Below are 57,671 nucleotides of genomic sequence, written 5' to 3'. Positions count from 1 at the left end.
CCGTTTGACGTTGTAACGTGTAGAGCTGTAGCACCTATGACAAAACTAGCAGGGTGGACTATCCCTCTATTAAATACGCATGGTCAACTGATTGCGTTAAAGGGAAAATCTGCCCAGGCTGAAATTGAGAAAGCCGCAAAAATGATCAAAAAAGCGAAGGGTGTGAATCCTAGGGTTGTTGATGCTCCTGTTGCAAATGGTCTTCAATCTACGACTGTTGTATTAGTTGACAAAGCATAATTCATATTATTAATTACACATAAAATAATTCGTTTCACGTGAAACTTTAATCTTCCAGTGTTTTACGTGAAACAAATATTTTTATGTAAAAATATTTGTATAAAATACGTATAATATAGTTTATTTTGTTTTCTATTTTTCGTCATTTTCCTTTATATTTAGCACGTGTTTCACGTGAAACTTGTGCTCTTTTTGCTGTGTTTTATGTCCATAGAAGAAACGAAACTTGAAAATACTAAGGTTTAAATTGGTTAAATTATGGTAATTTTCCCATAGGTGGTCGGGGGTGGATGAAGTTATGGTGGAGTCAGCTGAAGATACGATTAAGCGTATTTTTGGAGATTCTGGATCTTCCTTAGGTAGTGAATTGGCTAATATATCAAGCCGATTTCATGCCATTGATGGGGTAGTTTTTCCTAAGCCTAAAGAAACGCGATTTATTGCTGTTGCGAATCAAAAGGGTGGTGTTGGCAAAACCAGTTCGGCTGTAAATTTATCTGCAGCTATGGCTATTGGTGGTTCAAAAGTTTTGTTGATTGACATGGACCCTCAGGGTAATGCTTCCACAGCTATGAATATACCTCATTCTTCAGCAGATCCCTCTGTTTATGATGTTATCGAGGGAAGAAAAACTATTGCTGAAGTAAAGAAAACTTGCCCAGATATTGAAGGACTTGATGTTGTTCCTGCTTCTATTGATTTAAGTGGAGCAGAACTAGAAGTTGCGCAGATGAAAGATCGAAATAATCTTCTTAAAAATGCTGTTAATGAGTTTCTTGGCAATAATAATGAGCACTACGATTATGTGTTTATTGATTGTCCACCATCTCTAGGTCTTTTGGTAATTAACGCAATGTGTGCTGCTCATGAAATGCTAATACCAATTCAAGCTGAATATTACGCACTAGAAGGATTAGGACAACTCATCAGGACAATTGGATTAGTGCAACAACATTACAATCCTACGCTGGTTGTTTCAACAATGTTAGTAACGATGTTTGATAAGCGAACTCTTCTTGGTAGAGAAGTGTTTCAAGAAGTTAAAAACCATTATCCAAATATTGTTCTAAATACTACCATTCCAAGAACTGTCAAAATACCAGAAGCACCAAGTTTTAATCAAAGTGTTATAACTTATGATCCACACGGAACTGGAGCAGTGTCGTATAGGGAAGCTGCGTTAGAGATAGCAAATAAGTCTGATGCTATTTTAGCTGTAATTGACGCTAAAAGAGAGGGTAATGCATAATGAGTACAACTAAATCTCGTTTAGGCAAAGGGTTAGGGGCGCTATTTCCTGCACTACCTGGGGAAAATGCTCTTGTTAATGCTGAGGCAAAAAATAATGAAAATGTTTCACATGAAACATTAATACAAAAAGATGTTTTTAACGATGTTTCACGTGAAACTAAAGTTCCTAGTATTGATAAAGCAATTTCTCCACATGAAGGTCAAAATAATGTTCAAAAAACCACCGTTTCACGTGAAACAGTGCCGCCGATTGCTAATAAAAATAAGCATTCGTCAAAGCGATCTTCTATGCCATCAATTGACGATGTAACTAGACCAATTGACTTTTTCTTTGGTGATTCTGCGTCTAAAACGTTTGTGTCTTCAAAACAAAAAACTGAAGAAAAGAAAATTTTTAATAAAACAATTGATGAAAAACACAACGCGGAAAATAAAGAATTAAAACCTGTTGAAGGCGGCTATTTAGCATATTTAGATCCAACTGATATTGTTCCAAATGCTCACCAGCCGCGTACGATTTTTGATGAAGAAGAGCTTCAAGAATTAGCTGCATCAATCAAAGAAGTTGGAGTTTTGCAGCCTATTGTTGTGCGAAAAATTAATAACATAGATCAAGAGGATACGCATAATGCTCATTATGAATTAATAATGGGTGAGCGCAGATGGAGAGCAACTCAATTAGCTGGTCTTAAAAAAGTTCCAGCAATTGTTAGAACAACTTCTGATGAGAATATGCTTAGAGATGCTCTTTTGGAGAATCTGCACAGAGTTGCTTTAAATCCTTTAGAAGAAGCTGCAGCGTATGCTCAGATGATTGATGATTTTGGATTAACACAGGTTCAACTCTCAAAATCTGTGTCTAAATCACGTCCGCAAATAGCAAACACTTTACGTCTGTTAAATCTTCCAGCTAGCGTGCAAAAGCATGTTGCATCTGGTGTTCTTTCTGCAGGTCATGCTCGCGCACTTCTTGCTTTGCCTACATCTGAAGAAATGGAATCATTGGCAAAACGAATAATTGCAGAAGGCTTATCTGTTAGAAGTACTGAAGAGATTGTGTCTATTAGAGTAGACAATAGTGATGAGTCTTCTAAGAGAAATAGGGTTCAAAGAAATAATAAGTGGGCGCATTCTCCTATTAGAAAACAACTTGAGAATATATTTTCTACAAAAGTTGCAATTAAGGGCACAGAAAACCATGGAAGAATCGAAATTGTATTTTCATCTCCAGAAGAAATGCAAAGGATTTTTGACATTTTAGTAAACAAAAAAGATTAGCAACATAAATTAACATAATACAAACTGAAAAGCTTCAATGAATTACTTTAAAAGTAATTCATTGAAGCTTTTTGTTTCACGTGGAACATAATTTATTATTCGCTTAAATCATTTAAATAAGCTTGAGCATCAAGAGCAGCGCGGCAGCCCATTCCTGCTGCAGATATTGCTTGCCTATAAACGCTATCTACCACATCTCCTGCAGCAAAAATACCAGGAATAGATGTTTTAGTAGATGCACCCTGTACTGAAATAGTTCCATCTTCGTTAAGAGCTATAGAGTTATTTAAGAATGAGGTTGATGGTAGATGACCAATAGCAACGAAAATACCAGATGCTTCAATATCTTGAGTTTCTCCAGTTACAACATTTTTTACAGTTACAGACTGAGCATCTTCATTGGAACCATTTATTGATTGAACAACAGAGTTTAAAACAAATTTAATCTTCTCATTTTTGCGAGCTCTATCAATCATGATTTTAGAAGCACGGAATGAATCGCGCCTATGAATCAATGTTACAGAAGAACCAAATCTAGTTAGGAACAATGCCTCTTCAAAAGCTGAATCGCCTCCGCCAACTACAACGATTGGTTTTCCTCTAAAGAAGAATCCATCACAAGTTGCACAATAAGAAACACCTCGTCCAGAGTATTCTTGCTCTCCAGGAACCCCCAATTTTCGCACTTGCGAGCCTGTAGAAATGATTACTGCATTTGCTGTATAAGTTTCTCCATCGTCTGTTGTAACTGTCTTCAAATCGTCCTTAAAATCTACAGACACGACATCGTTTAATATAATTTGTGCTCCAAATTTTTCTGCTTGCTTTTGCATAGCTTCCATTAAATCTGGTCCAAGTATTCCATCTACAAATCCTGGATAATTTTCAACCTCTGTAGTGTTCATGAGTTGTCCACCAGGAGTTAATGCTCCAGCAATGACCAAAGGAGTGTAGCCTGCGCGTGCTAAATACAATGCCGCAGTATAACCCGCAGGGCCAGAGCCAATAATTATTACTTTTTTGTTTAGTTTTTCCATAAAATATTCCTAATATTCTCAATAATCTTAATAAAATTTAGTAAATTTTTACGTAATTAATGTATAGGCTGTTTTGAGGCATAGAGTCCTCTGGAACCCACAAAATAAAGTCTTGTGCCGTAATAGGTTTTTTGAACTTTACATCTGTTACACCACTGGCATCAAAGGTAAAATCAGCAACTTTATCTCCAGCACTAGGATCATTTTTAGAATTCGCAATCAAATAACCATGTCCTCCAGAAGAACGAATTGAAACAACAAAACGATATGCTTCTTGAGGTTGAGCCAAATGCATGTAATAGCCATAACCTCTCTGGTTAGCCGTGTAATCCAAGAATTGTTGTACATCTATAGGATAAGGCGTAGTGTTAGTAGGCATTTTAGGTTTTGGAACCTGCTTTACCTTCTTACTCTTATTAAGTTTTTTATGCTTACTTTTATTTGATTTGTTTTCTTTATTTAATTTGTCTTTCTTTGCGTTTGCATCAGCCTTAGAAACAGCATTGGAATCAGATTTTGCTTTATTCTTAGACGAATCACTTTTATCTTCTGGAAGAACACCTTGACTTCCAAAAGGAACATTTTCTACGCTTTGAGAATCCCACGAGTTAGATTTTGTAAAACTAGAAGGAGCATCATGAGAATTAAAAAGACTATGCAAAGATAATGCGAATACCACTACAACCAATATTGCAACAACACTGATTGCAAGAACCTTTGTTGAAATACCGCCAAAAATTTTTGCGTCTGCTATATCCACGCCATTCTGCCCAGAATTCTTTTTGGACTCCAGAGATTCCTGACGCTCATGAGGCTGGAAACTAGGAGGCATTGAAGAATAAGATGACTTTAAAGAACCGCCATCATAATCTTCATAGTCACCATTTTCCAACTCTTCTTCACGCAAAGCGCGTGCAGATTCTTCTCCAGGAGCAATAAAACGCCCATTACTATCTACAACTGGAACCCTACCTGTTGATTCTGCTTCCAAAGGTAAACTTTGTGGTCTAGACATCAGCTCAGTGTGTTTAGTGTTATCTGTGAGAAGATCTTCAAAATCAAATCTTCTAGGCATTAATGGGGAAGCTAAATTATCTTTTTGTGAATAATCGTTTTTAGAATCTGATTCGTTTTCTATATTGTTATATTTTTCTGCTTCTTCATTATTTAACGCATCAGAAGACTTGCTTTCTGAATAACTAGGAAAACTTGTGTATGTGGAAGATAGGTTGTGGAATATAGAATCATCTGCATCAAGTTCCGTAGGTGCTAAAATATTAGCCATTTCTGCGGCAGCAATATCATGGAAGTCATAATCTGTTCCAGTAGAGTCAGTTTCTGTAGAAGAATCTGAATTATTATCTAAATCGTTCTTATTGTTTCTTTTAAGAAGAGCGCTTAATGCTCCTATAGTTCTTCCAGCATTTTTTAAACCAGCTCCTGCTGCAGACAATCCGCCTGTAAAACCAGCATTTTTATTGGATTTACCCTGTTTACTATCATCTAGTTTCTCAACAGAGTCAAGACTGTTATTGGACTCCTGTTCTGATAATTTATTTTCGAGCAAGTCCTCATTTTGGGCTAATCCTTCTGGAAAATCAAGAAGATTTTTATCGTCTTCTGGAAGCAATAACGCATTTTGAACGGAGGCTTTACTTGTAGTTTTATCAAAAATAATATCTTTATCAGAAAGTTTTCTAACAGGAGTATAAGATCCAAGTAATGCTAATAGCTCTCCTATTGATGCCATAGGTATAATATTGGAATCTTCTGTAGAAGAAAGTCCTCTTCTACAAATCATAGAAAATTCACTAGGCACTCCATCTGTAAGCCTAGAAAGATTAAATACAGAATTATTCTGAGTGTAATTTGTTCTAGTTAGTAGAGCATATAGCAATGCTGAAAGTTGATGCGTAGCAATATTTTCTATGCTCTTATTTTGAGCTTTAGGATGGTTAAAATCGTTGCCTGAACCTTCGTCGGTAGACTCTACAGCAGGCTCCCCATCTTCTGCTGACTTTTTTGGCTTTTCATCTTCAATAGTCACATCTTTTAAAAGAGGGCTTATCGGAGCGTCTGCAAGTTCTACTCCAGAATCAGTAAGCCTTACAGTATTCGTAGAAATAGCATAGTGTGTTATTCCGTCTGCTAACAGCTTACTAAGCGCATTAGCTGTTTCTGCAACTATGGAACGTATTGCTTCATAGCTAAGTGTTGAACTATGTAGCTTCATATAATCGCTTAAAGTTACTCCAGAATCCAGCTCGGTTATAATAATCGCGACATCATCTATATGATGAAGCTTCAAAACTGGCGTAAATTTGCGTATTCTAGACAGAGCAAGAGTAGAAGATATAGTGTTGACTTCTGGAAGAAAACGAGAATCACGTACTATAAAAAGCTGACAATCGCGAGCAAGTATACGATCGCTAGCATGCCATGCTTGAAGACCCGCTTCTTCGCGCAAAGGTGATACTAAAGCGTAGCGATCAAGTATAATATCTCCCAACTGAGGTTTCATCTACTCCCCGTCTTCCTACATGAGTAATGAATAATAATGCGTTACATAATAAATCCCACAAATTATTGTAACTGTAGAATCTAGTGAAACGCCCTGAGTTACTGCATTTAATTATCTTGATTTAATTATCGCTCACTGTGTTGATTTATTTTCGATCTAATAATCCTAGTATGTGCATTCTTATTATTTTCACTATGATTAGTCTGTTTATTATTTAACTTGCTTTTATTGATGTTTTCAAGATTCAACAAAAATGGCAGTTTTACACCGATTCTTCTAAGAATTGGATTAATAAGACCTGCCAGTTCACTCGTTCTTAAAAGTAACAAGATAGATATGTAAATAATCGCCAAAATAATGGTGATAATTGCACAAACAAAAATCGCAAGCAACCAACGACTAACACCATGGAGGTTTGATGAATCTAAAGAAATCCATTTGTAAATAAATTCTCTAAACAAAATTCCAACAAGAATAGATACTATAGAAGCTGCAAGCACCTTTAGATGCGTAATAACAAGCTGCTTATCGTCTAAATCGTTGTTAAAACGAGATCTAATCATTTTAACAAGCGAAGGAAAAGTGAGAATATAACTAAAAGATGCGGCTGCAGCTAAAGCGGTAACCCAATAGTTTGGCGGAAGGAATTGTATGCAAGAAAATACAATAATAAGCTCCACAAATAATTGTGCTGCACAAAACATAAACGGATGTTTGCCATCTTCAAAAGCGTAGAATGTGCGTTGAATAATCAAATATGCGCTAGATAAAGGCAATCCAAGCGAAAGCATCATAAGCGGATTTGCCATAAGATACGCTTCTTTTATGCTGATTGAAGGTAAAAGAGCCAAAGATATAGGCATTGGAATCACAATAAAAGCAACACTAAAGAAGCACATTAAAATGCTTACATTTCTAAGACAAGAGCTTAAATCTGCACGAACTGTTGATAAATCATGGTTTGTTATTGATCTAGAAATTTTAGGGAAAACAGCGGTAGCAACCGACACAGCGATAAGTGAATAAGGAAGAATAAACATTGTATATGCGTTTTGAAAAGTAGCATTTCCAGCAACATCAAATTGACTTAACCCCAACGTTTTTTCTGCTACAGAAGGAGCGCTTGTAGTTATGTGAGTAGTTGCCATTGTAGAAAGCTGACTAACAGCCACTATTGCAAAACTCCATGCTGCAACAGGGCCCATTGAACGCAAACCAATGCCGCTAATGCCGAAACTTGGTTTGTATTTTAATCCGATTTTTCTAAGAGGAATAAATAAAACAAGCGCCTGAGCTGCAACACCCAAAGTCCAAAATCCTGCAGTAAGAAGCATAGTAGTGTTGTTCCAGAAACCCACTGGCTGCCTGCTTGCTCTGCCAAAAATTGCAATAAAAACGCCGAAGCCCACGCAACTGACGATATTTGCTGCAACGGAACTCCACGCATACATTGCAAACTTGCCTTTTGCGGCTAAAACTTGACCGAGCACGGTGTAAAGTCCATAGAAAAATATTTGAGGCATACACCATAACGTAAAAGCGTTAGTAAGAGCAATCATGGATTGGTTTGATCCAACATAGAGCCATGTTAAAACAGGTGTGGCAATTGCCATTAAAGCGGTTACGCCTAAAAGCAGAATAATCGCAAAGGTTATAAGCTTATTTAACCTATCTTTTGCATCTTGTTTTTCCAGAGTTTTAACGATTTGTGGGACTAAAACAGCATTGAAAATGCCACCAGACACAAGAGTGTAAATAAGCTGAGGGATCATGGACCCAGCCTGATATGCATTAGCTGCTAGACCTGTAGTACCAAGGGCTGCAGCAAGTAATATAGTTCTAACCTGACCAGTTATTCTTGAAGCTGCCGTGCCGCTTGCCATTATGATTGAGTTGCGGCCTACTGAATTCATTCGTCTGGATCCTTTTTACGGTGGAACTGCCTCCAAAGCCCTAAAATTCCAAGCGCGAAGGCAAATATTATAATAATCGTACCGCTTTTATCGCTGATTTGCAGCGTGCTTGTAATCATTGTTTCTTTATGATTGTAGAAAGCGCGATGGCTTCTATCTTCTAGTCCGAAAATTGCTCTAGCTTTACTAGAAGTTGTAGATCTAAGTGGCAGAATAATTTGTGTTTCACTATTTGCAGCAATCTTAACTGGAGTTTTTCTAGGAGTTACTATCTCCATTGAATTAGTGTAAGAAGTAAGATATACGCTAACAGGGTATGGATTAGTATTGCTGATTGTAATCGGCATTGTTGCCGTTTCGCTTACAAGCGTTACATCTTTTGGAGGAATAATATGTATTCCAGAAATTAAAATTTTGGATAGATTATGAGTGCCTTTAGAATCAACATTATTTGGTCTACTATCATTTACTTCTCGTTGAGCCATAGCATCAAAAAGTTTAAGAAGATTCTTACTCCAAATATTGCTGTTCTGGTTAATTTTCAGTTTTGCGTTTTGTTTTGCAAGAGATTGAACATCTGACTCATTAACGTGATGATTATTTAATTCACCGTGGTCAAGAATATCACTTATGAACTGTTTAATGTTTTCTCTATCTGAAGATAGTTGATTTAGAATTGACTTTCTATTGATTATAGATTCGTTTGATATCGCACTATCTTTAGGAACTGGATTGTACCCAAGATATTCTTTAGAAAAAGATTTTGCGTTAGATAAAGATCTTAAATCTAGCAGGGAAATCCACGGAGATTTTTCCAAATTGCTTATAACAGAATCGATATAAGAAGATGGCGTATCTTGGTGGAATGTTATAAGCAAGTGTCTTGAAGAATACGGTTGTTCCATCTGATAAAACGCGCTTTGAGCAATAATCCTGTTTAGTTTGCCAGCATTAGTGTTTTCGCCAGTTGACTTACTACTTGTTGGTTTTTCGTTTGCCAAATCACTAAGAGTTTCTTGCGAGGAAAGCACTTTTACGTTTCCAAAAGAAGTCTGAACGTCATACACGCCATTCTTAACTGCAAAACGGTGCGCTAAAGCATCAAATCCGTTTGTTGCCACAACGGTCTTATAACCATTGCTTTTAGCCTGTTCTAGTGCCTTTAAGGTCCATTTTCCGCCTGTTTGAAAAGCGTATGACTCGAATTTTGGCGCTTTACCTGTATGATCTTTTGGAATTGACGATTCTTCACTCCAAGACTCAGCGTCAATCCCAGATGATTGGTAGTAAGAAGAATTACTTGTTTCAGCATATTTACTTATATCAAAACCGTTATTTTGCATAAATGCAGAAGGAGTGAAGCTAATTCCAGAAGATTTAAGAGTATTTAAATCTGCTATCGTTTGTAATCGAGGATGCTTTTGTGCAAGAGATATCAAAGAAGCAATATGCTTTATGCTCTTTTTACTTAACCTTATTTTTCTATTGTCTTTAAATTGGTTTAAATCTTTGTTTACTTGGGAAGAGTCGCCAGCAACCGTTTTTGTGTTAGTTTTGCCCGAATTTTCTTTTTTAGTATCTGCTTTAGGTTCCTCTTTAGAATCAATATTAGATTCGCTAGGTGGAATATTCATCGAAGGAGAAATATTCTGCTTGTTAATTTCATAACGCCAGTCAGATGCTTTAGCGACTATAGGAATAAGCAATGTGACATTAATCGGAGGTGTTTGTACGTTTCTAACGCCAATATTTGCTCGTGTTACAAACGATTTTACAGAAGAATAATGTTTAAAATCCGATGAAGAATACGTTACAGAAAGAGGCTTTGGCCCCCAATAAAGGATGTTAGAAAGATTAGGGCTGTTTGAGTCAACATCAATTTGCGCGTTATAAGATTTGCCACAAGCAAGCGCTGGAACGCTAACTTCGCCAATTAGCTGAGGAGTAGGGATTCTGGACTCGGCTTGACTCCATTTTTGCAAATCAGTCCTAGACATAAACGTATACCAAGGGTTAAATGCAACCTGAATTTTTCCATCTGGAAAATCTTGAGAACCAGTATTTTTAACCAAAATGGTTATATGGTATCCGCTTTTGTCTGTAAGAATTGAAGTTGATTTAACTATTTGTAAAGAAATACCCTTAGCCTTGGAATTATAAGATTCGTAATATTTTACAGAAGCTTGATTGACGTTAGATGAATGGCTTGTATTCTGCGATGATTCGTAAGCAAAAGCTGTATTTGAAACACAATAAAGCGGTGTAATAGCAAGCAAAAGTACTACCAGAATTAAAGTAATACTAAATTTAAAACAAAACTGAATAGTATTTTTAAAATAAAACATTTTACGGGCGATTTTATTAGTGACTTTTTGTAACTCCCGTAATTGGTTGTTTGCAAAATCAATCACATTAATCACGATTAGACCGCCTATTTGCCTTTTTAGCGTACATCCACGCTATCTTGCGCTCATTAGGATAGCTTAAAACATCGTTAAGCTCTTTGAAATCCACCCAAATTGCATCTTCTGCCTCATGGTCTGGATCTCCAAGAACAGATAGTTCTCCACTAACATATTTCAAAGCAAAATGATGAACTAGCTTATGCACACGTTGACTTGTTCCAGTAAACCAGTAGTCAATAGTAGCAATAGAATCCACCACTTCTCCAAGAATTCCAGTTTCCTCATGAATTTCCCTAACAGCTGTTTGCTGAGGAGTTTCGCCTTTTTCTATATGACCCTTCGGCAAGCACCATTCCATATGCCCACTTCTTGAATGACGAGCTATAATCGCGACACGCCCGAGGGTGTCAAAAACTAGTCCTCCAGCGGAATATTCTCTCACAATAGGTAAGTCTTGAGTATCTAAAGAGGCAAAAGTTTTAGGACCGTCGTTAACTCTCCTCTGAGGCATTAAAGCTGGAGAAGGTGCCTCTAATGATGTTATTTGTTGGCGAGATTCCGTTATATCAACATGAATATTTTCAACGTGATAATCGCTCGAAAAGCTTGAAATATCAACGAAAATTGACTCGTCTCCTTCTGCCTGTTGAGGCTGTATTTTGCTTTTCATCCTAGCGATATCAAGTGGTGTAACTCGAATATCTGGCGTATTTTGGGCATGATTATCCGAGGCTCTGGCGAGCATGCGTCTTAAGTCTGCTGGGGTAACCATACACTCCACCTTACTCAATCCGCTGTGCATTGGGGTAACGGTATGCTGGAATATAGTTTGATTTTTGTTGAAAGGGTGTTTCCAAGCGTGTCTGTGAACTTTGAAGTTTGTCCTGAAGCCATGGAGTTGGGTAGATTATTCGCTAAACATAATTATGAGCTGGCTCTTGTAGGCGGTCCTGTACGAGACATGTTGTTGCATAGAACGTCGCACGATCTTGATTTTTGCACTTCTGCCAAACCAGAAGAATTTGAGCATATTCTTAGGAGTTGGGGGCACGATGGCTTTTGGGATATGGGTCGAAAATTTGGCACGCTTGGAGCTGTGCGTCGCAGAAAAGACGGAACAGAAGTAAAAGTCGAGATAACAACATACCGATGTGATGACTATGAGCCAGATTCTAGGAAACCAGAAGTAAAATATGGCGATACTTTGGAAGGTGATCTTTCTAGGCGTGATTTTACTGTGAACGCAATGGCTTTGCGTGTTCCAGATTTGGAATTTGTAGATCCATTCGGTGGAGCGAATGATTTAGCAAAAGGTATTCTGCGTACTCCAGTAGATCCTCGTCAATCTTTTGACGATGATCCTTTAAGAATGATGCGTGCTGTTCGTTTTGTTGCTCAACTTGGTTTCACTATTGAAGCAAATACTGCAGAAGCTATTTTAGATATGGTTTCTAGGTTGGATATTGTTTCTGCAGAGCGCGTCCGCGATGAAATAACAAAAATGCTGCTTTCTGCTAATCCTCGTGCTGGTATTGAAGCTATGGTCGAGTCTGGTATTGCAGATAGGGTTTTGCCAGAAATTCCTGCATTGCGCTTAGAAATTGACGAACATCACAGGCATAAGGATGTTTTTGAGCATACAATGATGGTTCTTGAACGAGCAATAGCATTAGAAACAGATAACGAAGGCGCGGTTCCTAGACCCGATTTGACTTTGAGACTTGCTGCTCTTTTGCATGATATTGGCAAACCTCGTACTAGAAAATTTGAAGAAGGCGGAAAAGTAAGTTTCCACCATCATGATGTTGTTGGAGCTAAAATGACTCGCAAACGCATGAAAGCTCTTCATTTTGATCATCATATTATTGATGATGTAAGCGAGCTTGTGAATCTGCATTTGCGATTCCATGGATATGTTGACGAGCCTTGGACTGATTCTGCTGTACGCAGATATGTTAAGGATTCAGGACACTTGTATGAGAGATTAAATCGTCTAACCCGCGCGGATGCAACTACACAGAACAAGCGTAAATCGCTGATGTTTGAGCAAGCTATGGATGAGATGGAAGAGCGAGTTAAAGAGCTTAAAAAGCAGGAAGATTTTAACGCGATTCGTCCAGACCTAGATGGCAATGAGATTATGCAATTGCTTGATTTGAAACCTGGTCCTATTGTTGGTAAAGCATATAAGCATATGTTGGATTATCGCCTTGATAACGGTCCAGTAGATCACGATATTGCTGTTGAGGAATTAAAGAAATGGTATTCCAGCTTAAATAAGTAGCTTAAATAAGTAAAGTTTTATTATTCTAACTTTATTTTGCTTTATTTAACATCATGTTGTTGAATAAAACTTATTGAACTGGATTATGATTTGCGGATTTTGGAAGATTTTTCATAGAGTTAAAATCAGCGCATCCTTTTATTTCAACTATTGTTGCACCTGCTGCAGGAACATCAGTCTTAGGTTTAAGATTGTTGAATGTTACGCCTAAAACCACGTCAATTAGCTTATCTTGTCTATCGTCCATTCGCAAAATAGCGTCTTTAAAGTTAGCAGCTAAAGTATAAGCTTCATTAATTGATTTCTTACCAAAGTAGATTGTTGTGCGTTTTACACTTTTTTCGCTATTTCCAACTTCAATCAGGTTAAAACCGCGGTTTCGTAGTCCTTCTCCTACCGCTCTTGCGAATCCACGGAATTTTGTTCCGTTTAGTACTCGAATAGGAACAGCACGATTATCGATATAAGTAGCCTTATTCTCATCTTTATTTTTTGTAGGGCAAGGCGCTTGAACTCCATAATTTGGGTCGATTTCTGGAGTTTTAGGGGCAGCAATACCAAATACATGGCATTGCACTAGAACAGCAAGAAGAAACGCTGCTCCAACACAAATTCCAACAGTAGTAAGTACAAATCGTTTCTTTTGATACATGAACTCTCTGCGCGCCAGCCGCTCGTCGTAAAATTGCGTCATGCTAACTTCCGATCTGTACTATGTTTCTGTTGCGTATCTTATTGTACGAGACTTGCAATTATGCATAAATCATAATGTTTTATACACAAAACAATACTAGCAATTTTACTTACTATGTATGACTGTGTTTTTAAAAATAATTCATATCTGCGAAGCTTTATAAAGAGCCAAGAATTCTGCGCATGTAAGGGTCTCTCCACGCCTAGTTGGGTCTATTCCGGCAATATCGTACGATTCATTAGAAATAATGCCTTTAAGAGCAGAATGCAGTGTTTTTCTTCTCTGTTGGAACGCTGCATCAATAATTTTAAACACTTTTTCTCGCTCTTGCTCATCTTCTCTTATCTCGTTATTTCTTTCAAAATAAACGAGAGCAGAATCAACATTTGGAGCAGGCCAGAATACATTTCTACCAATTAAACCAGCTTTTTGAGATTCGCCATACCAAGCCAACTTTACACTTGGAGTTCCATATGTTTTTGTGCCTGGTTGAGCGCAGAGGCGATCTGCCACCTCTTTTTGAACCATTACAAGGAAACTTGTAAGATTATTAAACTTTTCAAGAAGTGTAAGAATAATAGGGGTTGCAACGTTATAAGGAAGATTAGCAACAAGAGTAAAGTGTTGTGCATTTGCTAAATTGGGAACGTCTTGAGCGTTTAATTCGAGCGCGTCTTTAAGAATCACATTAAATCGTTCTAAGGCGTTAGGCATAAATTCTTTAACGGTACTCGGCAAACGTTTAGCAAGCGGAGGATCTATTTCTACAGCCGTAAGATTTGCGCCAGCTTGAAGAATCGCAAGTGTAAGAGAGCCAAGACCAGGGCCTACTTCCATAACAAAATCGTTTGAATTAATTTTTGACGCAGTAACGATTTTCTTAACCGTACCAGGGTCAATAACGAAATTTTGACCGAATTTTTTAGTAGGAGTAATACCCTCTTCTGCTGCAATCCTACGAATGTCAGCGGCTCCAAGAAGAGAGCCTTCTTGCTCACTAATATTATTTTGTGTCAATTTAATACCATCCAAACTTTAATACCATCCAAACTTTTCTGAATGCTTCCATGCTTCGCTAGGATTCCCGTATTTGCTTTTAATGTAATTAATTCCCCACGTTATTTGTATTGATGCATCTTCGTGCCAATTTGCTCCTGCGCTCGCCATTTTGTTTGCTGGAAGAGATTGTGGTATTCCGTATGCGCCAGAGCTTTTATTTTCTGCGTTCCAACGCCAGTGAGATTCTCTTGTCCACAATTTAACAAGATCTTCCCACATTGCACCAGTCCAACCAATTTGAGCACATGCAGCTTGAGCATATAGCTTTGCTTGCTCAGGAGTGGCGTGAACCATGCCATTGGGATTGTTGGCTGGTGGAGCAGGTGCTGGTGGGGCTGCAGGAGCGGGAGCTGGCGTTTGTGATGCTGGCTGTGATGCTGCAGGTGCTTGTGTTTGAGAAGAGGAAGAAGGATTTTGCTGATTATTCGCATTAGATTGATGCTGATTTTGTGAATTACTATTGTTATGGTTTTGAGAATTTTGCACACTTTGTTGGGATTGACTATTTTGAGAAGGTTTTTTAGATTCTTGTGGTTTTATTTCTTGTTTAGTGTTAGTTTTATTCAAATTAGTATTGCTAGAAGGTTTTTGTGAAGTCTTTCCGTTAGTGTTGTTACTACTTTGCTTATTCTGCTTAGGGGCTTGATAATTAGGTTTGCTACCTACAGCAACAATCTGATCTGTTGTAGGAGTAATCACGTTTTGTTTTATTAATACAGAGCTTTCTGCTTTACCATCAACATAAGTCACATTGTATAAATCTGTTCGCTCGCCATTTATTCCAGATTGTCTAACAACTCTCACTCCAGATGGCAAATTTGGATCATTTATCGTTCTAGTGTTAAAAGGAACGATGACATTTCTAGATTCTTTTCCATGAGTTACGCGAAGAATGCGTAATACGGTTTGTGATCCATTTTCGCTTACGGTAACTCTATCTTCTTTTCCCAAAACGATTCCTAGAGAATCGAGAATAGAACTTGCTGGAAGTGTTCCATCTGGCGCTATCCTAGATTTGCCATCGCAAATAACCTCTACAGGTCCTTTTTTGTTAATAGACAATCCTCCAGTGAGTTTGTCGTAAATATTCTGCAAATTTACTGTGATTTTTGCAGCATGATCTGCATTTGCTTGGAAGAATCCAATTAATTGATCTACGCTGGTTGCAACAGTCCAAAATGGTATTGTTATGCCATCTACTGTTACAGAAGTTTGGTAAGCGCTCCTAACAGTTACAGTTGTGTGATCTGCAAGAATTTCTCCCGAAGTACTAATAACTTGATCATGCGTTTTAACGGGTATTTTTTGTTCCTGCAGAAGTCTTTGTGCAGTAGACGCATAGGTTGTGACAATTCTTGTTTTACCATTGACAATTAGAGCTACAGATTTGCGCGCAGAAAGAGTAAAAATCCCAGTGCTTGAGATAATAAGAGCCAAAACGCATACAAGGATGCGTATTCTTCTCATTACAACAAACCTCTGAGGCGTCCATCTGCGTGCCATTCAACCTCACTTCCAAAGTAAAACTGAACTTTAATTATATATAATGCTCGCAACTGAGCTAAAAGCTTCTAAATGTTGATGAAATCTATCATAAAAATGGGGGCGGGAGAGAAGGGGATTGTTCCCGCCCCCGTAGAGGAGGAGCTGGTTGGGGGACGCTCCACCCTCTTACTCGGAAATCCTGAGTTGGGGGAAGATTTCCGAGAACTTACTCAAGCAAAGTCTACAATGCAAATCTTTTGTAAGTTTTTATTTTATGTTTTATGATGAATAAGTCTTACTTTTTATAAATTATCATACGACAAATCTATAAACGTATTTGCTTTAATTCTAACCCTTTAATGCAAATTTTACTAAAATTGCCAAAAGCCTTCAACTTAACACTATTAACGATCGTATTTTAACAAGTAGAAGAATAAAACAGAGCCTCCTGCCGGGATCGAACCGGCGACCTGCCGCTTACAAGGCGGCCGCTCTGGCCATCTGAGCTAAGGAGGCACGTCTCTGCGTGCAATAACTAGCTTGCGCGCAAAACATTGATTAGTGTACCAGCACCCAATGCCAAAATGCAACTTGTTTGCGCTGAAACACTAATCAACAAGAACTAGTCAATAGGATTTGGCTGATCTTTGTCAGTTATTTTTGGCATAACACCTTCAACTCCAACCTTAGATTTGTCTAACCCAATAGACTTAAGAATTGCATCTGGTGTACTAAGCTTCTTCTTGCTAACTTCAACCATATCAAGAAGTTTCCCGTTGATAGTAGTTGTAGGAGTTGTCATAGCTCCCTTATTTTGTCCGCTAACATTCCACAAAGCTTTACGATTTGGAGTATCGGAATTAATAGCGCCTTGCCAAGCGAGATAATTCCTATCAAACGCTTTACTTGCTACCTCTTTGCTAACTCCAGCCTTAACTGCCTGTTCAATAAGCTTTTCATTGCTTACAGGTTTATAATCATCGCCTTCTTCTGGCTGGAAATCTTCAGCAAAAATGTTGTTAATAAATTGAAGCAAATGCAAAGGATTGTCGTCGTTAGACGAAATGTATGCGATTGCGCCAGTTACACGTGTTGAATAGTGGTCGCTAGAAATTCGATCTAAGAATGACATTGGGTGAATCTCAAGGTTAATCTGACCAGCCTTCATCATGGCAATAAGCATTTGATCGGAATCGCGATTAAAATTACCGCACCCAGGGCATAGTGGATCAGCATAAACTGCAATGGTTGGAGCATTCTCAACTGTTGTTCCATACCCGTTTTTGCTGATTAAAATTCCGCCCTCGTTGTTAGCGTACTTAGGCTTTTGGTTAGTCGTAAGTTTTTTAACAGCGCGTCTTGCTTGTTGAGCCTGCTCAATTTTCTTTTGATTTTCCATATTGTTTGCATTAAGAGCCGTAATGCCAATCGCAGCAATCATGCCAAGTAAAATAACCACAACAACGATTCCAACAATAGTTTGCTGGCGTAACTCTTTAGCCTTTTTGTCTTTAAGATCCTTACCATTGTGATTCTGCATGCTGTTTTGATTAATGTTTGGCATGTTGTTCCTTTCTGCACAGGTTTCTGTACAAGCAAATTTGGTGATGTTCTCGTGGAATAAAAATATCTGCAGAATAGTCTAGTTGACGGTATCAACTGTCTATATTTCTTGCTCGTTTGAGATTTTTCCCGCTCCGAGAATTGCTCCTGCCCCGATTCTGAAGATCTTAGTTTTCCCTAAAATAAAAGCAATAATCCATCCTGCTATAAAACCAATAAGATATCCAATTGATGTTTGAGAGAAAACCTCTGGAGAGTAAGTTGGAAAATGTATGGTAATAAACCATATTTTGAATTTAATTAATTGTGGAGTTGCATGAATCATAAGTGGGTAGATGTATGCGCCAATAACACCTGTAATTATCATTGTGACTAATCTAGGTATCGTGTAAATAGACGCTCGTACAAAATGCCAAGGTATACTCCCGATTCTTATTAGCCAATCTTTTCCACCGGTCGAATCATTTGCGGATTGTCTGCGTAATTGCGCGCAAACATTGTATCCTATTGTGGCTGTAACAAGCATAAGAATAATGTTTGCAGACAGTGCGTCAATAATAGAGAATACTGAAATAGATGAGGAAAGTATTGCAAATATTATTAAAAAAAATGTTCCGCGAAACATGTATTTGCTTATTTTAGGATGTATGTTACCCTGTTCAGAATTTTTTGCGTATTCTTGCTTATTCTCGTATTCCTGTTCATTTTGATAAACATTATTCTGCTCATCAACATCTTGTTGATTGAAATTTTGTCTATCAACAATTTTTGTAGAGTCATCAGAATCTGTATTAAAACGTGTTGTATTAACAGTTGTTGTAAAATCACTTCTTTTAGTATCTTCAGAAACCCACATTTTTCTAGGATTTTCTGACATAATCCGAGTTTGTGTTAGCTGATTAGGTACGGTTAACCCATCAGCCGTATAGTCAAAAGGGTAGTTAGATTCCTGTAAAGACAGGGGATTTAACGCATCTTGGTAAATAGCTTGCTCAAGTTGTTCGGGAGTACAGCGTTCGCTTCTTTTAGGACTCAATGCAGATCTAAATGCATGCATAGTATTTATAGGGAGTCCATTAAGATTAGCGTTTCCTGAAGCTGCCCTTTCCAAAACCGCCATTATTGGTTTTGTTCCAAAAACAGGCTTTCCTGTTGCAGCAAAAGCAAGAACTGCAGCAACACTCCACCAATCCGTAATCTCGTCAGAGTCTGATCCTTCAATGATTTCTGGAGCAATAAAACCAGGGGTGCCCATAACTAAACCAGTGCGTGTTACATGTGATTCGCCCTGACCCATAGATATACCAAAATCAACTAAAACTGGTCCTGTTGTAGAAATCATAACGTTTGTAGGCTTAATGTCTCTGTGTATTATTCCAGCGTTATGAACAGCTTTTACTGCATCGATTAGCTTATGAGCGAGTCGTTCTAAATCGTCTGCGACATATGGACCATTAATAGCGACATCTTCTTTAAGATTGTGCCCATCAATTAGCTCTGTAACTATAAAGGCTATGGAAGCATCAAGCTCCATATCTACTATTGAGCACACGCCTTCGTGATGAATTTTTTGTAAAGCTAGAGCTTCTCGTTTAAGTCTAAGTCTTGCTTGTTCTTGAGGATTAGTGTTTTCTAATGAATCTAAATCTTCACTTTGATCTTCTAACATAGATGCGCGCAGAATTTTCATTGCGTAAAGTTGGCCACCATCATCGTGAACGCGCCAGACAGACCCCATAGCGCCTCCGCCTAAGCGTTCAATTAGCGTGTATCCGCCAATGTTTTGACCAGAACGCAAATCAAATATGCTCACATCTTCCATAATGCATTATGGTAATGGGAGAGTATGCCAATTATGCGTTTTGGTGGAAAATTTATACAAAATTTTATAAACAAATGTTTATATATTTAATGCATATTAATGCGTGTTTGTTAAACATTGTTTATATGTGATTTATCTGTTCGACACGCCGAAATGCTAGAAAATACTGTAATTTTGCTGTTTTTACTAAATAAACATGATATATTAGAGCATGGCTCAACGAAGAGAACCTTCAATGAACCATGTAAGTAAATGTGGACGATTGACGCCGCCGACGTAGGACTTGGGGTCTTGAGTACACACCCTTCACAACGGATCGTTCGGCACGTACCTGCCGATGAAAGGAAAATATCATGGCAGAAGTTGTATTTGATCATGTCACCCGTATTTACCCTGGCAATGACAAGCCATCGGTTGATGATTTGAACATGACTATTAAGGATGGCGAGTTCCTTGTACTCGTTGGTCCATCTGGTTGCGGTAAGTCAACTACATTGAGAATGTTAGCTGGTTTGGAAGAGGTTAACAAAGGTCGCATTCTTATTGGTGGTCAAGATGTTACTACAATGCAGCCAAAGGATCGCGATATTGCAATGGTGTTCCAGAACTACGCATTGTATCCACATATGACTGTTGCAGACAATATGGGATTTGCTCTTAAGATTGCAGGCGTAAGTAAGGAAGAAATCCGCAAGCGTGTTGAAAAGGCTGCTGAGGTTTTGGATTTGACTGAGTACTTGGATCGTAAGCCTAAGGCACTTTCTGGTGGTCAGCGTCAGCGCGTGGCAATGGGTCGTGCAATTGTTCGTGAACCAAAAGTCTTCCTCATGGATGAGCCTCTTTCCAACCTTGATGCAAAGCTTCGTGTACAGACTCGTACACAGATTGCAGCATTGCAGCGTCAGCTTGGCGTCACTACCCTTTACGTGACCCACGATCAGACTGAAGCTTTGACAATGGGTGATCGTATTGCTGTAATCAAGCTTGGTGTTTTGCAGCAGGTTGGTGCTCCTACCGAGCTTTATGATCGTCCAGCGAACGTCTTCGTTGCAGGCTTCATTGGCTCCCCATCTATGAACATCAACCAGCATCCAGTTGTTGATGGCAAGGCTCAAATTGGCGAAGATTCCATCACTCTTCCAGCAGAAGCTGTTGATAAGCTTACTGAAGAAGATAAGGGTCAGATTATTGTCGGCTTCCGTCCAGAAGATGCAAGCTTGGCAACTTCTGATGATCCAAATGCCTTCTCCTTGAAGGTTGTGAACGTGGAAGATCTTGGCTCTGACGGTTATATTTACGGAAACATCATCACTGATGGTTCTCCAGAAGAAGCGTCTACAATGATGAGCGACCAGAACAAGCTCACAACGATTCGCGTGAACCCACGTGCGCTTCCAAAGGTCGGTGACACTGTAAAGATCAAGATTGATCCATCCAAGATGCACCTGTTTGCACCTTCTACAGAGCTGCGTTTGAACTAATTGCTGTTTTCTTGGGTGCTTTGTCTAAAGTGCCCAAGATTTCTGTATAAGGGTATGGCGGGGTTCGCTACGCGAGCCCCGTTTTCGCATCGTTTGAATTATTTACGATTAGTTATAATGCGATTAGTTATAATTTGATTGCGATTTATTATTCAATTATTGGCGTTCGAACTTAACGGGTAGATTAAAGTTTATGGAATGGAACGATACTCCTTTATTGGATCCACGTGCTATGCAAGCAACATCAGTATCTGCGCAGGATGAAACTGTATCTTCTGCAGAGCCTCAAGCTTTGAAGATTACTGCCGCAAGCTCTAATCCTCAAATGTTTATGCTTCCGTGGGAGCTTCCATTATCTCAATGGCCTACGAATCTTTTTGTAAACTTGCCGCGCGGTATCTCTAGGCACGTTGTGCGCTTTGTGCACGTAGGTGACGAAGTGTATGCAATGAAGGAAATTACTCGTCAAGTTGCTGAACGAGAATATGAGCTTTTAAGGCGTTTGCGCAAATTGGAGCTTCCAACCGTTACTCCTATAGCGGTTGTAGCTGGTAGAAAAGATAAGAACGGTGAACCGCTTGAGGCAATGCTGGTAACTCGTCATCTTAAATTCTCTCTTCCATATCGCGCTCTGTTTGCTCGTACCTTAAGACCTGATACTGCAGAGCGTTTGATTGATGCGCTTGCTGTGCTTATGGTTCGTCTGCATCTTTCGGGATTCTATTGGGGAGATGTTTCTCTTTCTAACGTTCTATTTTTAAGAGACGCGGACGCTTTTACAGCATTTCTAGTTGATGCTGAAACAGGTGATTTGCATGGAAGCCTTACAGAAGGTCAGCGTGAATACGATATTGATTTAGCTCGCACAAACATAATTGGCGAACTAATGGATTTAAGTTCTGGTCAACTTTTGCCTGGTGAGGTTGATGAGATTAGCATTGGAGATAGGCTAGTTGACCGTTATCATTCTCTTTGGAGCACGCTTACAGATGTGGACAAATTTAGCCCAGACGAAATGTGGCGTATTGAAAGACGAGTCAATAGGCTTAATGAGCTTGGTTTTTATGTTGACGAGTTGGAAATGAAGACTTCTGTGGATGGGCGAAGAGTGTTGGTTCGTCCACGAGTTGTGGATGCTGGTTATGCTTCACGTAAGCTACTTCGTTTGACTGGTCTTGATGTTCAGGAGAATCAGGCTCGTAGGCTTCTTAATGATTTAGATGCTTATCGTACGTCTACGTGGCGCCAGGGCGAAGAGTTGGAGATTGTTGCTACTGATTGGATGCGTGAGGTGTTTGAGCCTACGGTACGCATGATTCCTGTTGAGTTTAGATCGCAAATCCAACCTGCACAGTTCTTCCATGAAGTATTAGATCATCGTTGGTTTATGGCGGAACGCGTTGGGCATGATGTTTCTATGCAAGACGCTGTAACAAGCTATATTAAGAACGTTTTACCGCAATATAAGATGGACAAGCGTGTTTTGGCCGCGATTAATGCGGATGCTGATTCTGGTGTGGTAGATGATGAATACACGTATTCCACTTCGTCTCCTATGACTCGCGATATTGATGAAGATGACCAAGACGCTAGTGTTTGGGCTAGTTGAATTCACTCGTTAGTTCATATTTTTCTTTAATCAGCAAAGAATATTTTGCTATAATTATGGAATTTTTTATTAATATCGTGTGATATTATTCAACCTATTAGTTGCCAATGATTGTCAACTAACGGAAATAGTTATTGTGTAAATCAAAGGAGATTTCTATGTTAAAGGGCATTGATCCCATTATATCGCCAGAATTATTGAAAGTACTTTGCGAAATGGGACATGGAGACGTTTTGGTTTTGGCAGATGGAAATTTTCCAACCGAATCGGTAGGAAAAGATGCAATTGTTGTTCGTTGTGATGGTCATGGTACTTCAGAATTGCTAAAAGCGATATTGAAGCTTATGCCTCTTGACCAGTACACATCTAAGCCAGTTACTCTTATGGAAGTTGTTCCAGGGGATTCTTGTGAAACTCCAATTTGGAAAGACTATGAAGATATTATTTCTGGTTTTGATAAGCGCGGCGCTAATACCATAGGAACCTTGGATCGTTTTGCATTTTATGATGAAGCGAAGAATGCGTATTGTGTGGTTGCTACTGGTGAACGTGCTCAATATGCGAATATTATGCTTCGAAAAGGTGTGGTTTTCGCTGGAGAATAAATAACCCTTATACCAATAAACCCCACCAGAGATTCTGATTAGAGTATTTTTTAACACTGCATTGTTGTAAATAAGATTTTTGTAATTTCTTATTTTGCGCTGCAGTGTTTTTAGTTGTGTATTGATAAAACTTGTGGTTTTGAGTGTATGGTGTTTTTTGTTAACTTAGTATACAATTAATTCTAGTTATTATAATGAGTGTAAACAATACGTATATGCGATGCATATTGTTGCTCTTGATTATTTATAACTGTGGCTGGCAGCGATGGCAGCCCGTATGTAATTCAGTCATTTGTGCATTAACCGCACAAATGTGTGTGCGTTTTTATCGATTTTATCTTTGTTTGAGGTACACATATTTACATTTCGATGAAGAGATGTGGATGGCTGGCTTAATGAAGAAAGGAATCCCATGAAGTTTCGACGATTGTTGCAAGGCGGCGCAATATTTGCTTTGTCGATCAGTATGGCTAGTCCGATGATTGCACAAGCTTCAGTGCCACAGGAAGATTCAATTGATCCATTCCATCCCTCAATACTGTGGGCAAGTTCTGAAGAAAAAAATGGTGAGAAAAAGCCAAATGGTACCATTTCTGCGCTTACTGATAGCGATGGGAGCGTGGATAGTGCTAAAACGTTTTGGACAACAAAATGGCAAGGTGGATACGATAATTTCCCACACATTCTCGCTATAAAAAATAATACTAATAGAGAGGTTTGTGGAATTCAGTATACTGCGCGGCCATCGTATGAATCAGTGCAAGGTAATTCGAATGCGCCAGGTGTTTATAGTGTTTTTGCATTCGATAAAGATCCAGGAAATCCATCTGATAAGAAAGATATTAATTGGCGTTCTAAAGTTCATCAAACGAAATTTAATAATGGCGAATTGATTGCAACTGGTGGTTTAAAAGGTATCAATGAGCCGCAAATTATCTCGTTTAAATCTACCAATAAGCCAATATTGACGTTGGTTGGTTTTAAAGCAGTTGATAGTAGCAAAAAAGATATGTCGGCTTCAGACATCAAACTTGTTCCATGTTTACCAGTTGAACATATGAAGAAACAAGGACGGGGTGATGCAACAGCTGCGCCTATTGATTTCTTCATTGATCAATTGCCATTTGGTGCTCCTGGTAAGCCAGTTACTTTCAGTCCATCGCAATATACTTATGAATCTACTGCATACTATCATACAACCTCTGTGTCTGCCAGAGTTAAGTTGCCCACTGGGGCTACGGCTACTATCAATGGCCGCAAGGTGGATTCTGATGGAAGAGTATCGGGCATTCCGTTAACAAAAGGTGTTAATGCTATAGTTGCAAAAGTTGTTGTTGGTAATGCTGCAAGTACATATGTTGTAAATGTGACAAAGGTTGACACAGATTTCCGTGGCAATGAAAAAATTAATGCAACTGTGAAGATAAATGGTGCAAATGATAATGACAATCTAATTGTTACGGATGGTATGCGTGCCACTTCTTGGAATACTACGAGTTTGAAAGATAGCGCTGAATGGTCTAACAAATCAACTGGTTTTACAATTCATTTAAATAGCCCTCGTTATGTAGGACGTATACAAGCTTATGGTTGGCCGACCATGCCAGCTGGCTCCCCTGGGTGGCAAGGAGGGCATTCTGTTGCTATTGATGTCAAAGCTGGTGACAATTGGAATACGGTTGTCACCAATGCAAGCCTTACGCGTGATAGTGATGGCTTATGGTATTGGGATTTGAACGGTTATCATAAAACACAAGATATACGTGTGTGGCTTAACAAGCCCAAAATTCACGATCCACAGCAAAACGGAATAGGTGCCACTGGTATGAGATTGGAAGAAGTAGAAGTGTGGGGGTTGCCTGAGGGTCAGAATCCAAAAGAAATTAAAGTACCTGATGAAAAACCTAAATATACCAGTTTTAATGCAAATGAAAATAAATATGGTGTGAATCGTGCACAAGCATTGGCATTGCAATACGGTGTATTATTGCCAACTTGGGTACCTTCTGAAGGCTATGGGCGTGGAGTTTATAACGATGCAGAACGCCGTTTAACTGGCGGATCGTTCCCTATGTTCTATGATAAGCCTTTATTTAATGCTCCATTGATGCGGCAATTAGGGAAAGGTGTGCCTTGGTCACTTGCTAAAGCTCCAAAGGGTGGCAATAGTATGGGTGAAAATAGTGTACCTAAAGATTTTTTGACTGAAGAAATGAAGCCATATGCTAATAGTCTTGTTGATATTCAATATGGTGATGAGGGAGGTTATAGCGAAAGTGAAGTACAGAAATTTAATCGATGGTTCAGTTGGTCTAAGAATAGGTATCCTGGGGCAATAGTGCATTCTAATCAAGCTCTTGGTCTTGGTTGGGAAACGCATTCCAATATGAGTCATTTTGTCAAAACAGCAAAGCCTGATCTTGTTTCGTGGGATACATATTATTATGGTGCAGGTCAAGGTCCAAAGCCAAGTAAAATTGTGGCAAACATGTTGCAGAATAAGCTATGGACTTCTCAGAGACAAGCAGCCCTAGAGGGTTTGACAGGTGATTGCAGTCAGCCAGTTCTATTTGGACAATATTTAGATTACAACTGGGATGCTAATGTTTCTGCTTCTCAAAAGTCGATTGTTCCTATGATAGGATTAGCTACTGGCCAAAAATGGTTTGGGCTATTCCGTATGGAATATAATGCTTATGATCGCAGTTCGATTATTGACCAAGATGGAGCTCCAACGCGAAGCTTCTACGAATTTTCTAGCATTTTCAAAGATGTGCAGGGCCTTGGGAAATACTTGGTTGCAATGAATAATGAGTATGCAGGATTGAAATCTGGCGTATATGCAGATCGTGCATCTGCTCCGAATATTCAGGGATTCCGTATGGGAGCTTTTGACAGCACGGAGGGAAAGCTAGCGAATGCAGAATTTGGGTTGCAAAAGATTACCGTAAAGAATGTCGGAACTGTTAATAACGGAAAACCTGGAGATGTGCTTGTCGGTCATTTCTCAACACTAAAAGATCTTAATGAGGAAATTCGTAAAAAGATTTTTGGTGAAAGTAAATATGCACCAAAGGCATTGTTGGTAGTTAATGCTTTAACTGGTGATACTCGCTATCCATCATATTATTTATCAACACGTAATGATAATGGTTCTTATGCTGAAACGGCACAGGATATCACGCTTACTGTAAAAAGACCTTCTAGAAATGCAATACTCATGCAGGTTGATCCGCGTACATACATAGCTAAGACAGTTCCGCTTAAAGATGGTGATGATGAGCAGGATGTAAAACTAGAACGTGTTGGCGGAGGTCGTGCTCGATTGCTGTATTGGTTGGAAAATAACGCAGCTTATGAACGTAAAAAAATTGAGGATATAGAACCAAAGAACATTGCGAAAGATAAGAATGTTATAGCAAGTCAATCACGTACTGAGCCGGAGTATGCTGCTAAATCCTTAACTGACGGTGACATATCTACGCGTTGGGCAGCTCCAGATAATCCAAATTATCCAGTGACGCTTGATATCACATTAGGGTGCAATGCTAAGTTCGATGCTGTGCAAATTGAAGAATTTGTTGAGGGTAACGTGAACCATCGCATTAAAAAATTCTCCTTATGGACAAAAAATCAGTGTGATCGTTCAGCGTATAGTGAGAGCTCATGGGAAAGAATATATGGAAAAGATAATGCTGCAAAGGAAGATCTCAGTGATATCAATTTCGAGAATTCTCAATATGCTAGCGAATTGCGTGTGCAGATAGATGAGGTATATCCGAATGTTGATATGTATAATGGGCATCCGGGTAGTCCAACTATTAGTGAAATTAAAGTGATTTCTAAGACTGAGCAAAAGAAGACTCCAAAATCTAAGCATGGTTCGTCTGTTCTTGATTCAGGTGGTGTTTCTACTGATTCAAGACAGTTGGATAATTCTTATGGTCCAAGTGTGACGTTGGAGTCTGGTGATAATCATGATGGTATGTCAAAGGCTAAGCGGAATAAGTCTATGTCTGGTCCGTCTGTTCATGATTCAGGTGGTGTTTCTACTGATTCAAGACAGTCGGATAATTCTTATGGTTCAAGTGATTCGAATGTCAGTGGACTGAGAATGAGCGAAAATAAGCAGCCTACTATTCGTAAGAATGGCTTGTGTCAAAAACGTGAGAAGTGCTCTCGTGGCATGTTGGTTGCTGGAGGTAGTAGTGTGACTGGCGTCTCGGTGCTTTCGTTAACATTTTTTGCTTTTCATTTACTTGTTAGACATAGTAGGAAAGTGCGACAAAAATAGCCATTATAGGTGTATATAATTAGTCTATTCTGTTAGTGTATCCCCATGTGTATTTAGTGTTTATGCCTATTTGTGCATGGGGATTTTTTATGTCTGAAAGACTTTAGAATACTGCTTTTTGAATATGCGGATAATGATTTAACTGGCGTACATCCTTGTTTTTTGTTAATATAGTAAACAATTGATTGTTCGATGTGAAGTTGCATTGATTGCTAAAGCAGGGTGGCAGCATGAATGAGGATTATTTAGCAAATGTAAGGCCTACAGCACGTCAAATTTCTTGGCAGCGCATGGAAATGTATGGTTTTATTCATTTTGGAATGAATACTATGACAGATCGTGAATGGGGGCTTGGTCACGAAGATCCGAAGATATTCAATCCAGATAATTTAGATGTTGACCAGTGGCTTGATGCTCTACAATCGGCAGGTATGACCGGCGTGATTCTAACTTGCAAGCATCATGATGGTTTTTGCTTGTGGCCTTCAAAGTACACCAAGCATACCATTGCGTCCTCTCCATATAAAAATGGAAAAGGAGATATTGTGCGCGAAGTTAGTGAATCAGCTTATCGACATAATATGAAATTTGGCGTATACCTTTCACCATGGGATCGTACAGAATCATCATATGGCACTGGCAAAGTTTACAACGATTTTTATATTAATCAACTTGTTGAATTGCTAACGCACTATGGTCCTATTTTTTCCGTATGGCTTGATGGTGCTTGCGGCGAGGGTGAGAATGGTAAAACGCAAACTTATGACTGGCAACGAATCTATAATACAGTCCGGGCGCTGCAGCCAGATGCTGTTATCAGTGTTTGCGGTCCAGATGTGCGTTGGTGCGGCAATGAAGCTGGTCATACGCGCTCTAATGAGTGGAGCGTATTACCTACAGAATTACGTAGTGCTGAATTAACCTCTTCAAAATCACAACAATCAGATGATGGTAAGTTCTCTCGCAAATTTGCGTCTACTGATGAAGATTTAGGGTCTCGTAAGGCGCTTGCACACTACGAAGGCGATTTTGCTTGGTATCCAGCAGAAGTTGATACCTCTATTCGCAAAGGTTGGTTCCATCACGATAATGAGGATAATAATGTTCGCAGTTCTGATGAATTATTTGATATATGGTGTAAATCTGTAGGGGGTAACTCAACACTTTTGTTGAATGTGCCACCGACACGTCATGGTTTGTTAGCAGATTCTGATGTTAAAATTTTAAAAGAATTGGGCGATAAGATTCGTAAATTCCATGGGCGCGAATTACGAGATCATGAAGCATTATCAATACAAGTTTTAAGTCCTAATACATATGAAGGAAATCCAAAGTACTTGGTTGACAGAAAACAGGGTACAGCATTGTCATCTTCTAAGCCGATTGATTTTCGTATGGTATTTACTGAACCTACTTATATTGATGGCTTAGTTATTGAAGAAGATATTAGTAAAGGACAACACGTTGAAACAGCTGAAATTCACGTTATTGATGAATATGGAGTAAATCATCATGTTTCAGATGTTCATGCCATAGGATATCGCAAAATTCTACGTTTTGACGCGATTCGTGCAGTATCGTTAACTGTGAGAATAACTAGTATTCGTCAATATGTAGCTCTTCAATCATGCTATCCACTAGTTGCACAAGACGAGTAGTAGAAAAGAAAACTCTGATATAAATTTATTTCAATAGCAATAAAATACCGCTGACATAGAAACTTTCTTGTAACTATATCAGCGGTATTAGCTATAGGAGGGAGGGTTAGAATAATTGCAAATCCACATTTAGAGAATATGGTTTATTGGCAGGCAAATGATATTCGGGATGCACAGGCGAGCCCCACGAATCATCGCCGCCGACTCCCATTTGTGCTGCAAGAATTCGCAAGAACATATGTTTTGAGTCACCTAAATCACTTATATGTTGTGCTTCCTCTATCATAGTGCTGCTGTATGGAAGTAAACTTACGCAGAAGTTGCTAGTACTATTATGCCGCTGAATACGCATGCCATGCCCAGAATCGTCTGTTACGTTTGCCCATCTTACTTTTTCATGATTGCCAGTTTCTTGTGGAACAAGATATGGCATAAAATCGTCAAAAGCATTTGTTTTCCAAATCCCTAAACGTCCCGCACTGGTGCGGTCTGCATATGTTTCAACAGGACCAATACCGTAGAATTCAAGGTTTCTGTATTCTATTGGTAGCATCCATTCCAATCCAAATGCTGGAATGGAAGGTAAATCTTTTCCAGAAGGAACATAATTTAGTTCAATGTGTAAATCTCCTGATGTTTTAGACACATATGTTAAATTCACTATTGTATGGTCTGCGTTAGCAAGTTCATATTTGTATACAATTTGTAGCGTATTGTCGTCGAGCTTCTCAGCTGTTTGATCTACGCATTTAGCATATTTACCTGCTACATACCATTGAGCACGCTCAAAACCATGTTTGCAACCGCGGTCATTGTCTGTTAGTGCTCGGAATGTAGTGATCAAAGGACGTTTAATCACAAATTCTCGTTCGTCAAGACGGTATGAAATAAGCCCGCATTGTGAATATGAAAAAAGCGTTTCGATCGAAGAGTTACGTGTTCCTGCGTTCCAGCGTCCAATAGTAACAGTGCCATCTTTATGTAATCGTGCATTTGATATTTGCTTAGCTTGTGATTCTGAATTTTTAGTTAATATTGTGTATTGTCCGAACGATAATTCGTATCCTTTTTGTGCCCAACGTGTAGATTTTGCAAGCGTGCACGAAACTTCAAAAGTAATTTCTTCCCCACTGCTTTGATACTGTTCTAATGGCCACTCTATGGGCATTTCAAAATCATTTTCAGGTTCCACATTACACGTATATGGTTGAGACCACATAATTTTGCCGTCAACGCGTAATTTTGCCAAGAATACGTAATTTTCAGTATTCATGAAAAGCTGATGATTTTCTATGCGAACACCATTTTCGTTTGGATATAGTCTTATATTTGCATATTGTTGTTTAGCCTCAATGGCCTTAGGACTTGGTTTTCTATCTGCGAATAATAGACCGTTGCCGCAGAATTCATAATCGGTAGGTCGATCATCAAAGTCGCCACCATATGCCAAATGCGTGGTTCCGTCTGGTAGGGTTTGTCTTATTGCCTGATCGATGAAATCCCAAATAAAACCACCTTGGTAATGCGGATACTTTTCAAGAGCAACATACTCGTTCATGTTTCCCAATGAATTCCCCATAGCATGCATGTATTCGCAAGATATATAAGGTTTATCTGGGTTGTTTGACACGTATTTTTCTATTTCATCTGCGTGAGCATACATGCGTGTTTCAATGTCGCTAGTATCGCGCCAAGACTTATCCATAGTCTGCCCTTCGTAATGCACTGGGCGATGTGCATCTAGAGCATGAGCATGATGATACATAGAACGAAATACGTCTCCACCAAAGGACTCGTTTCCGAGAGACCAAATCAGCACACATGGGTGATTGTAATCGCGTTTAATCATGTTATCGACGCGATTTACGCACGCGGCACGCCATTCATCTCTACTGCCAGGAATAGCGCATTCTGGAGTTATGTTTCCGCGCCCATCTGACCACGTTCCATGTGTCTCTAAATTAGTCTCGTCAATAATATATAGCCCATATTCGTCGCATAAATCGTACCAAGCATCTTGATTAGGATAGTGAGAAGTTCGTACAGCGTTTATATTGTGTTGCTTACAAAAAAGCACATCGGAAACCATGTCATCATATGTGATTGCTCGGCCTCTGTCGCAATTAAATTCATGACGGTTTACGCCTTTGAAAATAATGCGTTTTCCGTTTAATCTCATTATGCCGTTTTCAATATCAAAATGTCTAAAACCAATCGGCTGCACTACATGTTCAATAATATTTGATTCTCTGCTTACAACATCAATATGTAAGTCGTATAGCGCAGGGTATTCAGCACTCCAAGGTAGTGCTTTAGTAATAGTAGTCTGTTTTAGTTCAGTAATCGTTTGTGCAGGTAGCGTGCAGTCCCACAAAATCTCATTATTATTTGTGAATTTATCGTTGCTGTATTTATGATTTGTAATGTAAGTATGCAGTGTAATATCTTTTAAATTGTCTCCTTCTATGTTTGCTCTGAATGCGAGTTTCCCAGTATTTGTATCATTGCTATAATCTGCATCAACATGAAGATTTGATACATGGGTGGAAGGATGTGCACACAGTTCAACGGAACGGAAAATTCCGTGTAGTCTCCAATAATCTTGATCCTCTAGCCATGATGCGCTAGAAAATTCGTAGCACGCTACAACAATACTATTTTCAGAATCTTTTAAAAATTGAGTAATATCAAATTCACTCGGCGTAAAAGAGTCTTCACTATATCCAACAAACTTTCCGTTAATCCATACATAAATAGCTGTTTGTGCTCCATGGAAGGTAATAGTAGCTTTACCTTCTTCGTTCAAAATCTGTTTAAGATTATTTTGTAAAACAAAATGTTTCTTATAAATTGCCACATGATTTAAGGAAGGAACATTTGGTGCTTTAACGTCCTCATGACCATCCCAAGGGTACTGAACGTTAACGTATTGCGGTTTTAATAGACCGTTCATCTGTAAGTGAGATGGAACTGAGATTGTTTGATATGAAGAATCTTCGTAATTTTTAATATCCTCATCTAAGTTTTCAGGGTTGAATACGCGGGAAGAAAGTAGCTTTACTTCCCACGTTCCATTAAGTGACTGTATTGGTGTGGTGTCATTTATTGTGTAATGATGATGTGAATGCGCTGAAATAGTGTTAACGGCAAAAACCTGAGGATTTGTTATCCAATCAGTTTTTGCATAGTTGGAAGATATGCAAGTATATGTTGGCTCATCCCAACAAGTATTGTCATTATAAATAGATGGCCTAGCCATTACATGCTCCAAATCGTGTTAGTAAAAGTTAAGAATACGTATAGATTAATTATGCTTCTGACAGCATAAAACTGTCAGAAGCAATAAAAGCAGATTTAGCTGGTTACCCTTTTGTAGCTCCAATTGCTAAGCCTGATTGCCAGTAGCGTTGCAATGCCAAGAAGAGCAGAATCAGTGGGAATACGACTAGCAAAGATGCGGTAATGACTAGGTTTGGAATAATAGGCATATTGCCACCTTCATTGCCTTGAGCATTCCACTGTGCAAGACCTAATGCCAATGGATACCATTTAGAGTCTTTCAGCATTATCAATGGAAGGAAGTAATTGTACCAAATAGAAACAAATGCGAACAATGACACTGTTACCAATGATGGTTTCATAAGTGGTAATGCAACTTGGAAGAAAATGCGTCCTTCTCCAGCACCATCGATACGTGCTGCTTCTATAAGAGAAGTTGGAACACTTTGCCCTGAAAATGTCCACATTAAATATAGACCAAATGGGTTTAGTAGAGATGGAATTATTACAGCCCAAGGAGTGTTTGTTAAACCAAGCTGCGAGAAAATCAAGAACTGTGGAACTACAAGCAGTACTCCTGGAATTGCCATAGATCCTAAGATGGTTAGCAAAATAAAGTGTTTGCCTTTAAAATTGAGTTTTGCTAGAGCATATCCTCCCATAGTTGCAAACAATACAGAAATGATAGTGCCAATTATTGTGTATAGGACCGTATTTAGAATCCATCGTGCGAAAATGCCATTGTTATATGTAAATACCTCTACTATGTTGTCCCATAGAGCGAATGATGATCCAAATGATAGACCGAATGTAGAAGCAAAATCAGCCTTAGTTTTTGTAGCATTTATGAATAGCCAAACAAATGGAACGAGAGCATATAAGAGATATAGATACACCCAGAATGTCATTATTGGACTCTTCTTTGGATGTTCAACAGTGTAGAACCTCGTGAGTGGAGGCATCGCTGCCTGATTATTTGATGATTTTGTTGTATTAATCATTTGTTCTTCCTTTTGGATGCTTCGTTGCATATTTCGTCTATGGTTAATCAGCGGTGACATTTTTGCGCATATTGCGAATTTGAATCGTAAATGTAACGACAATGACAATAATTGCCATAATCAATGCTGCTGCAGCAGCATATCCCTGTGAAGAGTCACCAAAAGCTAGATTGTAAATGTATAAGTTTGGTGTCCAACTGGTTGTAATGCCAGTGCCTCCAACCATTTTTGACAAAATTTGCGGCTCGTTGAAAAGCTGTACACTACCTATTATTGAGAAGATAGTAGTTATAGCCAGTGAGCCTCTAATCTCTGGAAGCTTGATATAACGATCTATTTGGCGATAGCTTGCTCCGTCAATTACAGCAGCTTCGTAAAGATCTGGTGAAATAGCCTTTAATGAAGAATAGAAGATGAGCATGTTATATCCAATAGCAGCCCAGCTAATCATTACTCCGATAGAAATCATGATAAATGAAGGAGAAAATGGATTTATATCAGTATGAGATATTTCATTAAAATTCTTGAACAGACCATACCTAGTTCCAAGGATGAACCCCCACATTAATGTGGAGATAACACCAGGAACAGCGTATGGAATGAATATTGAGATTCTGCACCAGTTTGTACCATATAGACGTTTCGAATCGATAGCAAGCGCTAGACAAATGGAAATTATTAACATTAGAGGGACTTGGATTGCTGTAAATATGAGGACGCGTGCAATACCCTGCCACAATAGTGGATCTCTCAAAAGTTCGAGATAGTTTTTTGCGCCGACAAACACGGTTCCGCCAATTAATTGGTGTCCAAAGAAACTAATGTACATCGAGTATACAAGTGGAATAATAAACACGAAGGTAAAGAGAAGCAAAAATGGAAGCACGAACATCCAACCAGCAGCTCCTTCGCGTTTAATTCCATTGCGTTGCCGTGTTAAATTCGCTCGTTTATTTTTAGAAGTGTTCAATATCATTGCTTTCCCCCAATGTAAAAACTTTTCAGTTAAATTAGGTGCTGTTGGTGTTGTAGCACCAACAGCACCTTAAATGGTAATGAGTTTATTTGCTATTATTAGTAAACATTATTTGCTTACTGTGAAGCCCTGTTTGTTTCCATAGTCGATGCACAGCTTAGCCCAGTTTTCTAGCTGAGTTTGCAGTGATTCGCCTTTGGCTACTTTTGCATAATCCATATTGTCACCATATAGATCACGCACTTTTTCCATGAACGGAAGGTACTGCCATCCTTCTCCTACTTTTTGAGCTGAATCGGCAATAGGCTCACGGTACTTCTGGTCTCCGAAGTAAGGGTCAGTAGAAGAGAGGAATTCGTTATTCTTAAGTACGGAAACATTTGGAGGGAATACTCCAGCATCAACGCGTGCTTTTACGCCTTCCTTATCGTAGGCAAGGAAGTGCAAGAATTTCCAAGCCCATTGATGATTCTTTGCTTTCGCTGGAATAGCAAAGCCAGAGCCGCCGTTTTCTGCGCTCAACTGTTCGCCCGCTTTCCATTGAGGCATAGGGGCAACACGGAAGTTTCCAGCTTGTTTTGGAGCGCGATCTTTAATGCTAGAGGTGAACCATCCTCCTATGATTTGTGTGGCAATAGTTCCATCGTTTAAAGCTCTGTTCCAATCATCGGACCAAGTTTTGATATTAGTTGCGATTAAGCCTTCCTGAATCATCTTCTGATAGTAAGATACAGCTTCCTGCATCTTTGGATCTTTTACGTTAATGTGAGCAGTGGTTCCGTTAACCTTAAATGGATGCCCTCCAGCTTGCCATACAAGGGATAGCAATGTGAAGATATCGCTTGCGTCATTTGTTATGTAGTACTTGTCTCCGAGTGCTTTTACTTTCTTAGCTGCTTGGTAATATTCTTCCCAAGTTTCTGGTACTTTGCTTACTCCTGCTTTTTCTAATATTGCCTTATTGTAGAACATAACGCTTGGGCCGTAATCCATTGGAATTGCGTATGGCTTATTGTTGAAGCTGATGTCCTGCCATGCGCCTTTCACAAATGTGCCTTTATCATTATTTGCGCCAAGAGTACTTAAATCTACAAGTTTATTTTGAATTGCGAAATAAGGAACCGTCAAGTACTCAAATTCCATAACGTCTGGAATTCCCGATCCAGCTTGAATGGCTGTATCCAGAGCCTGATAAGCGTCTGTTACAGTTTCTACTTTAATTTTTACGTTTGGATATTTCTTTTCAAATATTGCTGCTGCTGCTTTTGTTGGTGTTGTATTACCAGTCCACACAGTGAGGTTAACAGGTGTTTTAGTATCAACTTGCGCTGATGAACTCGAGTTATTGGTGTTACCGCATCCAGCAAGCGATAGTAGAGCGGCGCTCGCTGCTGCAATGATGCCAATAATTTTCTTTCCACTATGCATGGCGCTTCCTTTCTTTGAAGCTTTACTTGTCGACTTTGACGAGTTGTGTATTGATTGCCGGCGGCATCTATGTCGTAGGAACATTCAATGTTAACTATCTTAACAAATTATTTATTTGTTGTAAAGTCCAAGAAATATACAAATACTTGTGTGTATATTGGGATGAAATTATTGTTAATAATTATGGTAATTATGCCTAGCGCGTATGTGTTACAGCTGGCTACAATGGTTGAGAGTGTACAATATAGTTTATTGTGAAATTTTGTTGTGAGTACATGTGCTGACAACATTTTTCCTGATGATTTGGCCTATTGGTGGGATGGTACGATGTAGTACTTACTTTCAGTATGCTGCAACAGCCCTATACTTGAGGAGTGTCATGTTTGGAACAACTGATGATAATGCCTTGTCTTGCTTTCTATCACCTTCTATGACAGTTACTAAAAAACATGAACCCGCTGATGTACGAATCAATAATCGCATGATGGTTTTTGGACAAATTTTTTCATCATGTCCTATGTCTAGAGCACAAATTGGTAGGAAAACTGGATTATCGCGAGTTGCTGCGTGCGAAGTCGTGTCTGACATGTTAGATAAACACTTTCTGATGGAAAATGGATATGAACAACCAACGCGACCTGGTAAAAAAGGAACTTTAGTAAGTGTAGATGATCAATATTGGAATGTGGTTGTTCTGGACTTATCAATGCCATTTTTGTTGCAAGCTGCTGTAATGAATTTACGCGGTGAAATTGTAACTAGAGTTGAAAAATCCTTTGATAAAATTACTGCTATTACGCCTGAAACTGTAATTGCTTTGGCTGAGTCACTACTTGATGGTGCCTCACATATACTTGGTTTTGGTGTTGCTGTCCCAGGTATTGTTGATGAAGATGGTGTAGTAGTTGAAACTGCGAATTTTGGGTGGAAGAATGTGCCTTTGCGCAAGATGTTTCAACAACATTTTGGTAAGTTCTGTACGGTAGATAATGATGCGAATAGTGCTTTGATCGGTGAACGTTTTTGTGGAGCTGGCAGAGCAACTGGCATTTTTGTTCAAATCGCTGTTGGCGTAGGCGCAGCATTGTTAATCGATGATTCGCTCGTTTTGGGGAGTCATCATGCTGCAGGTGAAATCGGTCACGTAGTTGTTGATCCAGATGGTCCACAATGCACGTGTGGTAAGCGTGGTTGTTTAGAGACTTTTATATCTGCAGCAAACTTACGAAGAAGAATTAATGAGAATCCTTTAGACAGGACGACAATGCTACAGGAAGCAGGTCGTTCACTTGGACATGTGCTTGCTCCGTCTGTTAGCTTACTTGATTTAGATGATGTTTTTGTATACGGTTCAAAAGATATTGTTGACGATATATTTTTAGGTGCGACTGAATGTGCAATTAATGCCGAAGCCGCCTCAACATTACAAAACCATTCTATTCGTGTGCAACAATGTTCTTGCGGTGATGACATAGTTTTACGTGGTGAGAGCATTGCTGTTGTGCAGGCAGTGCTTCGAAATGCAAATGAGTATAAAAAAGTGCCCCCTGTGGGACTCGAACCCACAACCCAAGACTTAAAAGGACTCTGCTCTGCCAATTGAGCTAAAGGGGCAACAAATGCCAAGTATACTACATTTTGTAGACTAATCCAACTTATGGCTACATGTAGCGTGTGTTTTGTGGCAAGTTGCTGCAAAATTGCAGGCAAAAATCACAAATTGATCTGTCCTAATTCTTCAAGTTTTTCTTTAATCTGAGTTGCAGTCGGCTCAACCATAAAACTTCCATCGCTAAAAGTAACGACAGGAATATGCTTCTGCCCACTAATATCAATAGCCTTTTGTTCGGCGCCTTCTTCAGATTCAATGTTATGCCAAGTAAAAGCAGCATTAAACTTATTAAGCGCAGCTTTAGCTCTGATGCAATCGCCACACCAATCTGCTCCATAAACATCAATCAATGGCGAGTTTTCCATACGCAATACCCCAATTCAATTTCTGATTACAAAATTAACTTACAAAAGTATTGTATTAAAATGCTAATATTTACGTGATTTTTGCTTACTGTAGCAACAGTATTCGTTACATTCTAATCAACTGTCCCTTTAATTTCATAGTCTTTATTATATGAATATAGTTATGGATTTAGATTTGATTATATGGTCCACTGTTGGCACAGTTGTTTTAGCAGTGCTTTTAGTGACTGCGGCAGTTGTGCTGAGAATTATCAGTAAGTCGCGAGGTCCTTTAATACCTACTAGCAAAGATAATCCACTGCCTAGCGTAGCTAAAAGTGATAGCAATGTTGAGCCATCTGCGCCTGAAAACGTTGCCTCTCGAGTTACAAGATTGCGCTCTAAACTTGCTAATAGTGCGAATCCTTTTGGTCGTGCTCTGTTCAATATATTGAGCAAAGATAATCTTAGTGAAGACGATTGGCAAGATGTAGAAGATACGCTTTTAATGGCAGATGTTGGAGCACAGGCAAGTGATGAATTGGTTGAATCACTTAGAAAAGATGCTAGGATTTCTGGAACAGCAAGCGCACAAGATGTACGTGAAATACTTCGTGCAAAATTGCTGGATATCGTTGGTGCCAAAACAGATAGAAGCCTAAATGCGGATTCTTCTAAAGCTCATAAGCCAAGCGTAATCATGATGGTTGGTGTAAATGGCACTGGTAAAACAACTACTGCTGGAAAGCTTGCGCGACTAATGGTTTCTAAAAATCGTTCTGTAATATTAGCTGCAGCAGATACTTTCCGCGCTGCAGCTGCAGACCAGCTTGAAACTTGGGCAAATGCTGTAGGTGTTAAAATCGTTCGATCCGAAAAAGACGGTGCAGATCCGGCTTCTGTAGCATTTGACGGTGCCGCCAAAGCTAAGGAATCCAATTCAGATGTTTTGATTGTAGACACGGCTGGAAGGCTGCAAAATAAGGCAAATCTTATGGACGAGCTTGGCAAAATTCGCCGAGTTATTGAAAAAACTGTTCCTGTAGATGAAGTCCTTTTGGTTCTTGATGCTACAACTGGTCAAAATGGCATGGTCCAGGCAAAAGTTTTTGCTGAGGCAATTGGAATTACAGGTGTGGTTTTAACTAAGTTAGACGGTTCCGCGAAAGGCGGTATCGTGGTTTCTGTTCAAAAAGAGCTAGGCGTTCCTGTGAAGCTTGTCGGATTGGGAGAAGGTCCAGACGATCTAGCTCCATTCGATCCAGAAAGTTTTGTGGATGGAATATTGGATTAATCTATCGTAATTAGTTATTAATCACGCAGCGCTAGTTGAGTAGAATATAAAAGAACATATAAAATAGAATATTGAAGACATAACCGCCGAGGGTTGTGTATTGTGAGGTGAAAGATGACCGCAATGGATCCGCAATGGGCATTATTGGCCGCTGCTTTAGTGTTTATAATTACGCCAGGGATTGCTCTATTTTATGGCGGTCGCGAACGAGCAACATCTATGGTCAATATGATGATGCTTTCTGCTGGAGCTATTGCGGTAACAACCATAGTTTGGACGCTATGGGGATGGTCAATGGCTTTCGCTGGTAAAGACATGATTGGCGGCGTTGTGGGTGATCCTGTGAGTGGTTTGCTTCTACGTGATTCAATGGTTGCAGATCATGGAATTTTTACTTCTATGGACGCAAACACAGGCTTGTCGGGCGGAGGTATTCCAGCAGCCTTTAGATTAGCGTGCGCTGTCGTAGCGGTTGCTCTTATTACTGGTGCGTTGGCTGGACGCGTAAAATACGCAATTTGGCTTATATTCGTGGCGGTATGGGTCACTTTAGTATTTGCTCCTCTAGCGCATATGGTTTGCGGAGGGGGATTGCTTTCCCCTAATGGCGCAATATCACAAGCTTTAGGAATTCAAGTACACGATTTTGCTGGAGGATCGTTGCTGCACCTGACTGCAGCAGTTTCTGCGCTTGCAATCGTGCTAATTATTGGTGGTCATGCGCACTTCCCGTTAAAGCGATTTGTGCTTCATACCAAATCCTCTACTGTTCAAGGTAACAGTAGTAATAATTCTGAGCATAAGGGAAATTTGGTTCGTGCATTGTGGGCTGACGTTGCGAGATTTAGTAAATTAGAGACTAATACGGGTTCATCATCTTTTAAGGCAGAAGATTCTAATGGTTCTGTTGAAGCTGTTAGTGATGTTGCTGATAATTCTGTAAATGTTCTAAAACGCCATCCGCATAATGTACCGTTTGTTGTTCTGGGAATTTTTATTATTTGGTTTGGCTGGCTTGGCTTAATGATTGGATCTTCTGTAGGTCTTCCTGGAGTTGCTGGATATGCTTGGGTTTCATCCACTATTACAGCATCTGCTTCTATGCTTGCTTGGGGTATTACAGAGCGTTTGCGTTCAGGTTGTTTTACTGCTGTTGGCGCCGCGTCTGGAATTATGGCGGGTTTGGCCGCTAGTTCTGCCGCTGCAGATGTGATTGCGCCTTTATGGGCAATGGTATTAGGAGTTATTGTTGGTGTCGTTACATGCCTTGCAACGCATTCTAAGACTTTTGCGCGTTATGATGGAGCGCTTCATGTTGTGAGCGTGAACGGCATCGCTGCTCTTATCGGTATTTTTGCAGTGGGATTATTTGCTGATAGTAGCGGACTGTTTTGCGTTGGTGACTGGCATCAGCTTATCGCGCAGATTTGTTTACTTGTAATCACTGTTCTTTATTCCGGTGCAGTTACTGCTTTAGTTGCATTTGGTTTAGAGAAGCTTTTTGGTTGGAGAATATCGGAAGCTAAGGAGCGTAAGGGTGTTGATTTGGCAGATCAGGGTGAGCGCGCATATGACTTTTCGAGTATTGCTCAAGCTAGAGCTGGAGCTGTTGTAGAAGTTGCTGATTCTGAAGAAGGGAAAACCCAAGTGGCAGTTCTTACTCCAGTAGCTATTTCTGTTGATGAATCAGTTGTAGATGCAGATGGTGATTCTGTAGGTTCAGATAGTGATTCAACGGTTGCTGGCGATAATTCAGCTCATTCTGATGATAATGTTTCTGCTCAATCGCAAGACGAAGTTGAATTGGGCGAAGAGAAGATTGAAACTGAAAATGATGGAAAAGAGTCAGAAAATTCAGAAGAATCTGATTCTAGTTCTGTGGAAAATAAGTCAGATAAATCTAGAAGTAATTCTAAGAAATCTCAAAAGAAGCAATAAAATATCAAAGTTTGTGTAAAGTAATCCCCCATTGGTGTGAATATCTCAAGATTATGACACACACGGGCTAAGTGATGTGGATAAAAACTTTGAGTTATCCACATTTTAGGCGTGTTGCTGTGTGTATCTCAAAAAGTTATACACAAATGGGGGATAACATTGTGGATATCCTGCGGATAACTTTTCCAAAAACAATTTTGATTTGCAATTGGCAAATATTTATGATAGCGAAATAAAAAGGAAAAGTCGCAAGCTACCGAACATCAGATTTAGAAAAGTAATGTAATAAGTAATAAAAATAATAAAAGTAATAAAAATAATAGTTTTATTAAATACTTAATCTAATAAGTTTTTTCGACAGTACAATAGTGCATTATGACAATAGCCAAGAGTAACGCAGCTACCAATAGACAAGAAGATAAAGAATCTGCTATAAACAAAAAAGATTTACTGAAGCATATATTTTCTCTAGCTATTCCTACATTTGGACAGCTTATTGCAGAGCCAGCGTTTGTTTTAATAGACACCGCAATAGTAGGTCATTTAGGCAAAACGCAACTTGCAGGGCTTTCAATAGGATCAACTGTGCTTTTAACAACAACGGGACTATGCCTGTTTTTGGCATACAACACCACAAGCCAAGTCGCGAGACTATTGGGTGCTGGGAAAAATCGTCAAGGACTAAGCGTTGGAATGGACGGTCTATGGCTGGCTCTTGGGTTAGGTGTTGTTTTAACGCTTGTTTTAATGGTGTTCGCAGGTCCGCTTTGTCAAAGCTTTGGTGCAAGTGGAGATACGCTTAAAAACGCGATTATTTACACTCAAACTGTTATGCCAGGATTGCCTGCGATGCTACTAATTTACGCGGCAAATGGCATATTCAGAGGACTTAGCAAAGTAAAAATCACACTTTTTGCTGCAATAAGTGGAGCTGTGCTAAACGCTATTTTAGATATTCTATTTGTGTTTGGAATGAATCTTGGCATTTTTGGATCTGGAATAGCAACAATGATAGCGCAATGGTATATGGGTATTGTTTTAACGCTTCCAGCGATTTTTTGGGCAGCTCGTGAAAAAGCACGTTTGCGTCCGCAAGCGCATAGCATACTTAAAAGCGCTGGAAGTGGTATTCCGCTGTTTATACGCACATTGGCGTTGCGCGCGTGCATGGTTGCCACTGTTGCAGCGGCTGCTCGTCTTGGAACAAATACTTTAGCTGCATACCAAGTTGCAAATTCTTGCTGGAATTTTGTTATGAACATATTAGACGCTATAGGAATTGCAGCTCAAACAATAGTCGCCTCTGCGCTTGGAGCTGGATTATTAAAACGCGCTAACATGATCACAAAAATATGCGCACAAGTAGGAGCATTAAGTAGCGTAATCGTTGGAATTTTAATGATATTTGCAGGATGGCTACTATCCCCGTTATTTAGCCCAAACGTAGAAATACAACTTTTAGTTTCGATAGGAATGACGATTCTTGGAATTTTCTTGCCGTTATCTGGATTTATGTGGGCGCTAGACGGAGTGCTAATCGGAGCTGGAGATCACAAGTATTTGGCCAAATCGTGCTCGATTACAGCTATTGTGTACCTTCTTGCGATTAGTGCAATGTGCTTCGTAAATATAGCTTTCTGCTCTACTGACATAATTAGAACCGTGTCATTGTGGGTGGCTCTGAACCTTGTATACATTGGTGGAAGAGCTTTAGGAAATTCTCATAGGGTTAAAACAGATGATTGGATGAAGTCTGCAAGTCTGTAAGTATGTAAATATGTGAAATATTCAAATATGTGAAATATTCAACTTGCGACTTGTGTTGGTTTATATCAACTTTTGTTGGTGTGCTCCGTGCGGGCGTTTATACTCGATTCTATGGCAGGTAATGATATGTGGAAGTCAAGTAGAAATGACGCAAACCAGTCAGGCAACGCATCATATAACAGTATTTTGTTTGACAAGGTTCCGCCTCACGACGAAGACGCGGAAATGGCCGTTTTAGGTGGAATGCTAATGAGCAAAGATGCCATTGGCGAAGTTTCGCAAATCCTAGAAACAGCAGATTTTTATGTGCCAAAACACCAAACAATTTACGACGCGATCATAAGCTTATTTTCTGGTTCACAACCAGTAGATGTTGTTTTAGTCGCAAACGAGCTTCTAAAAGACGAAAACCTGGAGAAAATTGGTGGAGCAGACTACCTGCATAGTCTAGTTGCATCAGTTCCAACAGCTGCAAACGCGTTATATTACGCGGATATTGTACACAAAAATGCGATTTTGCGAAATGTGATTGCTGCTGGAACAAAGATTGCGCAAATGGGGTATTCTGCCACGGGAGATCAAGCAGAAGACGTTGTAAATCTTGCACAATCCGAAGTTTACGAGATGAGTTCTGGCAAAGTTCACCAGGATTATTCTGCTATTGGTCCTGTTGTTCAAGATGCTCTCGAACAATTAGACAAGTTGCAAAGTAACGAGATTGAAAAAGGCGTTCCAACAGGATTTAGAGATATTGACGACATGACGCAAGGCTTGCAACCAGGGCAAATGGTAGTCGTAGCTGGTAGGCCTGCAATGGGAAAGTCAACTCTTGGAATCGACTTTGCGCGTTCTGCAGCGTTGCATCACAATATGACAACAATCGTGTTCTCGCTAGAAATGAACAAATTGGAGCTTGCTCAAAGAATAATTGCAGCCGAAACGGATATTCCAATGACGGCAATGCATCGCGGAACTTCAGAAGACATTACAACAGATAGATGGACTAAGCTAAATGCGTTTTGGTCAAAAATGAAAGACGCTCCGCTTTTTATAGACGATAGCCCAAATATGAGTCTTATGGAAATTCGCGCAAAATGCAGGCGACTAAAGCAAACGAACGATCTAAAGTTGGTTGTAATCGACTATTTGCAACTTATGACTTCTGGAAAGAAAGTCGAATCGAGGCAGCAAGAGGTCTCGGAGTTTTCGCGTGCATTAAAGCTTTTAGCAAAAGAGCTAGAAGTGCCAGTTGTTGCGCTAAGCCAGCTAAACCGCGGACCAGAAATGCGAAACGATAAAAAGCCTCAGCTTTCAGATTTGCGCGAATCGGGATCTATTGAACAGGATGCTGACGTTGTGTTTCTTGTGCATAGACCTGATTTTTACAACAAAGAAGATCGTCCAGGCGAAGCAGACATTATTATGGCAAAGCATCGTAATGGTCCTACAGAAACGTTCAATCTAGCTTTTCTTGGAGCAACGTCTAAGTTTAAAGATATGCCGCAAGGATACCAGCCGCAATCATATTCGCAAGGTAATGATGCTCAAGGTTATGATTCGCATCAGTCTCAGGCATATCAGCAGTAGAGTTAATAGGGGGATTGATGATCGTCAAAAATAAAGTGGTAAAACGCTGTTGTTTTGGATTCATAATGCCAGCTGTAGGGAAACTGGTTAGGATGATTTCGCGCGCGACAAACCACGGAGGAAGTGCTTTACCAGGCAAAGTTGTGGAAACACTAGACCCTGGGTTTTTGGCTAGAACGCTAGGAAAATTACCTTATGGTGTTGTGTTAATTTCTGGAACTAACGGTAAAACCACTACAACTCGCATGGTTGCGTCTATGCTTAGAGATGCTGGATTGCGCGTGTTTACAAATCCTACGGGATCGAATTTTACACGCGGAGTTGTAGCAGCATTGGTGCAAGAAATGCCTGTTTTTGGCACAAAGTTAGATGCGGATATAGCTGTTTTAGAGCTTGATGAAGCTTATGCGGTGCATTTTGTAAATCAAATAAAGCCGCGCTATTCGCTTCTTCTAAACGTTATGCGAGATCAGTTAGATAGATTTGGCGAGATTGACACTACAGCTAAATTGTTGAGCAATGTTGCGCACGCAACTAAGCGAGTAGTTGTGTTAAATCGCGAAGATCCGCGAATTTCTGCGCTTTCTAAAGATGTTTTGCCGTCTTGTAAGGTAAAATATTTCGGTTTGGACGAATCGCTAAGAAGCATGTTTCCAACTGACGACGATTTGCATAGTGATTTGGGTTGCGATTTTAATGGCGATTCGCGTAATCTTCCGCATGCAGATGTTGTTTTGGCAAAAGTTGCAGATAATAAAGCCGATTTTTTGATTGATGGGCATAGAAAAACCACTAGCGTTAAGCTGCGAGGCGTGTATAACGTTTTTAACGCGGCTGCTGCGTCTACGATTGTGCGCGCTATTTTGGCAGATGCTGCTAAAAAAGATGCAACACTCGCAAAATTCGACGACGATGCGCTTATGGAAGCTATTTCTCGTGTAACGCCAGCATTTGGTCGAGGCGAAGTAATCGAAGTTAACGGCGCTCCTGTGGAGCTTGTTCTAGTGAAAAATCCTATTGGATTTAGACTTGCGCTCGCTTCGGATAAGCCTGCAAATCATGACACAATGATTGCGATTTGTGACGAATACGCGGATGGGCGAGACATGAGCTGGCTGTGGGACGTTGATTTTACATGCTTTAGTGGCACTGGAGTCACTTGTGTTTCTGGCACGCGCGCGTGGGATATGGCTTTGCGTTTACAATACGACAAAGTTGCCTCTAGAAATGTGAACACTGATTTAGAAGAAGACGTTAAAGCTTTTGTGAATGGCGATTTTAGTAGCAATGCTAAAAACGCAAAATGCATATATTGCACATACACTGCAATGCTTCGCGTGCGAGCTGCATTAGGGCAAATCGCAAGCGTTAAAGACGTTGGAGTTGGAAAGTAGCAAGAAAGTAGTCGTCATGAATGATATGAGTGATGTTAATTATATTAGTCAAGCGAATGCTACTAATAAAGCCGAAAATCGTGTATTAGATATTGTGTCGCTGTACCCGAAAGACATGAATATTTACGGCGACTACGGCAATGTGCTTACGATTATGCGTAGAGCGGAATTGTACGGTTACAAGCCTGTGCTTCACGAGTACAACGTTGGCGATGATTGGCCAAAGCGAGTAGATATGGTTCTTGGTGGCGGCGGTCAAGATCATGGTCAAAGTAGAGTTACGGATGATTTATTTGCGCGCGCGGACGCGATTCGCGAGCTTGCAAAAAATGGCGTTCCAATGCTTATGATTTGTGGGCTTTACCAGCTTTTTGGAGAGTACTTTGAGACTATTGAAGGCCAAAAGCTTAAAGGCATAGGCATACTCGGCGAGCATACGGTTGGTCAAGACGTGCGCATGATTGGAAATCTTGTTGAGCATAGCCGCGATTTTGGAGATATTGTGGGATACGAGAACCATTCTGGTCGCACAAGCTTGCAAGATGGAACGCAGCCACTTGGATTGGTTGATGGCGAAAATTGTGGAAACAACGGCGAAGACCACACGGAAGGCGCTAGAAAATACAATGTTATCGGCACTTATATGCACGGATCAGTTTTGCCAAAAAATCCGCGTTTGTCTGACTTTTTAATTCGTACAGCTGCGCAGAATCGTTACGGAGAATTTGCGCCAAAGCAGACTAATGCTCAGCGTGCGGAGCTTGAAAAATTAGACGAATTAGCCGAGCGCGCTCGAAAAGTCGCCGTAACTCGTCCGCGGTAAATTAACATAGGCGTATGCGCGATTTAGTAAAAATTTGATTGATTATTTTATTTTATGCGCATAGTGTGTATAATCTTTTTATGAGATACAAAGAGATTGAAAAACGTCTTAAGAAGGACGGCTGGATACTTTTTGCACAGCGTGGAAGTCATTGCCAATTCGTACATAAAACTAAAGCGGGTAAAGTCACAGTGCCTAAACATCCAGGTGATATTAACCCATCTGTTGTTAAGTCAATTTGGCGTCAGGCGGGAATTAGTGAAGCAAAGGTGAAATGATGAAATTAGCGTATCCTGTTATTCTTACTCCATACGAAGATAATAGCGGAGGTTTTGTTGCAGAAGTCCCTGATTTGCCAGGGTGTGTAACTGGCGGTAGTAATCTTGCAGAGGCTCTGATTATGGCAGAAGATGCAGCAAGTGGATGGGTTCTTACGGAACTCGAAAGTGGTAAAACTGCGCCAAAAGCTAGCGATATTAGTGATATTGTTGTAGAAAATCCTAATTCAAAGTTGTCTATGGTTGCGCTTGATATGGATTCCTATGCTGCAAAATACGGTTCTCAGGCAGTTCGTAAAAATGTTACTGTTCCAGCTTGGCTTGACACTTGGGCACAAAAAGCTGGCATCAGCTACAGTGGAGCTTTGCGAGATGCTTTAGAAGCTTTATATGCTAAAGGAGCTGTGAATAAAGCTTAGTTGTATTATTAGCTATATTATCTGATTTGTTATGCAATATTGCAGCAATCAATTAATACAAAATAACCTGCTGAAAATTGCAAAGTGTTGCAAATCAGCAGGCTATTTAAATGTAGAACTGATGAGTATATGATTACATAGCCGCTGTGTATATTTGACAACTGGTATTTATTGTGATAAAATAGTAAAAAGGAATTTTATATAATAATGGAGTTATATATGAAAAACAAAGTTGTTTTGCATTATGCATTTATAGCTGCGCTATTTTCTATTATTTTAATATTGTCATTTGCTAATGTTGCTCAAGCTGAATCATCTGACTATAAATCAGAGACTTATGTAGATTTTCCCAAAAAGCAGCATAAGACAAAATTTCAGGGTATGTATTTTTCTTTACTAGATACTTATGAAAATCCAGAGTTAGTAAAAAAGTTCTATATTTCAAAATATTTTACAGAATTACAAAGAATACAGAGCGAAGCTATGCTTCCTTCTCTTAGTGAAGAAACAGCTACTATTTACAAGAATTCTCTTTTTAATTCCTCGCATAAAGATAACAATAATGTAACAAAAATATTGCAATTTCTAGATATATATGAGAATAAATATGAAAATAATCAGATTCTATCAGAATTGCATAAATTAGAGTTAAAAGTATTAAAAAATGAACTAACACAAAAGGAAGCTATTAATATTGCAAAATTGTGGCTTCCATCAAAGCAGGAGGTTACACCTCGCAAACCTTTACCTACTGAGAGAAATTCAGGCATAAATCTTGAAGCGGCCAGAGCATATGCGCGAGAATGGGCGTGGAAAATAAATCCAAAATATGGTGAAGAAAAAAGTAAGTTAATATTTCCGGCAGATTGCACAAATTTCGCTTCGCAAATTCTATATGCTGGTGGTATTGGTATGGATAAGCATAATGATGTATTTAAAGGGTGGTGGTGGAAAGCTAGAGGAGATCGTTCGGTTTCTTGGATTAATGCCAATGTTTTTAAAAATTATATGGGGTATGGATTTAGTACAAGTTATTGGGGAATGTTAGTAGATAATGTTAGGGATGGAGATTTTATTGGTGTTGATGAAAGTAATGATGGTACTGTCGATCACATAGGGTTTGTATTCCTAAAAAGCAACGGTAGATTGCGTATAGCTCAACACACTGAAAATTATTTAGATTGGGATAAGAATTGGTATTCATTCAATGGTGAAGGAGCTTATTATCGTGTTCGTCGTTAAATATTGGAAAGAATGGTTTTTACCATTATCTTTTGTATTTTTAGCAGTTTTATTGCTTATTAAAATGCCAGGAAAGTATCCAGCAGATTTTGATTTAAGTCTTTTGGGTGTTGTGTTAGTTTCAATTATTTCACCAATAATTCAAATGATTGTTGGGTTGTGTAATATAGGATTAATTCGTAAGAAAATATTAATTATTATTGATAGCATATTAATACTTGCTGGCTTTATTGAAATATTCTTTGGCCAATTTATTGTTGTACATGTTTTGAATCGTGGAATGGTCAAGTACACAATGGATCGTGGACCGCAAGTTAATGTTGCTACTGTTGCAGCTGCATCTATCGTAGTTGTCTCAATGGTGTTATGGAGTATTCACGAACTGGAATTTAATAGTAATAAAATTAAACGAATATGAGACCGGCAAATAATTAAAGATGTAAATACAAAAGCCTGCTGAAGCTTGCAAAGTGTTGCAAATCAGCAGGCTATTTTGTAGTTTTATTTCTAGCTTTTGATTCTAGTTTTCGTTTGATTCGGTTAGTAACTATTAATCAATTAAACCATACAAGCGATCGCCAGCATCGCCAAGACCAGGAACGATATAAGCCTTGTCGTTTAAGTGCTCATCAACAGCGCAAACAACAACCTTAAAGTCAATAGAAGGATCAATCTCCTTCTCCAGGCGTTCCAAGCCTTCTGGAGCTGCCAAAATGTTAATAGCAGTAACATCCTTAGCGCCGCGCTCAGCCAAATAGTGCGTAGCCGCAATAAGAGTGCCACCAGTGGCAAGCATTGGGTCCAGTAAGAAGCACTGACGACCAGTCAAATCTTCTGGCAAACGGTTAGCATAAGTGACGATGTCGAGAGTCTGCTCGTCGCGCTTCATACCAAGGAATCCAACCTCAGCGGTTGGAAGAAGGCGAGTCATGCCGTCAAGCATACCCAAACCTGCGCGCAAAACTGGCACAACCATTGGGCGTGGGCGGTTCAAATGCTTGCCAGTCATCTTGCAAATAGGAGTTTCAATCTCGCGATCGCTAACTTCCAAATTGCGGGTTGCTTCGTATGCTTCGAGAGTTACCAATTCGGAAACTAACTCGCGGAAAATGTTAGAAGGTGTATTCTTATCACGCAAAACGGTGAGCTTGTGGTCCACCAGCGGATGATGTAAAACATGAAGATCCATACCTTCTAGATTAGTGCAAGTGCGGCATGTTAAGCTATCGGCGTGCCGTGACTATTTAGAAAAAATATAAACAAGTGTTAATGAAGGTTGAATTTTGTGAATTGCTGGAAAATTAAAACATACTTAAAAACGCTGACTTGCGAAAGCGCCTGTCGGCGCAAACGCCGCTCGCAGCGGCAAAAAATGGAGCCCGGGGCTTAAACACAAGCCAGCGTCACTTCCCGAGTATACATGCTTTTAGATTTCAGCGCGCCGCGTTATGGCATAACAAATAAACGCAGTGTGATAACAAATAAACTAATCGAGTTTTCCAAGTCTCCACAATTTAGCTCCATTAGCGAAGCATAAGGAAAGTGCATGCATGTTTGCGGATTTGTGCAAAACGCTAGCAAGACGCTGTGAATCATCTCTTTTGGAATCGTTCATCTTCTGTGTTAATTTTTTCGCGTAAGAACGCATTCCGCACGAAATAATCGCAGTAAACGCAGAAGCTCGATATAGAGCAACAGCAAAATCGCCCGTGAAAGCACCAGAAAGAATAGAATCCGCGAGTCGCGCAATATCTTCTCCTGTAGGAGCTTCGTCAATTCCAGTAATTGCGGAAGCGCTAGTTGCAGAAGGTTCTCCAAGATTCCAATACTCCGCATATGCTTCTCGCTGCTTACGCAAAGACTCCCTAAGCAAATATAGCCTAAAAAGCATTCCAGGGAGCGAATCTGGTTGCGCTTGACTCCACAAGTCTGCGATGACCTCAATACCCTCATTCTCAACCAAATTCAGTACGCGTTCCACAATCTCTGGAGATTGTGTTTTATGCACGCGGTTAAGCAGAACTGCTGCTGAAGTGTGGCTGATTTCGTTTACAATTTGTGGATCTGTGCCGCCTTCAATTTGCGCGAGCATTGCAGGATCCATTTGTGCAGGTCTGCTTGGGCGACTTGCACCTATTGGACTTGGCATAAAAGCAGATCTGCTCGAATGGATAGAACTCGATTGTGAATTAAGGCTAGTAGACAATTGGTAACACCTTTTCAATATCAATAATGCGAGCGCCTTTAGAAGTATTGCTAATATGCAAAACTATTGCGCTACCAGTAGGCATGTATGGAGATTTTTGGCTAAGTATACGTTTATGTGCTCGCGGTTTTGTGATTCCTCGCAAATAGTCAAAGAAAGTGCCGATAATAGGGCGATGCAAACACATAACTGTTGAATTGTTAATATTTGCTTCTGTGTTTTGTGTGTTTTGTGTATTTTGTGCGTTGCAATCAAGATTTTGTATTTCACTTATAAGAACAGATAATGTAGATTTTGGTTTATCCTCATGATGGTCTTCAGTAAGTTCCGCAATCTGTTCTATAGAAAGAGAAGAATCGTGTGCAAAAGTTGCAACAGTTTCCACGCAACGTTTCCAAGGTGACGAGACAATTCGATTTGGAGCATAGCAAGCAAGCTCACGACCTAGAGCGTAGGATGCTGCAGATCCAAGAGGAGTGATTGGACGAGTTGCTTCGCTGCCTTGCCATGATTTACGTGATTCAGCTTTTCCATGTCGTACTAGTATCAATGTCTTATATTCAGTTTGACCATCGTGTAGCTTTTCAAGAAAAGCATCTAAAACTTTTCTATCGCTATCGTGTGTGAGTTTTTTGCGAGCTTTAGAAGGAGTAAGCCATATAACATTGCCAATTTCAGTAGGTTTTGCTGGTTTTATTGGACCAAATGCTGGTAGTCGCTTCATTGCGGCATTCTCGTCTATTTCGCGCATCATCCAGTAGTGAATTCGCTTAACTACTTCTGTTTTGTTGTTGTTTTGTGAACTGTTTTTCGCACCGCTTTTTGAGATTGATTTTTTGCCTTCGTTTTCAAGCGGATATTCTATTTGTGCAATGTGAGGTCCTAGTGTTACTGCGTAGCCTGTTTCTTCCCCAACTTCGCGCACAGCTGTGTGACGATGCGATTCTTTTGGCTCATTCTTTCCTTTTGGCCAGCTCCAATCGTCATATTTAGGACGGTAGACTAGGCAAAGCTCAAAGTCGTCATCGCTTATCATGTTCGCTTGATTGCTTGTTTTTTTCAAGTCACTTGTGTTTGAGCTGTCTATTGTATTTCGCTTGCGATAAATAATTCCGCCAGCAGCCTCAACGTATCGCGTCGTTACTACACTCATATTCACTATTTTAGCGGTTTTCTTTCGCAACTTTTAGTTGTTCCATAATGTTTTATATTTTGTGCACAGTCATGACTGTGATGCACGCGTTCTGAGTAAGCCAGATATTTTTGTTATATAACCCAAAATTACTAAAACTGGCAAATAATTACTCAAAAAATATCCTAAAACTGGCAAATTGTTTAAATATGTTCTATTTGTTTGGAGAAGCAGATTAGGAGTTGGGCTTTACAGTTTAGCAAAATTTGATCTTTTTGTGTATTGAATTTATACTAAATTATGTAGTTGTTGAAATTCGTTAGTGCTGTGAGGGTTTGTATGTCCAAGACAATAAAAGTTGCTGAACTTTTTGCGGGAGTAGGTGGATTTCGTCTTGGACTTGAAGGGTATACTCCTTCTGATGGAAACAATTTTACTGCGGAACCAGCGGGGCCTTTCAAAACAGTTTGGGCAAACCAGTGGGAACCTGTCGGGCAAGAATCCAAGCAATTTGCGTGGAGATGCTATGAGAAGCGTTTTGGCAAAGGTAGCTGTGTTAATGAAGATATAGCAGAAGTGCTCAAAAAATTTGAACACGGGGAATGTGATATTCCAGATTTTGACATGCTTGTTGGCGGTTTTCCTTGCCAAGATTATTCTGTGGCAAAACCGTTAGCATTGTCTTCTGGAATTGACGGCAAAAAAGGCGTTCTGTGGTGGAGTATTAATAAAATGTTGGAATTGCGCCACCCTAAATATGTTCTACTTGAAAATGTTGACCGTTTATTAAAATCACCCGCCGCGCAGCGTGGTAGGGATTTTGCCATTATTCTCTCTTGTCTTTTTCGATTAGGATACAGCGTAGAGTGGCGAGTTATTAATGCTGCTGACTATGGAATGCCTCAAAGACGTAGACGAGTATATGTTTTTGCAGAACATGATTCTAAGAAATGGTATAACTTGTCCGAGCATCTTTTGCAAAACGGTGTTATTGCACGAGCTTTTCCAGTATCTGTTGCAAAAAAAAATGCTGCGCAATATGAATTTTCTATTAGTGACAATCCGTATGTTATATCTCAAGATTTTGGCAAACAAGCTAAGGTGAGCCTATTCCAGAATGCTGGTGTTATGCAAGATGGAATAGTTTATACCGTTAAAACGGATGCTGTGTTTTCTGGCAATGCAATGACATTAGGTAGCGTTTTAGTTGATGCCAATCAAGTGCCTGAAGAATATTGGATTGAAGAAGATAAGCTTGCTTCTTGGCAGTATCTTAAAGGCGGTAAAAGGGAGTTGCGAAAAGCTTCAAATGGATTTGAGTACATGTATTCCGAAGGCCCTATTGCTTTTCCAGATAAAATTGATGCACCAAGCAGAACTATTCTTACAGGCGAAGGTGGGAAAAGTGCTAGTAGAACCAAACATGTTGTTATGCAAAATGGCAGATTGAGAAGACTTGTTCCAGATGAGCTAGACCAGCTGCAAATGTTCCCTAAAGGTTGGACGAATGATGGAATGAGTGATGGTCATAGAGCGTTCTGTATGGGGAATGCGCTGGTTACTGGTATTCCGCATAAAATTGGCGAGGTTCTCGCTAATGACATTTCGGCATAAAATCATATCTAAATAATTATGATTATTTATAGGTTGCGGAGGAATTAAGTTAATAGGAAAATGTAATAAATAAAGTTGTGCCAGGGAAGATGCAGAATGGTGGGAAGTATGTCTAATCATATAGGCGACAATCGCAAGTTTTCAGACATTGACGAAATAACCGCTCTCCTTACTGGAATCAATGGCAAAACTTTTCGCGAGATTGATAAAACTGGTCGTGGTGAAAAAGCAGGCAACAAGGGCTCTTTAGGCAATATTATTGAAGAATCAGTTTTTGGGTATTCTATAAATTCCGATAAACAACCGGATATTATGGTTGCTGATGAATTTTATGAATTAAAAGTCACGCCGATTCGTTCGAACAAGAAAAAGAAAATAGTTGCTAAAGAACGTTTGGTTGTTGATATTATCAACTATTTGACATTGTGCAATGAGGTTTTTGATAACTCCTCATTTTGGCAAAAAGCGCGTCAAATGATTATTATTTATTATCTTGATAACAGGACTGATAAAACCAACCAATCCAGACTTGATTGCACTATTTATGGTTCTTTTGTATTGAAATATGAACCTGGTGAGCTAGAAACAATTCGTAAAGATTGGGAATACATAAGAAATAAAGTAGCTTCTGGTTATGCAGATAGGTTAAGCGAGTCCGATACTAATTATCTTGCTGCTTGCACTAAGGGAGAAACGGCTGCAAAGTCGTTGAGAGATGCTCCTGCGCCAAGTGGATTTGAAAGTAAATATATACGTGCAAAACAACGTGCGTTTTCGTATAAGCCTAGCTATATGACCATTGTTGCACAAAGAGTTTTAGGTGAAGGTGATCTTTTTGAACGGTTGCCAATGTCTATTAACGAAAATCTTAATGATTATGTGAAAAAGAAGATTGGGCGATATGTTGGTTCTAAAATTTCTGATTTGGCCAATAAATTTAATGTGAAGCTTAAAACGCATTATTCTTTTAATTCGCAGCTTGCACTGAAGATGTTGGGTGTAAAAAAGAACAGAATAGAAGAAATTGAACAGTTTGCTGCAGCGAGTGTGACTCAACTAAAAACTACTGTTTTGTATGATGATGGTAAACCAGAGCAGAATATGTCTTTTCCTGCGTTAAAAGAGGATGATTGGGCTGAATTAGCAGATCCAAATATGCAGTGGCATGATTCGCGATTGTATAAGTTTTTTGAGAATAATAAGTTCTATTTTGTTGTTTTTAAAAGCAACGGGAAAAATAGAAAATCAACTTGCTATAAAGATGATGTTTTAGTTGGTGGTTTTCTATGGAATATGCCAGAAGAAGATATTGAAAAATATGTTGCGCCTGCGTGGAATAAAGTGCATGAGATTATGATATATGGTGAATCTACTGGCTATGGAACGGATGATAATCAGCTCCCTAAGATGTCATTCAATCACGTATTTCATATGAGGCCACATGGTAAAAATGGCAATGATGTTATAACTCTTCCAAACGGTGAAACTATCACCAAACAATGTTGGTGGTTAGATAGGCTGTACATTGCCAAAATAGTTGCTGAGCATATTGGTCAGATATCGCAGGAGATGGTGCCCAAGGTAATTGGGTAATTCCAGCTCTAACTTCCAATTCTTAAGAAGAGATAGGAATAGAACTGTTATATTGTACGTAACAATATTATAAATACTCAATTTTTACATAAATTATCCCAAAACTGGCAAATGGTGGCGTAAAAAACATGCCAAAACTGGCAAATAATTACTCAAAAAACCTCCTAAAACTGGCAAATGGTGCTGTAGAAGAGTTCGGCTATTGCTGGAACGCTTGAGATTTAGTCAGATTAGAAGGAGCAATAAATACAACAAGAGCCAGAATCATATTTCTGAATCTGGCTCTTTGCCTATTGTTTATTAGTTACTCGCAATCAGTTCACACCTCGAGGTTTGCGTGTGTGAGTATGAATTAGATATTCCTGACTGTCGACTAGAGGACGACCTTCGGAATCGCGAGAATGCAGCGTGTATGTGCCATCTCCATCCATCCACCAAGAAACTGTTGAATCAGCCATTTGCAAATCAATGTATTGAATCAACGCCTCCACCTGGTCTGGAGCGCTTATGCGAACCAGTGTTTCAACGCGGCGATCAAGATTTCGATGCATCAAATCGGCCGAGCCAATCCACACTTCTGGGCCACTTGCAGGACCATCGCCAATTTGCGGACCGCAAGAATTAGCAAAAGCATAGATTCGGCTGTGCTCAAGGAATCTGCCAAGAATAGAGCGAACTCGAATATTCTCGCTCAATCCTTCAATGCCAGGCTTTAGCGAGCAAATTCCACGCTCAACAATGTCAATCTTTACTCCAGCTTGAGCCGCGCGGTACAAAGCGTCAATCGTCTTTTCGTCAACAACAGAATTGACTTTAATCTTAATCCACGCTTCTTTTCCAGCAAGAGCCGCTGCCTCTTCCCTGCGAATTCGCTCAATAATGCCCGTTCGAACTGTGCGAGGAGCCACAAGCAAGCGATGGAAACTAGACTTTGGAGCGTAACCCGAAAGCTGATTAAACAAGCGAGTCAAATCTTGACCAACTACAGGATCGCAAGTAAGCAAGCCCAAATCTGTGTAAAGGCGAGCCGTCTTAGGGTTATAGTTGCCAGTACCAACGTGGCAATAGCGGCGCAATCCTTCGGCTTCTTGGCGAACCACAAGCGAAAGCTTGCAATGCGTCTTCAATCCAACAATGCCGTAAACAACGTGAACGCCTGCGCGCTCAAGCTTACGCGCCCAAGCGATGTTAGCGTCCTCGTCGAATCGCGCTTTAATCTCAACAAGCGCAAGAACCTGCTTGCCAGCGTGTGCTGCGTCAACAAGAGCGTCAATAATTGGCGAATTGCTAGACGTGCGATACAGCGTTTGCTTAATTGCAAGCACCTTTGGATCTGCCGCCGCTTGCGCCAAGAACGCCTGAACAGAAGTAGAGAACGAATCGTAAGGGTGATGAAGCAAAATATCATGCTCGCGAATCGAAGCGAAAATATCTTGCGCATGGCTAGTTTCAACTTCTGCAATTTGGCGATTTGTAGTAGGAATAAACGGACGATACTTCAAATCTGGGCGATCCAGCGCTTGCAACTCAAAAAGAACCGTCATATCTAGCGGCGAAGGCAAACGATATACTTCTTCTGGGCTTACGCGCAACTGATTAGCCAGCAACTGAGACAAGAATGGGCTAGCTTCGTCGGAAATCTCAAGACGAATAGGCGGCCCAAAACGACGACGCAAAAGCTCCTTTTCCATAGCGTTGAGCAAGTTTTCTGCATCGTCTTCCTCAACGTCAATATCTTCGTTACGCGTAACGCGGAAAGATCGCGCTTCTTTAATAATCATGCCTGGGAAAAGCGATTCCAAATGTGCTGCAATCAACTTTTCCATAGGAATAAAGCCGTAGCGCTCTTCGCGACCCTCTTCGTCGGTTAAATCGTCAACTGGAACAAGACGATTCAAATTATCTGGAATCTTTACGCGAGCAAAATGCGATTTTCCAGAATTTGGATTCTCTACAATAACAGCCAAGTTAATAGACTTGCCAGAAATATATGGGAACGGGTGTGCAGGATCCACTGCAAGTGGCGTTAATACTGGGAAAACCTGCTTGCGATAATAGTCTGAAAGTCTATCTTTTTCGGATTGCGTAAGCTTGTCCCAACTGAGCATAACAATGCGCTGCTTAGCAAGCTCTGGCAAAATGTGGTCAATAACATAATGCGCATGCTCATCTTGACGACGATGTGTAACCTCGCTAATTGCTCGCAACTGCTGACGCGGGCTAAGCCCACTTGCAGCGGTTACTGCGATTCCTGAGTCGATTCTGCGCTTTAAGCCTGCAACTCGGACCATAAAGAACTCGTCTAGGTTGGAGGCAAAGATGGCTGCAAAATTAGCGCGTTCAAGAAGTGGTAAATCGGTATTTTGCGCTAACTCAAGCACGCGACGATTGAACTTTAACCAGCTTAATTCTCGGTCAAAGAAGCGATCTTTTGGCAACGGTAGCTCGCCCTCACGAGCTTCACGCTTTTCTGCCTTTTCGTCTTCGGCGATGTGCTCTGCAATTTGACCGCGCAGAATCGCCTTTGAGGGAGCGTCAAAAATTT

General features: G+C 39.7%; 41 protein-coding genes, 2 tRNA genes and 1 pseudogene (2 of these 44 only partly in view). 22 read left to right on the top strand and 22 right to left on the bottom strand.

Annotated elements, in window-relative coordinates:
* From rsmG to HXT60_RS06340, 3 genes are all read left to right on the top strand, one after another.
* Window positions 1-240, top strand: the end of a protein-coding gene (rsmG, locus tag HXT60_RS06350; RefSeq protein ID WP_101889967.1) for a 16S rRNA (guanine(527)-N(7))-methyltransferase RsmG. 471 nt of this gene lie to the left of the window's left edge; the window shows 240 of its 711 coding nt (coding positions 472-711); its start codon lies beyond the left edge, outside the window; its stop codon occupies window positions 238-240.
* Window positions 241-538: 298 nt separating this feature from the next.
* Entirely contained in the window at window positions 539-1,489 is a 951-nt protein-coding gene (locus HXT60_RS06345) for a ParA family protein (protein ID WP_285089072.1), read from the top strand.
* Window positions 1,489-2,769, top strand: coding sequence for a ParB/RepB/Spo0J family partition protein (locus tag HXT60_RS06340; protein ID WP_101886667.1), 1,281 nt, complete (start codon window positions 1,489-1,491; stop codon window positions 2,767-2,769). The genes HXT60_RS06345 and HXT60_RS06340 overlap by 1 nt, the downstream gene beginning before the upstream one ends.
* 95 nt (window positions 2,770-2,864) lie before the next feature.
* Here the strand turns inward: HXT60_RS06340 and trxB are convergent, their stop codons facing one another.
* The 5 genes from trxB to HXT60_RS06315 all read right to left on the bottom strand — a co-directional run bounded on the left by trxB (window position 2,865) and on the right by HXT60_RS06315 (window position 11,417).
* On the bottom strand, window positions 2,865-3,806 hold the full coding sequence (gene trxB / locus HXT60_RS06335; protein WP_004114045.1) for a thioredoxin-disulfide reductase: 942 nt from the start codon (window positions 3,804-3,806) through the stop codon (window positions 2,865-2,867).
* Between the two features lie 37 nt (window positions 3,807-3,843).
* A complete protein-coding gene (locus HXT60_RS06330; protein WP_285068904.1) occupies window positions 3,844-6,327 on the bottom strand; it encodes a kinase in 2,484 nt (827 codons plus the stop codon).
* 125 nt (window positions 6,328-6,452) lie between these two features.
* Window positions 6,453-8,240 (bottom strand): murein biosynthesis integral membrane protein MurJ, encoded by a 1,788-nt coding sequence (gene murJ / locus HXT60_RS06325; RefSeq protein ID WP_013399360.1) that lies wholly within the window; start codon window positions 8,238-8,240, stop codon window positions 6,453-6,455.
* On the bottom strand, window positions 8,237-10,660 hold the full coding sequence (locus HXT60_RS06320; protein WP_421791057.1) for a DUF6049 family protein: 2,424 nt from the start codon (window positions 10,658-10,660) through the stop codon (window positions 8,237-8,239). The genes murJ and HXT60_RS06320 overlap by 4 nt, the downstream gene beginning before the upstream one ends.
* Window positions 10,653-11,417, bottom strand: a complete 765-nt coding sequence (locus HXT60_RS06315) for an NUDIX domain-containing protein (protein ID WP_421791055.1) — start codon at window positions 11,415-11,417, stop codon at window positions 10,653-10,655. Before HXT60_RS06315 ends, HXT60_RS06320 begins: the two co-directional genes overlap by 8 nt.
* Window positions 11,418-11,459: 42 nt before the next feature.
* Here HXT60_RS06315 and HXT60_RS06310 point away from each other — a divergent pair, with 42 nt between their 5' ends.
* Window positions 11,460-12,929, top strand: coding sequence for a CCA tRNA nucleotidyltransferase (locus tag HXT60_RS06310; protein WP_421791053.1), 1,470 nt, complete (start codon window positions 11,460-11,462; stop codon window positions 12,927-12,929).
* 70 nt (window positions 12,930-12,999) lie between these two features.
* On the opposite strand, the gene HXT60_RS06305 is transcribed toward HXT60_RS06310, so the two are convergent.
* The 6 genes from HXT60_RS06305 to HXT60_RS06280 all read right to left on the bottom strand — a co-directional run bounded on the left by HXT60_RS06305 (window position 13,000) and on the right by HXT60_RS06280 (window position 19,552).
* Window positions 13,000-13,623 (bottom strand): LytR C-terminal domain-containing protein, encoded by a 624-nt coding sequence (locus HXT60_RS06305; RefSeq protein WP_009993929.1) that lies wholly within the window; start codon window positions 13,621-13,623, stop codon window positions 13,000-13,002.
* 141 nt (window positions 13,624-13,764) lie between these two features.
* Entirely contained in the window at window positions 13,765-14,655 is an 891-nt protein-coding gene (gene rsmA / locus HXT60_RS06300) for a 16S rRNA (adenine(1518)-N(6)/adenine(1519)-N(6))-dimethyltransferase RsmA (protein WP_004114054.1), read from the bottom strand.
* A gap of 3 nt (window positions 14,656-14,658) precedes the next feature.
* Window positions 14,659-16,185, bottom strand: a complete 1,527-nt coding sequence (locus tag HXT60_RS06295; RefSeq protein WP_004116443.1) for a G5 domain-containing protein — start codon at window positions 16,183-16,185, stop codon at window positions 14,659-14,661.
* A 424-nt stretch (window positions 16,186-16,609) separates the two neighbouring features.
* A tRNA-Thr gene (locus tag HXT60_RS06290) sits at window positions 16,610-16,683 on the bottom strand.
* Window positions 16,684-16,789: 106 nt separating this feature from the next.
* Window positions 16,790-17,731 carry a DsbA family protein gene (locus HXT60_RS06285; protein ID WP_421791050.1) on the bottom strand — a complete coding sequence of 314 codons (942 nt, stop codon included), beginning with the start codon at window positions 17,729-17,731 and terminating at the stop codon, window positions 16,790-16,792.
* A gap of 99 nt (window positions 17,732-17,830) precedes the next feature.
* On the bottom strand, window positions 17,831-19,552 hold the full coding sequence (locus HXT60_RS06280; RefSeq protein ID WP_421791048.1) for a serine/threonine-protein kinase: 1,722 nt from the start codon (window positions 19,550-19,552) through the stop codon (window positions 17,831-17,833).
* Between the two features lie 353 nt (window positions 19,553-19,905).
* On the opposite strand from HXT60_RS06280, the gene HXT60_RS06275 reads away from it, so the two are divergent.
* The 5 genes from HXT60_RS06275 (at window position 19,906) to HXT60_RS06255 (ending at window position 29,199) form a co-directional block, all read left to right on the top strand.
* Entirely contained in the window at window positions 19,906-21,033 is a 1,128-nt protein-coding gene (locus HXT60_RS06275) for an ABC transporter ATP-binding protein (protein WP_004114066.1), read from the top strand.
* A gap of 193 nt (window positions 21,034-21,226) precedes the next feature.
* Window positions 21,227-22,642: a DUF4032 domain-containing protein gene (locus HXT60_RS06270; protein WP_421791046.1), complete on the top strand. Its 1,416-nt coding sequence runs from the start codon at window positions 21,227-21,229 to the stop codon at window positions 22,640-22,642.
* 158 nt (window positions 22,643-22,800) lie between these two features.
* Window positions 22,801-23,247: an RbsD/FucU family protein gene (locus HXT60_RS06265; RefSeq protein ID WP_248911875.1), complete on the top strand. Its 447-nt coding sequence runs from the start codon at window positions 22,801-22,803 to the stop codon at window positions 23,245-23,247.
* A 412-nt stretch (window positions 23,248-23,659) separates the two neighbouring features.
* Window positions 23,660-27,541, top strand: a complete 3,882-nt coding sequence (locus tag HXT60_RS06260; RefSeq protein ID WP_101889970.1) for a discoidin domain-containing protein — start codon at window positions 23,660-23,662, stop codon at window positions 27,539-27,541.
* 230 nt (window positions 27,542-27,771) lie between these two features.
* Window positions 27,772-29,199, top strand: coding sequence for an alpha-L-fucosidase (locus tag HXT60_RS06255; protein WP_410310680.1), 1,428 nt, complete (start codon window positions 27,772-27,774; stop codon window positions 29,197-29,199).
* A 106-nt stretch (window positions 29,200-29,305) separates the two neighbouring features.
* Here HXT60_RS06255 and HXT60_RS06250 read toward each other — a convergent pair whose 3' ends face one another.
* The 5 genes from HXT60_RS06250 to HXT60_RS06230 all read right to left on the bottom strand — a co-directional run bounded on the left by HXT60_RS06250 (window position 29,306) and on the right by HXT60_RS06230 (window position 36,471).
* Window positions 29,306-32,458: a glycoside hydrolase family 2 TIM barrel-domain containing protein gene (locus HXT60_RS06250; RefSeq protein WP_421791043.1), complete on the bottom strand. Its 3,153-nt coding sequence runs from the start codon at window positions 32,456-32,458 to the stop codon at window positions 29,306-29,308.
* A gap of 103 nt (window positions 32,459-32,561) precedes the next feature.
* Window positions 32,562-33,479 (bottom strand): carbohydrate ABC transporter permease, encoded by a 918-nt coding sequence (locus HXT60_RS06245; protein WP_004116429.1) that lies wholly within the window; start codon window positions 33,477-33,479, stop codon window positions 32,562-32,564.
* A 43-nt stretch (window positions 33,480-33,522) separates the two neighbouring features.
* Window positions 33,523-34,455, bottom strand: coding sequence for a carbohydrate ABC transporter permease (locus HXT60_RS06240; RefSeq protein WP_004114084.1), 933 nt, complete (start codon window positions 34,453-34,455; stop codon window positions 33,523-33,525).
* 108 nt (window positions 34,456-34,563) lie between these two features.
* Entirely contained in the window at window positions 34,564-35,883 is a 1,320-nt protein-coding gene (locus tag HXT60_RS06235; RefSeq protein ID WP_004114086.1) for an ABC transporter substrate-binding protein, read from the bottom strand.
* Window positions 35,884-36,225: 342 nt separating this feature from the next.
* Complete coding sequence (locus HXT60_RS06230; RefSeq protein ID WP_226913180.1) at window positions 36,226-36,471, bottom strand: hypothetical protein; 246 nt, start codon at window positions 36,469-36,471, stop codon at window positions 36,226-36,228.
* On the opposite strand from HXT60_RS06230, the pseudogene HXT60_RS06225 reads away from it, so the two are divergent.
* Window positions 36,365-37,321 (top strand): annotated as a pseudogene (locus HXT60_RS06225) (ROK family protein); the annotation flags it as partial. The gene HXT60_RS06230 and the pseudogene HXT60_RS06225 overlap by 107 nt on opposite strands.
* 103 nt (window positions 37,322-37,424) lie before the next feature.
* On the opposite strand, the gene HXT60_RS06220 reads toward HXT60_RS06225, so the two are convergent.
* Window positions 37,425-37,497 (bottom strand) — tRNA-Lys (locus tag HXT60_RS06220).
* Between the two features lie 99 nt (window positions 37,498-37,596).
* Window positions 37,597-37,860 (bottom strand): glutaredoxin domain-containing protein, encoded by a 264-nt coding sequence (locus HXT60_RS06215; protein WP_004114090.1) that lies wholly within the window; start codon window positions 37,858-37,860, stop codon window positions 37,597-37,599.
* Window positions 37,861-38,011: 151 nt separating this feature from the next.
* Between HXT60_RS06215 and ftsY the strand changes: the two genes are divergently transcribed.
* The 10 genes from ftsY (at window position 38,012) to HXT60_RS06165 (ending at window position 48,999) form a co-directional block, all read left to right on the top strand.
* Window positions 38,012-39,133, top strand: coding sequence for a signal recognition particle-docking protein FtsY (gene ftsY, locus HXT60_RS06210; protein WP_020759652.1), 1,122 nt, complete (start codon window positions 38,012-38,014; stop codon window positions 39,131-39,133).
* A gap of 114 nt (window positions 39,134-39,247) precedes the next feature.
* Window positions 39,248-41,071, top strand: coding sequence for an ammonium transporter (locus HXT60_RS06205; protein ID WP_421791041.1), 1,824 nt, complete (start codon window positions 39,248-39,250; stop codon window positions 41,069-41,071).
* A gap of 375 nt (window positions 41,072-41,446) precedes the next feature.
* Window positions 41,447-42,838, top strand: coding sequence for an MATE family efflux transporter (locus tag HXT60_RS06200; RefSeq protein WP_020760016.1), 1,392 nt, complete (start codon window positions 41,447-41,449; stop codon window positions 42,836-42,838).
* A gap of 111 nt (window positions 42,839-42,949) precedes the next feature.
* Entirely contained in the window at window positions 42,950-44,425 is a 1,476-nt protein-coding gene (gene dnaB, locus HXT60_RS06195) for a replicative DNA helicase (protein WP_004116417.1), read from the top strand.
* A gap of 92 nt (window positions 44,426-44,517) precedes the next feature.
* On the top strand, window positions 44,518-45,819 hold the full coding sequence (locus tag HXT60_RS06190; protein ID WP_285070290.1) for a Mur ligase family protein: 1,302 nt from the start codon (window positions 44,518-44,520) through the stop codon (window positions 45,817-45,819).
* A gap of 16 nt (window positions 45,820-45,835) precedes the next feature.
* Entirely contained in the window at window positions 45,836-46,642 is an 807-nt protein-coding gene (locus tag HXT60_RS06185; protein ID WP_102720874.1) for a type 1 glutamine amidotransferase, read from the top strand.
* Between the two features lie 80 nt (window positions 46,643-46,722).
* The gene (locus tag HXT60_RS06180) at window positions 46,723-46,920 is read left to right on the top strand and encodes a type II toxin-antitoxin system HicA family toxin (RefSeq protein ID WP_004116413.1); all 198 of its coding nucleotides are present in this window, start codon (window positions 46,723-46,725) and stop codon (window positions 46,918-46,920) included.
* Window positions 46,920-47,339 carry a type II toxin-antitoxin system HicB family antitoxin gene (locus HXT60_RS06175; protein WP_004116411.1) on the top strand — a complete coding sequence of 140 codons (420 nt, stop codon included), beginning with the start codon at window positions 46,920-46,922 and terminating at the stop codon, window positions 47,337-47,339. The genes HXT60_RS06180 and HXT60_RS06175 overlap by 1 nt, the downstream gene beginning before the upstream one ends.
* A 219-nt stretch (window positions 47,340-47,558) precedes the next feature.
* Window positions 47,559-48,581 (top strand): amidase domain-containing protein, encoded by a 1,023-nt coding sequence (locus tag HXT60_RS06170; RefSeq protein ID WP_102720873.1) that lies wholly within the window; start codon window positions 47,559-47,561, stop codon window positions 48,579-48,581.
* Window positions 48,568-48,999: a hypothetical protein gene (locus HXT60_RS06165; RefSeq protein WP_257994364.1), complete on the top strand. Its 432-nt coding sequence runs from the start codon at window positions 48,568-48,570 to the stop codon at window positions 48,997-48,999. Before HXT60_RS06170 ends, HXT60_RS06165 begins: the two co-directional genes overlap by 14 nt.
* A 132-nt stretch (window positions 49,000-49,131) precedes the next feature.
* On the opposite strand, the gene upp is transcribed toward HXT60_RS06165, so the two are convergent.
* The 3 genes from upp to HXT60_RS06150 form a co-directional block, all read right to left on the bottom strand.
* Window positions 49,132-49,770, bottom strand: coding sequence for a uracil phosphoribosyltransferase (upp, locus tag HXT60_RS06160; protein ID WP_004114100.1), 639 nt, complete (start codon window positions 49,768-49,770; stop codon window positions 49,132-49,134).
* Window positions 49,771-50,067: 297 nt separating this feature from the next.
* Window positions 50,068-50,730 (bottom strand): thymidine phosphorylase, encoded by a 663-nt coding sequence (locus HXT60_RS06155; protein ID WP_410309581.1) that lies wholly within the window; start codon window positions 50,728-50,730, stop codon window positions 50,068-50,070.
* 46 nt (window positions 50,731-50,776) lie between these two features.
* Window positions 50,777-51,940 (bottom strand): NUDIX hydrolase, encoded by a 1,164-nt coding sequence (locus HXT60_RS06150; RefSeq protein WP_285070288.1) that lies wholly within the window; start codon window positions 51,938-51,940, stop codon window positions 50,777-50,779.
* Window positions 51,941-52,258: 318 nt separating this feature from the next.
* Between HXT60_RS06150 and dcm the strand changes: the two genes are divergently transcribed.
* Together dcm and HXT60_RS06140 are read left to right on the top strand one after the other, a co-directional pair.
* On the top strand, window positions 52,259-53,533 hold the full coding sequence (gene dcm, locus HXT60_RS06145; protein WP_285068522.1) for a DNA (cytosine-5-)-methyltransferase: 1,275 nt from the start codon (window positions 52,259-52,261) through the stop codon (window positions 53,531-53,533).
* 108 nt (window positions 53,534-53,641) lie between these two features.
* Complete coding sequence (locus HXT60_RS06140; RefSeq protein ID WP_285089067.1) at window positions 53,642-55,126, top strand: Sau3AI family type II restriction endonuclease; 1,485 nt, start codon at window positions 53,642-53,644, stop codon at window positions 55,124-55,126.
* 314 nt (window positions 55,127-55,440) lie between these two features.
* Here HXT60_RS06140 and HXT60_RS06135 read toward each other — a convergent pair whose 3' ends face one another.
* A protein-coding gene (locus HXT60_RS06135; protein WP_004114108.1) for an RNA degradosome polyphosphate kinase crosses the window boundary here: on the bottom strand, window positions 55,441-57,671 show its 3' portion. 7 nt of this gene lie beyond the right edge of the window; the window shows 2,231 of its 2,238 coding nt (coding positions 8-2,238); its start codon lies beyond the right edge, outside the window; its stop codon occupies window positions 55,441-55,443.

Origin of the sequence: Gardnerella sp. KA01002, assembly GCF_049244015.1 — a bacterium.
Taxonomy (GTDB): Bacteria; Actinomycetota; Actinomycetes; order Actinomycetales; family Bifidobacteriaceae; genus Bifidobacterium; species Bifidobacterium vaginale.
This window is presented reverse-complemented; position numbering and strand designations above follow the sequence as displayed.

Coding starts and splice junctions, on each gene's coding strand:
- HXT60_RS06345 (WP_285089072.1), top strand. CDS start 539: ATGGTGGAGTCAGCTGAAGATACGATTAAGCGTATTTTTGGAGATTCT.
- HXT60_RS06340 (WP_101886667.1), top strand. CDS start 1,489: ATGAGTACAACTAAATCTCGTTTAGGCAAAGGGTTAGGGGCGCTATTT.
- trxB (WP_004114045.1), bottom strand. CDS start 3,806: ATGGAAAAACTAAACAAAAAAGTAATAATTATTGGCTCTGGCCCTGCG.
- HXT60_RS06330 (WP_285068904.1), bottom strand. CDS start 6,327: ATGAAACCTCAGTTGGGAGATATTATACTTGATCGCTACGCTTTAGTA.
- murJ (WP_013399360.1), bottom strand. CDS start 8,240: ATGAATTCAGTAGGCCGCAACTCAATCATAATGGCAAGCGGCACGGCA.
- HXT60_RS06315 (WP_421791055.1), bottom strand. CDS start 11,417: ATGGTTACCCCAGCAGACTTAAGACGCATGCTCGCCAGAGCCTCGGAT.
- HXT60_RS06310 (WP_421791053.1), top strand. CDS start 11,460: ATGCTGGAATATAGTTTGATTTTTGTTGAAAGGGTGTTTCCAAGCGTG.
- HXT60_RS06305 (WP_009993929.1), bottom strand. CDS start 13,623: ATGACGCAATTTTACGACGAGCGGCTGGCGCGCAGAGAGTTCATGTAT.
- HXT60_RS06295 (WP_004116443.1), bottom strand. CDS start 16,185: ATGGCACGCAGATGGACGCCTCAGAGGTTTGTTGTAATGAGAAGAATA.
- HXT60_RS06285 (WP_421791050.1), bottom strand. CDS start 17,731: ATGCCAAACATTAATCAAAACAGCATGCAGAATCACAATGGTAAGGAT.
- HXT60_RS06280 (WP_421791048.1), bottom strand. CDS start 19,552: ATGGAAGATGTGAGCATATTTGATTTGCGTTCTGGTCAAAACATTGGC.
- HXT60_RS06275 (WP_004114066.1), top strand. CDS start 19,906: ATGGCAGAAGTTGTATTTGATCATGTCACCCGTATTTACCCTGGCAAT.
- HXT60_RS06270 (WP_421791046.1), top strand. CDS start 21,227: ATGGAATGGAACGATACTCCTTTATTGGATCCACGTGCTATGCAAGCA.
- HXT60_RS06265 (WP_248911875.1), top strand. CDS start 22,801: ATGTTAAAGGGCATTGATCCCATTATATCGCCAGAATTATTGAAAGTA.
- HXT60_RS06260 (WP_101889970.1), top strand. CDS start 23,660: ATGAAGTTTCGACGATTGTTGCAAGGCGGCGCAATATTTGCTTTGTCG.
- HXT60_RS06255 (WP_410310680.1), top strand. CDS start 27,772: ATGAATGAGGATTATTTAGCAAATGTAAGGCCTACAGCACGTCAAATT.
- HXT60_RS06250 (WP_421791043.1), bottom strand. CDS start 32,458: ATGGCTAGGCCATCTATTTATAATGACAATACTTGTTGGGATGAGCCA.
- HXT60_RS06245 (WP_004116429.1), bottom strand. CDS start 33,479: ATGATTAATACAACAAAATCATCAAATAATCAGGCAGCGATGCCTCCA.
- HXT60_RS06240 (WP_004114084.1), bottom strand. CDS start 34,455: ATGATATTGAACACTTCTAAAAATAAACGAGCGAATTTAACACGGCAA.
- HXT60_RS06235 (WP_004114086.1), bottom strand. CDS start 35,883: ATGCATAGTGGAAAGAAAATTATTGGCATCATTGCAGCAGCGAGCGCC.
- HXT60_RS06230 (WP_226913180.1), bottom strand. CDS start 36,471: ATGTCAGACACGACTTCGCACGCAGCAACTCGCGATAATCCAGTTTTC.
- HXT60_RS06215 (WP_004114090.1), bottom strand. CDS start 37,860: ATGGAAAACTCGCCATTGATTGATGTTTATGGAGCAGATTGGTGTGGC.
- ftsY (WP_020759652.1), top strand. CDS start 38,012: ATGAATATAGTTATGGATTTAGATTTGATTATATGGTCCACTGTTGGC.
- HXT60_RS06205 (WP_421791041.1), top strand. CDS start 39,248: ATGACCGCAATGGATCCGCAATGGGCATTATTGGCCGCTGCTTTAGTG.
- HXT60_RS06200 (WP_020760016.1), top strand. CDS start 41,447: ATGACAATAGCCAAGAGTAACGCAGCTACCAATAGACAAGAAGATAAA.
- dnaB (WP_004116417.1), top strand. CDS start 42,950: ATGGCAGGTAATGATATGTGGAAGTCAAGTAGAAATGACGCAAACCAG.
- HXT60_RS06190 (WP_285070290.1), top strand. CDS start 44,518: ATGATTTCGCGCGCGACAAACCACGGAGGAAGTGCTTTACCAGGCAAA.
- HXT60_RS06185 (WP_102720874.1), top strand. CDS start 45,836: ATGAATGATATGAGTGATGTTAATTATATTAGTCAAGCGAATGCTACT.
- HXT60_RS06180 (WP_004116413.1), top strand. CDS start 46,723: ATGAGATACAAAGAGATTGAAAAACGTCTTAAGAAGGACGGCTGGATA.
- HXT60_RS06175 (WP_004116411.1), top strand. CDS start 46,920: ATGAAATTAGCGTATCCTGTTATTCTTACTCCATACGAAGATAATAGC.
- HXT60_RS06170 (WP_102720873.1), top strand. CDS start 47,559: ATGAAAAACAAAGTTGTTTTGCATTATGCATTTATAGCTGCGCTATTT.
- upp (WP_004114100.1), bottom strand. CDS start 49,770: ATGGATCTTCATGTTTTACATCATCCGCTGGTGGACCACAAGCTCACC.
- HXT60_RS06155 (WP_410309581.1), bottom strand. CDS start 50,730: ATGCCAAGTCCAATAGGTGCAAGTCGCCCAAGCAGACCTGCACAAATG.
- HXT60_RS06150 (WP_285070288.1), bottom strand. CDS start 51,940: ATGAGTGTAGTAACGACGCGATACGTTGAGGCTGCTGGCGGAATTATT.
- dcm (WP_285068522.1), top strand. CDS start 52,259: ATGTCCAAGACAATAAAAGTTGCTGAACTTTTTGCGGGAGTAGGTGGA.
- HXT60_RS06140 (WP_285089067.1), top strand. CDS start 53,642: ATGTCTAATCATATAGGCGACAATCGCAAGTTTTCAGACATTGACGAA.